Source organism: Plantactinospora sp. KLBMP9567, assembly GCF_033446045.1.
In the GTDB taxonomy this organism is placed as follows: domain Bacteria; phylum Actinomycetota; class Actinomycetes; order Mycobacteriales; family Micromonosporaceae; genus Plantactinospora.
On record NZ_JAWQRR010000016.1, the window covers coordinates 115344 to 173014 of the forward strand.

Here is a 57671-nt window from a genome sequence, read left to right on the forward strand (position 1 = left end):
GACGCCCAGCCAGTCCGCGCCGGCGTCGAGCGCCGCCCCGGCGACCGGCAGCATGCCGTGGCCGTACGCGTCGCCCTTGACCACGGCCATCAGCTCGGCACTCGTCCCGGCCCGCAGTCGGGACACGTTGTCGCGGATCGCGTCAAGGTCGACGCGTACCTCGGCCTGCCACATGCGCTAAGCCTACTTGTGGGTAGATCGAATTGGCCCCGGGTGGCGCGACCAGGACACCTCGCCGGTCACCGGGGCAGCCTGGCGATCACCGGACGCAGCGCGGCGGCCACGTCGTCGGCGGTCACCGGCCCGCGCCGGGCCGCCTCCTGCCCGGCCAGCCCGTGCAGGTACGCCGCGGCGGCCGCCGCCCGCTCCGCCGACAGACCGGCGGCGAGCAGCGAGCCCAGCAACCCGGCCAGCACGTCGCCGGTGCCGCCGGTGGCCAGTGCCGGGGTGCCGGTCGGGTTGGCGAAGGCCCGCCCGTCCGGGGTGGCGATCACCGTCCGGTCACCCTTGAGCAGCACCACCGCCTTCATCCAGGTGGCCAGTTGCAGTGCTGCCCCGACCCGGTCCCTGGGCGGCTCGCCGCAGAGCCGGGCGTACTCCCGGTCGTGCGGGGTGACCACGATCGGCGCGTCCCGCTCCCGCAGCCGCTCGGCCATCGAGCCGTCCACCAGCAGGGTGAGCGCGTCGGCGTCCAGCACCACCGGCACCGGCGCGGCGAGTACGCAGCGCAGCTCGGTGGCGGCGGTGGAGTCGGTGCCGAGCCCGGAGCCGCAGACCCAGGCCTGCACCCGACCGGCGTCGTTGACCCGGTCGGCGGCGACCACCGACGGGTAGCGGCGCAGCACCTCGGACCGGGCTCCACCGGCGTACCGGATCATGCCGGTCGGCCCGGCGACCGCGCCACCGACCGAGAGCACCGCAGCGCCCGGGTACGTCGCCGAACCGGTGGCCAGGCCGACCACGCCCCGGCTGTACTTCTCCTCCTCGGGGCCGAGCCGCGGCCACCAGTCGCGCACGTCCGACCACTCGGTGACCCGTACCGCCGGAGTGGCCCGCAGCCACGGGCCGAGCCCGATGTCGACCAGCTCGACCCGCCCGGCCCGGGGTGCGGCCGCCCCGACCACCAGGGCCGGCTTCAGGCAGCCGAAGGTGACCGTGAGGTCGGCGGTCACCGTGCTGGGCAGGCCGACCGAGGACGGCACCTCGCCGGTGTCCACCTCGACCCCGCTCGGCACGTCCACCGCCACCACCGGCGGCCGGTCCCCGGACCGGCCGGTCAGACCGGGCAGTCCGGCCACCAGCCGGGCCGCCGGCTCGCGCAGCCCGCCCGAGCCGCCGATCCCGACGATCCCGTCCAGCACCAGGTCGGCCCGGTCCTGCAACCCGTCGACGATCCGCCCGCCGGCCGCCCGCAGCGCGGCCAGGCCGCCCTGGTGCACCCGCTCGGGCGCCAGCAGCACGGCACTCACCGCCGCGCCCCGGCCGGCGAGCCGGGCACCCGCGTAGAGGGTGTCGCCACCGTTGTCGCCGGAGCCGACCAGCAGCAGCACCCGGGCGCCGTACACCCCGCCGCCCCGCTCGGCGAGCAGCCGGGCGCAGTGCCCGGCGAGCCCACCGGCGGCACGCCGCATCAGGGTGCCGGGCGGCAGGGTGGCCATCAGGGCATGCTCGGCGGCGCGTACGTCCGCCACCCGCCACGCGGCCCTCATCGCTCCGCCACCACCATCGCCGAGGCGATGCCGCCGTCGTGCGACAGCGACAGGTGCCAGCGCTGCACCCCGTGCTCGGTGGCGGCGGCCGCGACCGTGCCGGAGACGGTCAGCCAGGGCCGCCCGTCCGGGTCGGCGACCACCTCGCAGTCGTGCCAGCGCAGTCCCGCCGGTGCGCCCAGCGCCTTGGCCACCGCCTCCTTCGCGGCGAACCGGGCTGCCAGCGACTCGGCCGAGCGCGGACTGCCCGACCCGGTGGCGCGTTCCGCCTCGGTGAAGAGCCGATCGGCCAGCAGCGGGGTGCGGGCGAGCGCCCGGGCGAACCGATCCACCAGAACGACGTCGATGCCGACTGCGACGATCACCGCCTCACCCTACCGGCGGGCGCCGGAGCGCATGCCACGGTGACCGGCTCACTCCACGGTGACCGACTTGGCCAGGTTGCGCGGCTGGTCGACGTCGTGTCCCCGGGCGGCGGCGATCTCGCAGGCGAGCACCTGCAACGGCACCGTGGTCACCAGCGGGGCCAGCAGGGTCGGGGTGCGCGGCACGTAGATCAGGTGGTCGGCGTACGGCGTCACCGCCTCGTCGCCCTGCTCGGCGATCACGATCGTCCGGGCGCCCCGGGCCCGGATCTCCTGGATGTTGGAGACGATCTTGTCGTGCAGCATCCCCCGCCCGGCCGGGGACGGCACGATGCAGACCACCGGGGTGCCCTGGTCGATCAGCGAGATCGGCCCGTGCTTCAGCTCGCCGGCCGCGAACCCCTCGGCGTGCATGTAGGCGAGTTCCTTGAGCTTGAGCGCGCCCTCCAGGGCGACCGGGAAGCCGACGTGCCGGCCGATGAAGAGCACCGTCGGGGCCGACTTGAGCTCCCGGGCCAGCTCGCGGACCGGCTCGATGCCGGCGAGCAGCTCGCGCAGCTTCTCCGGCATCTCCTGGAGCTGGTCCACCACCGCGGCCACCTCGTCGGCGTACTTGATGCCGCGCACCTGGGCCAGGTGCAGGCCGATCAGGTAGCAGGCCACCACCTGGGTGAGGAACGCCTTGGTCGAGGCGACCGCCACCTCGGGGCCGCCGTGGGTGTAGAGCACCGCGTCGGACTCGCGCGGGATGGTGGAGCCGTTGGTGTTGCAGATCGCCAGTACCCGGGCCTTCTGCTCCTTCGCGTGCCGGAGCGCCATCAGGGTGTCCATGGTCTCGCCGGACTGGGAGATCGCCACCACCAGGGTGGACCGGTCCAGCACCGGGTCGCGGTAGCGGAACTCGCTGGCCAGCTCGACCTCGCAGGGGATCCGGGTCCAGTGCTCGATGGCGTACTTCGCCACCATCCCGGCGTGGTACGAGGTGCCGCAGGCGACGATGAAGATCTTGTCGGCGTCCCGCAGGTCCTGGTCGGAGAGGCGGACCTCGTCGAGGACGATCTCGCCGTTCTCCTTGAGCCGCCCGAGCAGGGTGTCGGCGATCGCCTGCGGCTGCTCGGCGATCTCCTTCAGCATGAAGTAGTCGTAGCCGCCCTTCTCGGCGGCCGAGGCGTCCCAGTCGATGTGGAAGTCCTTGCCGGTGGCGGGTGCACCGGTGAAGTCGGTGATCTCGATGGCGTCCCCGGTGATGAGTACGACCTGGTCCTGGCCCAGTTCGACGGCCTCCCGGGTGTGCTCGATGAACGCGGAGACGTCGCTGGCCAGGTAGTTCTCCCCGGCCCCGCGCCCGACCACCAGCGGCGAGTTGCGCCGGGCCCCGACCACCGCGCCGGGGATCGCGGCGTCCACCGCGAGCAGCGTGAAGGCGCCCTCCAGCCGCTGGCAGACCTGCCGCATCGCGGCGGCCAGCAGGGCCGGCCCGTCGGGCTCACCGGCGGCGCGCAGCCGGGAAAGCTCACCGGCGAGCAGGTGCGCGGCGCACTCGGTGTCGGTGTCGCTGCTGAACTCGACGCCCTCGGCCTCCAGCTCGGCGCGGAGTTTGGCGAAGTTCTCGATGATGCCGTTGTGGATCACGGCGACCCGGCCGTCCAGGGCCCGGTGCGGGTGGGCGTTGCGGTCGGTGGGGCCGCCGTGGGTGGCCCACCGGGTGTGCCCGATGCCGGTGGTGCCGGCGCCGATGCCGAGCGCCGCGGCACCGTCGTCGGTCGCCGACCGCTCGGCCAGCGCCTTCTCCAGGTTGGCCAGCTTGCCGGCCTTCTTCTCGGTCAGCAGCTCGCCTTCGCAGACGACCGCCACGCCGGCCGAGTCGTAGCCGCGGTACTCCAGCCGCCGCAACCCGTCCAGCACGATGCCCAGCGCCGGCCTGGCGCCGGCGTAACCCACGATTCCGCACATGGCCCGCAGCCTAACCTAAGTTCGCTCATCTGACCTGCTCGAAAGGCGCTCGTTCGATCACTGATGCTGCTCGGTATCCTTGCCCGCCGCCACAACCGGACGAACGGCTGCTCGGCTGGCCTGCCCAGGCTTCACCGGTACATCGCGGCCAGCGGTGACGGGGTACCGTGACTGGCGCATTCGCTGCCATCTCCTCCGGCGCCTCCCCTCCCCCTCCCCCTCGCCGCACCCCTGCTGTCCGCCATATCTGGAGCCAGACCCGATGACCGACTCGCCACCCCCGCACAACCCGTACGACCCCTCCGCCGAGTACGAGCCGCCGACGACGAAGTTCAGCCCGCCGCAGCAGCCCCAACCGGAGAACCCGGCCGAGGAGGACGACGCCCCGACGACGAGGTACGCCCCGCCGCAGCAGCCCCAGCCCGGGCAGCCGTCCGGCTACGGACAGCCGGCGCAGCCGAGCACGTACGGGCAGCCGCCGGCCCAACCGGGCAGCTACGGCCAGCCGCAGCAGCAGCCCACCCCGTACGGGCAGCCGGTTTGGGGCCAGCCACCGCACGCGGCCGGGTACGGCCAGCCTCAGCAGCCGGACCCGTACGCGCCGCCGCAGCAGCCGAACCCGTACGCGCCGCCGCAGCAGCCGAACCCGTACGCGCCGCCGCAGCAGCCCGGCCCGGGCCAGCCGCCGGCCCCGCCCTACGGTGCCGGCCCGGCGTACCCGCCGCAGTCCGGCCCACCAGCCACGCCATACCCCACCAGCGGGGCACCGAACCAGCAGGACGCCGGTTACGGCGTCTACCCGCCGCAGTCCGGCCCGCCCGGGACCGACCCGTACGCGGCGGCCGGTGCGGGCGGGTACCCCGGATACGGCCAGCCCGGACAGCCCGGACAGCCGGGGCAACCCGGACAGCCGGGGCAACCCGGACAGCCGGGGCAACCCGGACAGCCGGGGCAACCCGGACAGCCGGGGCAACCGGGCTATCCGGGCGGGCCGGGCTATCCGGGCGGGCCGTTCCCGCCCGCACCGCCGAAGAAGAGCAACAAGACCATGATCATCGTGATCGTGGCCGTGGTGGTGGTCGTGCTGATCGCCTGCGTCGGGATCTGCCTCGGCCCGCTGTCGTTCATGGACCAGGTGCGGAAGACGGTGGAGACCAGCCTCGACGCCACCCCGACCCCGTCCAGTTCCGGCGGTACTGACGGCGGCGACCCGGGTAGCAGCGGCCAGACGGTGGTCTACGAGGTGACCGGTAGCGGCCGGGTCGCACTCTCGTACATCGACGGTGCCGGCAAGCAGGTGCACTCGCCCTCGGTCGACCTGCCGTGGAAGAAGGAGGTCAAGATTCCCGAGGACGAACTGAAGACGGTGGTGGCGATCCGCACCGGCGGCGGTTCCGGGGACATCTCCTGCAAGATCACGGTTGACGGCCAGTCCACCGCCGCCAAGAGCTCCAGCGGCACCTACGCGACCGTCACCTGCTCGGACTTCGGGATCTGACACGACCGCGCACCGCGCCTCTAGGGTGACGGAGTGACGACGACAACGGACTCCGATCCCCTGGTCCGCCGGATGCGCCCGTTCGGCACCACCATCTTCGCGGAGATGTCGGCGCTGGCGGTGCGCACCGGCGCGGTCAACCTGGGTCAGGGCTTTCCGGACACGGACGGGCCGCCCGAGATGCTGGCCGCGGCGACGGAGGCGCTGCGCGGCGGGCAGAACCAGTACCCGCCCGGTCCGGGCATCCCGGCGCTGCGCGCCGCGGTCGCCGCGCATCAGCGCCGGTTCTGGGGGCTGGACTACGACCCGGACGCGCAGGTGCTGGTCACCGCCGGGGCGACCGAGGCGATCGCGGCGGCGATCCTCGGACTCTGCGAGGCCGGCGACGAGGTGGTCTGCTTCGAGCCGTACTACGACTCGTACGCCGCCTCGATCGCGCTGGCCGGCGCGGTCCGGCGGCCGGTCACCCTCCGCCCGGTCGACGGCGGCCGGTACGCCTTCGATCCGGCGGAGCTGCGGGCCGCCTTCGGGCCACGGACCCGGCTGGTGCTGCTCAACTCGCCGCACAACCCGACCGGCAAGGTCTTCGACGCCGACGAACTGGCGCTGATCGCGCGGCTGTGCCAGGAGTTCGACACTCTCGCGGTCACCGACGAGGTGTACGAGCACCTGGTCTTCACCGACGCCGACAGCCCGCACATCCCGCTGGCCACCCTGCCGGGCATGTGGGAACGCACCCTTCGGGTCTCCTCGGCGGGCAAGACGTTCTCCTGCACCGGCTGGAAGGTCGGCTGGGCCAGCGGCCCGGCCCCGCTGGTCGCGGCGACGATGCGGGTCAAGCAGTTCCTCACCTTTGTCAACGGCGCGCCACTGCAACCGGCGGTCGCGGTGGCCCTGGCCCTGCCGGACGGCTATTACCACGATTACCGGGCCGACCTCCAGGCCCGACGGGACCAGCTCGGCGCCGGCCTGGTCGAGGCCGGCTTCGAGGTACTGGTCCCGGAGGGGACCTACTTCGTCACCGCCGACATCACCGCACTGGGCGGGCGGGACGGGGTGGAGTTCTGCCGCTCGCTGCCGGAGCGCTGTGGGGTGGTCGCGGTGCCGACGCAGGTCTTCTACGACGACGCCGAGGCGGGCCGGCGGCTGGTCCGGTTCGCCTTCTGCAAACGCCCGGAGGTGCTGGCCGAGGCGGTGACCCGGCTGCGCGCGCTCGGCGGCGCGCCGGCCTGACCACACCTCCGCCGACCTTCAGGCGCCCTCCGCCAGCCCCGCGCCGCGGCCGTTGGGCAGCGGCTCGGGTACGGCACCGGTGCCGGCCGGCCGCGCGGGTGCGATGCGGATCTGGGCACCGTCGAGCAGCGCCGCCTCGGCGTCGTCGAGAAAGGCCAGGTCCGCCTCGACGTGCCGGCTCGCGGCGGAGAGCAGCAGGCCGACCACCGGCTCGGTCGCCTCCCGGCGCAACGTGCCGAGGTTGCGCAGTTCGCGCAGCAGGTAGCCGCGCTGGTTGGCGAGCACGGTACGCACCACCTCCGCCGCGCCGGACCGGGCGGCGGCGGTGACCTTCAGGAAGAAGTCGTCCCGGAACCCGCCGCTGCGCGGGCTCGGCTCGGCCAGCCACCTGGCCAGTTCGGTCCGACCGGCGGGGGTGATCTCGTAAACCACCCGGTCCGGCTTGACCGGCTGCGCCTGCCGTTCGGCCCGGACCAGTTCGTCCCGGGCCAGCCGGTCGAGGATCTGGTAGAGGTGGCCGATGTTCAGCGACCCCCACTGTGGACCGACGGCCGTCTCGAAGGCGCCCTTCAGCTCGTAGCCGTAACTCGGGCCGTCGGCGAGCAGCGCGAGCACCGCGTGCTGGATGGCCATGCCTGTCCCACCTTCCGGCCGGCTGCGCGACCTCTTGCATTGTGACAATGTATAGCGCAGAGTGTCTGCGAGGAACGAGGAGGGCCGGTGGTCGGGTTCATCTGGCGGCAACTGCGGGCCCGGCTCGGGCGATCGCTCGCCCTGCTGGCCGGCGTGCTCGTCGCGACCACCGGCTTCGTCGTGCTGACCGGCACCACCACCACCTCCCAACTGCGTCTGAACGACCAGGTGCACCGCGAGACCCGCGCCGCGTACGACATTCTCGTCCGTCCGAACGGGACACAGACCGACCTTGAGACACAGCGGGGTGTCGTCCGTCCCAACTACCTCTCCGGGCTCTTCGGCGGCATCAGCCTGGCTCAGTACGAGCAGGTTCGCACGGTCGGCGGGGTCGACGTCGCGGCCCCGGTGGCGATGCTCGGCTACTCCCTGCACGAGATGCGGGCCCACCTCGACCTCACCGACGTGGTGGACCGGTCCCTCGACCGGCAGGTGATCCGGGTCGACCCGACCTTCCTGGCCGAACGCGGCCTGTCCCGGACGACGGGCAAACCCCGGTACGTCTACCTGACCCGCAACCGCCTCGCCTATCCGGTCTGGGAGGACGGCGGGGTCCAGAGCCCGACCCTCTACACCGACGGCCGGCGGTACCCGCTGAACGCCTGCCGGAGCGGCTACATCGTGCCCCGGGAGATCTTCCCGGACGGGCACACCGAGCCGGTCTGCAACATCGGCGCCGAGCCGACGCTCACCCGCACCTCGCCGGAGACCGACTACACGGAAGTGGCCGTCGCCCGGCTGCTGCCGCACGGACGGTTCGAGAACTCGCCACACGACCCCGTCGGGCTCCCGGACAATGTCGTCACCGCAACCGACCGGCTGGTACTGCCGGTCCGCTGGATCGTCCCGTTCCTGCTCGCCGCCGTCGACCCGCCCGCCGAGGACCGGCTGGTGGGACTGACCGACGCTGTGGTCGACGGCCGGCCGCTGACCCGGGACGACACGACCGTCACGGAGCAGATCGCCGCCCGTACCGGGCTCGACGTGGACGTCACCTTCGGCTCGTCACCGGCTCCGCAGACGGTCGAGCTGCCGGCCGGCTCGTTCGGCCGGCCCGAGCTGCGACTGACCGAGGGTTGGTCCTCGATCGGCGTGGCGTCGGTGATCATCCGGGCGGTCGACCGGAAGAGTGTCGTGCTGTTCCTGCTCGTGCTGACCGTCTGCGCGCTCTTCCTCGGAAACGCCGTAACCGCCGCCGTCCGGGACCGCCGGAACGAGCTGGCGGTGCTCGCCTGCCTCGGCTGGCCGGCCCGGCGAATCGGCGCGGCGATCCTCGGCGAGGTGGCGCTGATCGGCCTCGCCGCCGGGGTGCTGTCGCTGCTCCTCGCCGCCCCGCTCGGCGCCCTGCTCGGCGTCCAGGTCGGCTGGTGGCGGGCCGCGCTGGCCGTACCCGTGGCGCTGCTGGTCGCGGTCGTCGCCGGCGCCGGGCCGGCGGTGCGGGCCGCGCGCTCCCATCCCGCCGCCGCGCTCCGGCCGGCCGCCGCACCGGTCCGGCGGATCCGACGGGTACGCGGAGTGCTCGGCCTCGCCCTACTCAACCTGGCCCGGGCGCCGGGCCGGGCCCTGCTCGGCGCGGCGGCCCTCGGCATCGGGGTGGCCGCCTCGACGGTGCTCGCCGCGATCAACTACGCCTTCCGGGACACGGTACTGGGCAGCCTGCTCGGCGAGACCGTCTCGGCGACCGTACGGACCGCCGACACCGTCGCCGCGACCGCCACCGTGCTGCTCGGCGCGGCGGCCGTGGCCGACGTGCTCTACCTGAACATCCGGGACCGGGCCGCCGAACTGGCGGCACTGCGCGCGACCGGCTGGACCGAGTCCGCGCTGATCCGGCTGGCCGCCTACGAGGGAGCCGGGATCGGCCTGCTCGGCGCGCTGGCCGGTACGGCGGTCGGGCTGGCCGGCGCCGCCGCCCTGATCGGCGGGCTCTCCACCGGAGTCGTCCTCACCGGGGTCGGCACCGCCGCCGCCGGAGCACTGGTGGCCTGTCTGGCGGCTCTCGTCCCGGTGGCACTGCTGCGCCGGGTTCCCACCGGTCACCTGCTAGCCGAGGAGTAGCCATGCCGGACACCGGGGTCGGGATCACCATCACCGGGCTGACCAAGCGGTTCTCCGGTGGGGAACTGCCGATCGTCGCGGTGGACGACCTGTCGCTCGACGTCGCGGCCGGTTCGGTGCTGGCGTTGACCGGGCCGAGCGGCTCGGGCAAGTCGACCCTGCTGCACCTGGTCGGGGCGATCGAACCGGCCGACTCCGGCTCGGTCGTCGTCGGCGGGCAGGAGATCATCCGGCTCGGTCGCCGGGCCCTGGCCGCGTACCGCCGGACCGTGGGCTTCGTTTTCCAGCGCTACCACCTGCTGCCCGCGCTGACCGCGCTGGACAACGTGCTGGCGCCGGTGCTGCCGTACCGGGTCGGCTACGACCGGACGGCCCGGGCCCGGGAACTGCTCGACGCGGTCGGGCTCGGCGGCCGGGAGCGGGCGCTGCCGGCGCAGCTCTCCGGCGGCCAGCAGCAGCGGGTCGCGGTGGCCCGGGCGCTGATGGGCGGGCCGGCGCTGCTGCTGGCGGACGAGCCGACCGGCAACCTGGACTCGACCAGTGGCGGGGAGATCCTCGACCTGCTGCTGCGGTTGCGCGACGAGCGGGGCGTCACGATCCTGCTGGCCACCCATGAGCAGCACATCGCCGCCCGGTGTGACCGGTTGGTCCGGCTCCGGGACGGCCGGGTCACCGAGGATCTCGACCTCACCGGCGGCGACGGCCCGGACCACACCCTGGCCCGGGCCAGCCAACTCCGGCTCTAGGACCTCCGCCGCCCGCCGCAGCGTCGCCTGGCGCACGGGCCGGCGGTCCAGGCTCGTGCCGCCCCCGGGGTCGGGGCGGCCGGGCCGGCGCGGCGGTGTTACGCCGGTACCGGGCTGGCGGTACGCACCTCGGCGGCGATCCGCTCCGCGACCTCCTGGGCCAGCTCCAGGGTGGGCGCCTCGACCATCACCCGGACCAGCGGCTCGGTGCCGGAGGGGCGGAGCAGCACTCGACCGGTCTCGCCCAGCTCGGCCTCGGCCCGCTGCACCGCGCCGAGTACGGCCGGCGCGCCGGCTCCGACGGTCCGGTCCGCGACCGGCACGTTGATCAGCACCTGCGGCAACTTGGTCACCACCGAGGCCAGCTCGGCGAGGCTACGGCCGGTGGCCGCCACCCGGGACATCAGGTGCAACCCGGTGAGGACGCCGTCGCCGGTGGTCGCGTACGCCGGCAGCACCAGGTGTCCGCTCTGCTCGCCGCCCAGCGCCAACCCGGAGGCGCGCAGCTCCTCCAGCACGTACCGGTCGCCGACCTTGGTCTCGATCAGCCGGATGCCGGCGGCGGACATCGCGAGCCGCAGCCCGAGGTTGCTCATCACGGTTGCGACCAGGGTGTCCCGGGTAAGCGTGCCGGCATCCCGCATGGCCAGTGCCAGGATCGCCATGATCTGGTCGCCGTCCACCTCGCTGCCGTCGGCGGCGATCGCCACGCACCGGTCGGCATCGCCGTCGTGCGCGATGCCGAGGTCGGCGCCGTGCTCCAACACGGCGGCCCGCAGGTTGTCGAGGTGCTGCGAACCGCAGTCGTCGTTGATGTTGAGCCCGTCCGGCTCGGCGTGAATGGCGATCACCTCGGCACCGGCCTCCTGGTACGCCACCGGGGCGACCTCCGAGGCGGCGCCGTTGGCGCAGTCGACGACGACCTTCAGCCCGTCGAGCCGGTGCGGGATCGTGCCGACCAGGTGCTGGACGTAGTGTTCGGCACCGTCGAGCAGGTCGTGCACCCGGCCCACGCCGGCACCGGTCGGCCGCCGCCAGCCGGCCGAGCCGTTCGCCTCGACGGCGGCCTCGATCTTCAGCTCGACGTCGTCGGGGAGCTTGTGCCCGCCGGCCGCGAAGAGCTTGATCCCGTTGTCCGGCATCGGGTTGTGTGAGGCCGAGAGCATCACCCCGAAGTCGGCCTTCGCCTCGCCGACCAGGAACGCCACCCCTGGGGTCGGCAGCACACCGACCCGGACCACGTTGGCCCCGGCGCTGGTCAGCCCGGCCACCACCGCCGCCTCCAGCATCTCGCCGCTGGCCCTGGTGTCCCGGCCCACCACGGCGAGCGGCGGATGACTCCGGTCCTGCTCGGCGAGGGTGTGCGCGGCCGCCACCGCGACCGCGAGTGACAACTCGGGGGTGAGGTCGGCGTTCGCGCGTCCGCGTACGCCGTCAGTGCCGAACAGCCGCCCCATGCGCGAAACCTCCGGGAAGCGCACCAGTAGAGAACAACGAAACGGCCGGACACCGCCACCGCGGAAGGGGGCGGTGTCCGGCCGTTCGTCAGACGGACAAGGTGTTGCCGCTGATCAGCGCTTGGAGTACTGGGGCGCCTTGCGGGCCTTCTTGAGGCCGTACTTCTTGCTTTCCTTCTCCCGGGCGTCCCGGGTGAGGAAGCCGGCCTTCTTCAGCGCCGGGCGGTCGTCGGGGTCGTTGGTGATCAGCGCCCGGGCGATGGCCAGCCGCAGCCCGCCGGCCTGGCCGGTGGTGCCGCCGCCCCGCAGGTTGGCGATGATGTCGAACGCCTCGGCCTTCTCGGCGGTGACCAGCGGCTCCTTGATGAGCTGCTGGTGCACCTTGCTCGGGAAGTACGCCTCCAGGTCACGGCCGTTGCAAGTGATCTTGCCGCTGCCAGGGACGATCCGGACCCGGACGATCGCCTCCTTGCGGCGGCCCACGGTCTGGATCGGCCGGTCGCCACGAGGAGCCCGGGCCACCGGGGCGGGCACCGGGGCTTCGGCGGTCGCGATGGTGTCGGTCATGCTGTTTCCTTCGCCCGCGCTCACTGCGCGATCTGCTTGATCTCGAACGGCACCGGCTGCTGCGCGGCGTGCGGGTGCTCGGCACCGGCGTAGACCTTCAGCTTCTTGATCAGCTTCCGGCCGAGCTTGTTGTGCGGGAGCATGCCCTTGACGGCCAGCTCGATGGCCCGGTCGGGACGCTTGGTCAGCAGCTCGTCGTAGCCGACCTGCTTCAGACCGCCGGGGTAGCCGGAGTGACGGTAGGCGACCTTCTGCTGGCGCTTGTTACCGGTCAGCGCCACCTTGCCCGCGTTCACCACGACAACGAAGTCACCGGTGTCGACGTGCGGCGCGAAAGTCGGCTTGTGCTTGCCGCGCAGCAGCGTGGCAACGTGGGTGGCCAGACGGCCCAGCACGACGTCTGACGCGTCGATGACGTGCCACTGACGCTCGATTTCACCCGGCTTCGGGCTGTACGTACGCACAGGTCTACCTTGTCTCGTCGTCGGTCTGGGGTCGCGCACCGGTCGCCAGGCACGCACAAACGACCAAGCGTACCCGGGAAAGGCACGCCCGCGGATGTCACGTGAAAACTTGGGTGTCACACAACAGCAGGCAACGATACCTGGTCGCCGGTGCCGGGGTCAAAACGGGACACCCCCCGGCGGGCTGGGCGACGGCAGGACCTCCGCCTCCACCGGAACGATAGCCCGGAGGTCCCGCCGCAGCCCGGCCGGGGGTCCTCACACCCCGGCGAGGCGGCCCGGCGACGGGCGGAGGTAGACCGCCCAGGTCACCACGAGGGAGAGGGCGTACCAGGCGATGAAGGCCAGGTAGGCGGCGTCGGCCGACTGGTACGCCAGGAACGACTGCCGGAAGGCGATGTTGACCAGTACGCCCCCGAACGCGCCGACCGCCCCGGCGATCCCGATCAGGGCGCCGGAAAGCCGCCACGCCCGGCGCTGCGCGGCGTCCGGATCCAGCTCCCCGACCGCCACCGCTCGGGCCGCCTTGGCCCGGAAGATCGCCGGGATCATCTTGTACGTCGATCCGTTGCCCACCCCGGAGAGCACGAAGAGCCCGATGAACCCGATCAGGTAGAGGGTCAGCGAGCGCTCCCGGGAGGCGTGGTAGACCAGTCCGGCACCGCCCGCCATGGCGGCGAAGGTCGCGAGGGTCACCCGGGCCCCGCCGTACCGGTCCGCCAGGTGGCCGCCGACCGGCCGGATCAGCGAGCCGACCAGCGGCCCGAGGAAGGTCAGGTACGCCGCGTCGAGCGGGGTGCCGAACCGGTCGCCGAACTGCACCAGCAGCACCTGCCCGAAGGCGAAGCCGAAGCCGATGAACGAGCCGAAGGTGCCGATGTAGAGCACCGACATCACCCAGGTGTGCGGGTCCCGGGCCGCCTCCCGCATCGCCCCCCGCTCGTTGCGGACCCCGGTGATGTTGTCCATGTAGCGGGCCGAGGCCAGCGCGGCGAGCACGATCAGCGGGATGTAGACCGCCGGCACCAGGCGCGGGTACGCGGCGCCGGCCGTGGCCAGCACCGCCAGCCCGACGAGCTGGACGGCGGCCACCCCGATGTTGCCGCCACCGGCGTTCAGGCCCAGCGCCCAGCCCTTGAGCCGCTGCGGATAGAAAAGGTTGATGTTCGCCATCGAGGAGGCGAAGTTCCCGCCGCCGACCCCGGCCAGGCAGGCCAGCAGCATCAGCGTGCCGTACGACACCCCGGGCTCGATCAGGATCGCCATCGGCACCGCCGGCACCAGCAGCAGCAGCGCGCTGACGATCGTCCAGTTCCGCCCGCCGAACCGGGCTACCGCCAGGGTGTACGGCAGCCGCAGCGCCGCGCCCAGCGCGGCCGGTACGGCGGTCAGCAGGAACTTCCCGGCCGGGTCGATCCCGTACTCCGGGCCGAGGAAGAGCACCAGGACGGACCAGAGACTCCACACCGAGAAGCCGATGTGCTCGGAGGCGATCGAGACGATCAGGTTGCGCCGGGCGATCGGCGCTCCGGTCGTACGCCAGAATTCGGGGTCCTCGGGGCGCCAGTCGTCGAGCTGGTGCCGACGGGCGGTCACCGGTGCGGCGGCGGTCTCCGGCGGCGGAAGGGTGCCGAGGCCGGCCGCCGCCGGGGCGGAGGCCGTGCTGTCGGTCCCGGGATCGGCCGTCGGGCCGGTAGCGGCGGCAGTACTAGTCATGCCGTCCGAAAGTAGGTTCGCGGGGTTTCCCGACGGTTCGCACTCGAAGTCGGACCGGCAACGGTCGGCGCACGGCCGGACCGGGCGGATGGTGAGATCTGCCGCGCGCCGGAGCGCTCGGATGCCGCTCAGATGCTCTGGAGGATACGCAGCGCCCGGCTGACCCGGAACATGGTGTCGGTGTCGGCGACCCCGACGCACTCGGTGAACCACTTCTTCATCGGCGACGAGAGCCGGTCGGGCATCACCACGAATTCGCCCATGGTGACGGCGAGCGGGGAGTCCCGGAGCAGTTCGGAGTCCACCACCTCGGCGACGATCACGATCGGCACGTCGGTGGAGTTGTACACGTCGGAGCTGATCACCAGGCCGAGCCGGGACCGCGCCCCGTCGATCCGCCAGATCTCGCCCCTACGCAGCACTGAAGCTTCTTCAACCTGAATCGCGCGGCGCTCAGGCACCGCGTCCGACCTCGCGGTCCGCCGGACCGCGAGGGGAGGTTGCAGAAGGCTCACTCGAACGGCTGCCGAGGGCCGCGTCGACCAGTGCGGCCTCCTGGGCGTCGGCAATGGCGGCGGCCTCGATGTCCAGGCGGGCCCGGCCGACCGCCGCAGCGTGCGCGGCGAAGACCTCGCGGAGCGCCTTCTCCCGGGCGGCCTGGTCGATCCAGGCGGAAAGCGACATGCCGTCCCGTTTCGCGAAGCGCCGCGCCTCTTCGATCGTCTCGTCCGAAAACGAGAGAGTCACCTTGGCGGTCATGCCACCCAGCCTACCGGCGGTATGACCAGCCGTCATTCCGCCCACTCCCACCGGCCGCCGTTCCGCCCACTCCCACCAGGCGTCAGTCCAGCTCCCGCCAGGCGTCAGTCCAGCTCCCGGCGGCCGCCGAAGACGGCGAACCGCCACGACTTGTAGAAACAGTCGACACCGACGAAACCGGCCTCGGCCAGCCAGCGGCACTGGTCCGGCAGCGGCGCCGGGCGGTCGTGCATCATCCGCTCCCGGGCCGCGGCGATCTCCGCCTCGGTGGCGCCGAGCGCGGTGACCTGGGCCAGCCACACCTCGTCGTACCGGGAGTCCAGGTCGGGGGTGCCGCCGGCCACCTGTTCGGCGTTCACGAACACCCCGCCGGGGACCAGTACCTGCCGGATCCGGCGGTAGAGGTCCCGCTTGTCGGCGTCCGGCAGGTGGTGGATGGCCAGTGCGGAGACCACCGCGTCGTACGGGCCGCCGGGCAGCGGCGTGGTCAGATCGGCGACCACCGTCTCGTGCGGTACCCCCCGGCGGGTCAGGTGTCCGCCGGCCACCGCGAGCATTGCCGGGGCGCCGTCGAGCAGGGTGGTCCGCACCCCCGGTACGGCGGCACTGAGCAGAATCGAGAGCAGCCCGGTCCCGGCACCGAGATCGAGTACCGCCGGTACCCGCCCGGACGCCAGCGCCCGGCGCAGCGGCGGAGCGGCCACCTCGACCGCGGTGCCGTAGAAGTCGTCGAAGCACGGCACGAGCCGGCGTCGGGACTCGTCGTACGACCCGGCCACCGCGTCGAAGAGCGACACCACGGCCATCGGCGTGCCTCCTAAGATGTGCAACGACCTTCCGCATCATAGATCCGCTGCGCGGAGCAGCACCGTCACGAACTCCCCGGCCCGGTCCCGTCCGGGCTCGCCGGGAGGTTCCGGGCCCTGGTCGGCGGAGGGCCCTGGTCGGCGGAGGGCCCTGGTCGGCGGAGGGCCCTGGTCGGCGGATTGTAGGTAACCTCCGGCCGCCGGCAAGCCGAGCCGACCCGCTGAGCGGGGTCCGTGTGAGCGGCTCTTGACAGGCCCGAAACAAGAGGGACCCGGCCGTGAAACCGGGCGCCGGCACGCTTCGGACATGACAGACGGTGCACGCACTGCGACGCATTCGGAGGATGTGTCCCAGGACGTGGTCACGCACTGCCCATACTGCGCCCTGCAGTGCGGGATGACCCTGCGCCGCACCGGCGAGCGGGTGGAGGTGCTGCCCCGGCAGTTCCCCACCAACCGCGGCGGGCTCTGCCAGAAGGGCTGGACCGCCGCCGAGCTGCTCGACCACCCCGACCGGCTGACCACCCCGCTGCTACGGGACCGCCCCGGCGGGCAACTGCGCCCGGCGAGCTGGCCGGAGGCGCTGGACCGGGTGGTGGACGGAATCCGCCGGATCCAGTCCCGCCACGGCCGGGACGCGGTGGCCGTCTTCGGCGGCGGCGGACTGACCAACGAGAAGGCGTACGCCCTGGGCAAGTTCGCCCGGGTCGCGCTCGGTACCCGGAACATCGACTACAACGGACGGTTCTGCATGTCCTCGGCCGCCGCCGCTGGGATGCGTGCCTTCGGGATCGACCGGGGGCTGCCGTTCCCGCTGGCCGACCTCGGCACCGCCGACACCCTGCTGCTGGTCGGCGCGAACGTCGCCGAGACGATGCCGCCGCTGGTCCGCTACCTGGTCGAGCAGCGGCAGCGCGGCGGCACCCTGATCGTGGTCGACCCCCGGGCCACCGCCACCGCCCGGCAGGCCACCCTGCACCTGCAACCGACCCCCGGCACCGACCTGGCGGTGGCGAACGCGCTGCTGCACATCGCGCTGGCCGAGGGACTGGTCGACAAGGACTACGTAGCCGCCCGGACCAGCGGATTCGACCAGGTGCGCCGGGTCACCGCCGGCTACTGGCCGGCCCGCGCCGAGCGGCTCTCCGGGGTGCCGGTGGCCGACCTGGAGGCCGCGGCCCGGGCGCTCGGCACCGCCGACCGGGCGATCATCCTCACCGCACGCGGCGCCGAGCAGCACGCCAAGGGGGTGGACACGGTGACTGCCTTCATCAATCTGGCCCTCGCGCTCGGCCTGCCCGGCCGGCCCGGCTCCGGCTACGGCTGCCTCACCGGGCAGGGCAACGGCCAGGGTGGCCGCGAGCACGGGCAGAAGGCCGACCAGCTCCCCGGCTACCGCCGCATCGACGACCCCGCCGCTCGGGCACACGTCGCCGGGGTCTGGGGGGTGCAGCCGGACGTGCTGCCCGGGCCGGGCGTGTCGGCGTACGAACTACTCAACGCGCTCGGCACCGACGGCGGCCCGAAGGGGCTGCTGGTGTTCGGCTCCAACCCGGTCGTCTCGGCACCCCGGGCGGGCCGGGTCACCAGCCGGCTACGCGACCTCGACCTGCTGGTGGTGGCCGACTTCGTCCGCTCCGAGACGGCCGAGATCGCCGACGTGGTGCTGCCGACCGCGCAGTGGGCCGAGGAGGACGGCACCATGACGAATCTGGAGGGCCGGGTGCTGCGCCGCCGCGCGCTCCGGCCGCCACCGCCGGGCGTACGCACCGATCTGGCGCTGCTGTCCGATCTCGCCGACCGGCTCGACCACGTCGACGGGGCGACCGGTCTGGGCCGGTCCCGCTTTCCGGCCGCACCCGAGCAGGTCTTCGCGGAGCTGCGCCGCGCCTCGGCCGGCGGGACCGCCGACTACGCGGGGATCACCTGGGAGCGGATCGACGCCGAGGACGGTGTCTTCTGGCCCTGTCCGGACGAGGACGGGCCGGGCACGTCGCGGATGTTCGTCGACCGGTTCCCGACGCCGGACGGGCGGGCCCGGTTCCTGCCGGTGGAGCACCGCGCACCCGCCGAGGAGCTCTGCCCGGACTATCCGGTCTACCTCACCACCGGCCGGGTGCTGACGCAGTACCAGTCCGGTGCGCAGACCCGGCGAGTCGAGGCGCTGCGCCGGGCCGCCCCGAACGCCTTCCTGGAGCTGCATCCCGACCTGGCGGTCCGGCTCGGGGTGGACGACGGCGACGAGGTGCTGGTGACCAGCCGCCGGGGCGAGATGCGCGCCCCGGCCCGGCTGACGCCGACCATCCGGCCGGACACCGTCTTCGCCCCGTTCCACTGGGCGGGCGCGGCCCGGATCAACTCGGTGACCAGCGACGCCCTCGATCCGATCTCCCGGATGCCCGAGTTCAAGGTCTGCGCGGTCCGGGTGGAGAAGGTGCCGGTGGAATTTACCCCACCTGAGCCGCCCGGCGTGTCCGCCCCGACCTCCACGCACGGCCACGAGGGGCCGCAGGGCGAGGTCGGCGAAGGTCCAGTCAGCGAGCGTCCCGAGGTGACCCCATGACAGAGGAGACAGTGGACGGATCACGGAACCGGATCGTCATCGTCGGGCACGGCATGGCCGGTGCCCGGTTGGCGGCCGAACTCTCGGCCCGGCTCGGCGACGCCAAGATCACGGTACTCGGCGCCGAGCTGCACCGGGCGTACAACCGGATCATGCTGTCCAGCCTGCTGGCCGGCAAGGTCGACGAGTCCGGGGTGGAGCTTGCCGAGGCGGCCGGGCACGGCATCGACGTACGGCCCGGGGTCGAGGCCACCACCGTCGACCCGGCGAGCCGCACGGTGACGACCGGCCAGGGCGACCTGATCGGGTACGACCACCTGGTGCTCGCCACCGGCGGACGCGCCCTGGTGCCGCCGCTGGCCGGGCTCGACCGGGAGAAGCTGCCGGACCGGGTGGCCGTGTTCCGCACCCTCGACGACTGCCGGCGCATCCTGTCCGCCGCCGCCGGAGCCCGCCGGGCCCTGGTGCTCGGCGGCGGGCTGCTCGGCCTGGAGGCGGCCCGGGGCCTGGCCGCCCGGGGGCTCGACGTACACGTGGTGCACCCGGTAGGGCACCTGATGGAGCGGCAGCTCGATCCGACGGCCGGCGCCGTACTGGCCCGTACCCTGGCCGGGCTCGGCGTCACCACCCACCTGGACGTGGCGGCCAGCGCCGTCGCCGTCCGCCCCGACGGCCTCACCCTGACCCTCTCCGACGGACGGGTTCTCGACGCCGACCTGCTGGTGCTCTCCTGCGGGGTACGCCCCGACGTGGAACTGGCCCGGGCGGCCGGGCTCACCGTGGACCGGGGGGTGGTGGTCGACGACCGGCTGCGCACCAGCGACCCGCACATCTCGGCGATCGGCGACTGCGCCCAGCACGCGGGCGTGGTCACCGGCCTGGTCGCCCCGGCCTGGGAGCAGGCCCGGGTGCTGGCCCAGGTGCTCGCCGGGCAGGATCCCCGGGCGCGCTACCGACCGCAGCCGCCGGTCACCCGGCTGAAGGCCGCCGGCATCGACCTCGCCGCGATGGGCGACGCGGCCGCCGGGCCCGCGCCGGACGTCGAGGAGCTCAGCTTCTCCGACCCGGTCCGCGGCACCTACGCCCGGCTGCGGATCGTCGGCGAACGGCTCACCGGGGCGATCATGCTCGGCGACAACCCGGCGGTCGGCACGGTGATCCAGCTCTTCGACCGGGGTACGCCGGTGCCGATCGACCGCCGCACCCTGCTGCTCGGCCGCAGCCGCGACGTCGCGAGCGCGGCGCCGGTCGAGTCGCCGGCGCTGATGCCGGACGCGGCCACGGTCTGCCAGTGCAACACCGTGCGAAAGGGCGCACTGGTGCGCTGCTGGCGGGCCGGGGCGAGGTCGTTGGAGGACGTCGTGGTCGCGACCCGCGCCACCACCGGCTGCGGCAGTTGCCGGGACGCCGTCGAGGGGATCCTCGGCTGGCTCTCCTCGATCGACACTCCCGACCCGGTGGAAGCAGAGGTGGCGGCATGACGAACGACAAGCCGGAGCGGCAGCGACTCGTCGTGGTCGGCAACGGCATGGTGGGGCAGCGCTTCGTCGAGGCGCTGCGCTCTCGCGACACCGGGAGCCGTTGGCAGGTCACGGTGCTGGCCGAGGAGGGCCGACCGGCGTACGACCGGGTGCGGCTCTCGGCGTTCTTCGACGGGGTGGACGCGGACGAGCTGAGCCTGCACCGCCCCGACGACGGGGTCGACCTGCGGCTGGGCGAGCCGGTGGTGGAGATCGACCGGACCGGTCGACGGGTGGTCACCGGTGGCGGCGAATACCGCTACGACGCGCTGGTGCTGGCAACCGGGTCGTACCCGTTCGTGCCGCCGATCGACGGCGCGTACGTCGCGAAGGGCCCGGACGCGCTCGGACCCACGCCGTCGCTGCGGTCCGGGGTCTTCGTCTACCGCACCCTGGACGACCTGACCGCGATCCGCGACTTCGCCAAGGGCCGGCGTACCGGTGCGGTGATCGGCGGCGGGCTGCTCGGCCTGGAGGCGGCGAACGCGCTGCGCCTGCTCGGCCTGACCACCTCGGTGGTGGAGTTCGCCCCCCGGCTGATGCCGGTACAGGTCGACGAGGCCGGTGGCGCGATGCTGCGCCGGTACGTCGAGGAGTTGGGCGTCGTGCCGCACCTCGGGGTGGCCACCACCGCGATCCGGTCCCGCCCGGACGGCGAGCTGGCCGGGCTGACCCTCTCGGACGGCAGTTGGCTCCCCACCGACCTGGTGGTGGTGGCCGCCGGGATCCGGCCCCGGGACGAGCTGGCCCGGGCCGCCGGCCTGGAGCTGGGCGAGCGCGGCGGGATCCGGGTCGACGAGACCTGCCGCAGTACCGACGAGCGGATCTGGGCGATCGGCGAGTGCGCCGCCGTCGACGGCACCTGTTACGGCCTGGTCGCCCCCGGCTACGCGATGGCGGAGGTGGTGGCCGACCGGCTGGTCGGCGGTACGGCGACCTTCCCGGGCGCGGACCTCTCCACCAAGCTGAAGCTGCTCGGGGTGGACGTGGCCGCCTTCGGCGACGCGCACGGCAAGACACCCGGCTGCCTGGACGTGACCTTCACCGACCCGGCCACCCGGGTCTACGCCAAGCTGGTCCTCTCCGACGACGCGAAGACCCTGCTCGGCGGGGTGCTGGTCGGTGACGTGACCGCGTACCCGACGTTGCGGGCCAGCGTCGGCGGTGCGCTGCCCGGCCCGCCGCTGGCCCTGCTCGCCCCGGCCGGCGACGGCACCGGGACCGGCTCCGGGATCGCCGCGTTGCCCGGCTCGGCCCAGGTCTGCTCCTGCAACGCGGTGACCAAGGACCAGCTCGTCGGCGCGATCGCCGAGGGCTGCACCGACGTGCCGGGGCTGAAGGCGTGTACCCGGGCCGGAACGAGCTGCGGGTCCTGCGTACCGATGCTGAAGCAGTTGCTGGCGGTCTCCGGGGTGAGCCTGAGCAAGGCGCTCTGCGAGCACTTCGCGCACAGCCGGCAGGAGCTGTTCGAGATCATCCGGGTACGCCAGATCCGCACCTTCTCCCGGCTGGTCGCCGAGCACGGCCGGGGGCGGGGTTGCGACATCTGCAAGCCGGTGGTCGCCTCGATCCTCGCCTCGCTCGGCAGCGGCTACGTGCTCGACGGCGAGCAGGCGTCGTTGCAGGACACCAACGACCACTTCCTGGCGAATATCCAGCGGGACGGGACGTATTCTGTGGTGCCGCGGATCCCGGGTGGCGAGATCACCCCGGAGAAGCTGATCGTGATCGGCGAGGTGGCTCGGGACTTCCAGCTCTACACCAAGATCACCGGTGGGCAGCGGATCGATCTCTTCGGTGCCCGGGTCGAGCAGTTGCCGCAGATCTGGCGCCGGCTGGTGGACGCCGGATTCGAGTCCGGGCACGCGTACGGCAAGGCGCTGCGCACGGTCAAGTCCTGCGTCGGCTCCACCTGGTGCCGGTACGGGGTCCAGGACTCGGTCGGGCTGGCGATCGCCCTGGAGCTGCGCTACCGGGGACTGCGCGCACCACACAAGATCAAGTCAGCCGTCTCCGGCTGCGCCCGGGAATGCGCCGAGGCCCGCAGCAAGGACTTCGGCATCATCGCCACCGAAACCGGCTGGAACCTCTATCTCGGCGGCAACGGCGGCTTCCGCCCCCGGCACGCCGAACTCTTCGGCCAGGACCTCTCCACCGAGGAGCTGGTCCGGTACATCGACCGGTTCCTGATGTTCTACATCCGCACCGCCGACCGGCTACAGCGGACGGCGGCCTGGATCGAGGCGATGGAGGGCGGCCTGGAGCACCTGCGGGCGGTCATCGTCGACGACTCGCTCGGGCTCTGCGCCGAACTGGACTCCGCGATGGCCCGGCACGTCGGTTCGTACTCCGACGAGTGGCGCGACACGCTGGCGGACCCGGACCGGCTGCGCCGGTTCACCTCCTTCGTCAACGCGCCCGACGTACCGGACCCGTCGATCACGTTCGAGGTGGAACGGGGACAGCCCGTTCCGGCCCTGGGAGACCGCCGACCGGTGTCGCTCGGCCTCCCGACGACCATGGGGGTACCGAGTTGACTCTGGACACCACGATCAACGACGGATCGGCGATCAACGACGGGTTGACCGAGGGCGCCGGGCCGGGCGACGACGACGTGCGCTGGACGGCCGTCTGCGCGTACCCCCGGCTGGAGCCGGAGCGCGGGGTGGCCGCGCTGGTCGACGGCGAGCAGGTGGCGGTCTTCCGCACCTTCGACGGTCGGCTCTTCGCGATCGGCCAGCGGGACCCGATCGCCGGCGCGTACGTGATGGCCCGGGGCATCGTCGGCAGTCGCGGCGAGATCCCGACCGTCGCCTCCCCGTTGCACAAGCAGGTCTACGACCTGCGGACCGGCGACTGCCTGGACGTGCCCGGCGTGGCGGTGCCGACCTACCGGGTGCGGTGCCGGGACGGGCTGGTCGAGGTGGCGCCCCGGCACCGGCCGGCCGGGGACGCCTGATGTCCGGCGAGCTGTCCGGCTTCACGGTCGGGGTCACCGCCGACCGGCGGCGCGACGAACTCACCGCGATGCTGGAGCGGCGCGGCGCCCGGGTGGTGCTCGCCCCGGCGCTGCGGATCGTGCCGCTGGCCGACGACACCGAGTTGCGCGCGGCGACCCGGGCCTGCCTGGACAACCCGCCCGACGTGCTGATGGCGAACACCGGGATCGGGATGCGCGGCTGGCTGGAGGCGGCCGAGGGCTGGGGGCTGGCCGAGCCGCTGCGTGCGGTGCTCTCCCGGGCCTACATCGTCAGCCGGGGGCCGAAGGCCCGGGGCGCGATCCGGGCCGCCGGGCTGCACGACGAGTGGTCGCCCGCCTCGGAGAGCTGCGACGAGGTGATCGACCACCTCCGGCAGCGTGGCGTACGCGGGCAGTTGATCGCGATGCAGCTACACGGCGAACGCCAGCCGGAGTGCACGGCCGCGCTGGAGGCGGCCGGGGCGAGCGTGATCGAGGTACCGGTCTACCGCTGGGCGGCGCCGACCGACCCGGCCCCGCTGCACCGGCTGGTCGACCTGATCGCCGGCCGACTGGTGGACGCGGTCACCTTCACCTCCGCACCGGCGGTCGGCGCGCTGCTCCGGGCCGCCGGGCCCAGCACCGAGGCGGTGCTGGACGCGATGCGCTCCGACGTACTGGCCGCCTGCGTCGGGCCGGTCACCGCCGCACCGCTGCGCCGGCACGGCGTACCGGTGGTGGCGCCGGGCCGGGCCCGGCTCGGCGCACTGGTCCGGACCATCGTCGACGAGCTGCCGCAGCGGGCGATCAGCGTCAAGGTCGCCGGTCACCTGCTGACCCTGCGCGGGCACGCGGCCATCGTGGACGGCGAGCTGCGGCCGCTGGCCCCCGCCCCGATGGCGGTACTCCGGGCCCTGGCGAGTACCCCCGGCCGGGTGATGTCCCGGGCCGCCCTGCTGCGTACCCTGCCGAGGGGCGCCGACGAGCACGCCGTGGAGATGGCGGTGGCCCGGTTGCGGGCTGGACTGCGCACTCCGGGGGTGGTACAGACGGTGGTCAAGCGCGGCTACCGACTGCCGGTCGACTGACCGCGCCCCGACCCGGTCCTTCCCGACCTCACCTCTCGATCTGATCTTCTTCGATCCGGCCTGCTCCGGGCTGGATCGCCCGGCGGGGGCACCGCTGCGCACACGCGGCCACGGCGGGGCGCAAGGGGCGGTGCACCAGCTCATCGACCGGACGGTCGCCGCCTCACGCTTGGGTATCGGCTCGGCTTGATCCCTTGACGGGCGGACAGCCGGTTGGCAGGGTAAGGCCGCAACGTCCCGGAAGCGCCCGTAAACTGCCGTCCGGGACTGTGCACAGGGGACAGGTGGAGGCGCCTCGTCGCCCTGGTAGAGAACATTTCAGGTCGCGTCACACCTGCTCGCGAACGCGTCAGGAGGACTGCCGGATACATCGGGCAAGGCATCACGTTCATGGCAGGCACCGGCCATAGAAACCGTCGGAATCACCTGCACCGCGGTGCCATCAGCGGAACGCGGCCGATCCCGAACCGGGCGACCGATTCACATCCTCAATGGATTCTCCTCAAAGGACAGGTAGGAATGACGAGGCGTATACGCGTGCTGGCCGCCGCGGCACTGGCCACGGCCATGCTGGTCACCGCCGGCTGTTCGGGCTCGGACGACTCCGACGGAGGCGACGTCGGCGGCAAGGCTTCGGACAAGGTGACGTATCTCACCGGGTTCGGCACCGGTGGTCACGACGCATTCGCATGGGTGGCGAAGGACAAGGGCTTCTTCTCCGAGGCCGGGCTCGACGTCACCATCCAGCAGGGCGCCCCGGCCACCAACAACCAGGGCCTGCTCTCCGGCAAGGCGCAGTTCACCTACAGCGACGTGACCCAGCTGATGATCCAGACCGGCAAGGCGCAGGTCACCGAGATGCGGGTGATCGCCGCGGTGCACCAGAGCACCCTGGTCGCGATCTTCGCGCCGCCCGGCTCCGGCGTGACAAAGCCGAAGGACCTGGAGGGCAAGCGGGTCGGCGTCGCCCAGGGCTCGATCACCAAGACCCTGCTTCCGGCGTACGGCAAGCTGGCCGGCTTCGACGCCAGCAAGCTCCAGTTCGTCGAGACCACCCCGCAGACCCTGGTCGGCCTCCTGGTGGGCAAGAAGGTCGACGTGCTCAGCACCTTCGTCATCACCCGCAACACGGTGGAGACGGTGACCAAGCAGACGATGACCGTCATGCCGCTCACCGACTACCTGCGGGACCTGCTCGGCACCGGCCTCACCACCACCGCCAAGTACGCCCAGGAGAACCCGGACATCGTCAAGCGGTTCAAGGACGCGGCGATGAAGGGCCTCAAGTACACGGTGGAGAACCCCGATGAGGCTGCCAAGATCATGAAGGCCAACAACCCGAACGTGAACGAGCAGGGCGCCGCGGCGGAGATCAAGCTGATGACGCCCTACGTCACCTCGGCGCCGGGCAACACCATCGGCGCGCTCGACGAGCAGAGGGCCGCCCGGGCCATCGCCATCCTCCAGGGTGCCGAGCTGATCCCGGCCGGCCTCACCCCGGACAAGGTCATCGACTTCTCCATCGCGCCCAAGGCCTGACCGAACGGCGTAACACCTCGGGGACGGTGAGTGGGCAGCCACTCGCCGTCCCCTTCTCGACCAGAGGAGAGAACACGTTGCCCGTCTGGACCCCCTCCGGGCAGTGCTGCCCGCGATCCGTACGACCTGCCGCTCCGGCGCCCGGCCGCCGGCCGCGGATACCGTCCCGGCGGATCCGATGACCGTTAACCGCGACCTGTCCCCCGGCACCCGGGTCGCGCTGCCGATCGTCGGCACCATCGTCGCGATCGGCCTCTGGTGGCTGGTGACCATCGTCTTCCACGTCGAGACCCTCTTCCTGCCGTCACCGCCGGAGGTCGTCGACGCCTTCGACCGGGAGCCCGCCTACCTGTTCGAGGCGGCCTGGGCCACGCTGTGGGGCACGCTCGCCGGCTTCGGCATCGCGGCCGCCGGCGGGATGGTCGCGGCGCTGCTGCTGACCAGCTCACGCCTGGTCGAGCAGGCCACCCTGCCGATGATCGTCGCGTTCAACGCGGTGCCGAAGGTCTCGCTCGTCCCGCTGCTGATCCTCTGGATCGGGTACGACTCGCGGACCAAGGTCTCCCTGGTCGTCCTGATCGCGTTCTTCCCGATCATGGTGGCCACCATGGCCGGCCTGACCTCGACCCCGGCCGACCTCTACGAGCTGACCAGGTCGCTCTCGGCGTCCCGGCTGAAGACCTATCTCAAGGTACGGCTGCCGTGGGCGCTGCCCCAGGTCTTCGTGGGGCTGAAGCTCGGCATCACGCTCTCCCTGATCGGCGCCGTGGTGGCCGAGTTGCAGACCCTGAACGGGGGTCTGGGGGCGATCATCTACAGCACCCAGCAGTCGTTCGACACCCCGCTGGCGTTCGCCGCGATCACCCTGACCGGGGTACTCGGCATCGGCCTCTTCTACGCCGTGGTGGTGGCGGAACGACTCGCGGTGCCGTGGGCCCGGAAGATCTCCGCCTGAGCCACAACGCTCCTCGCCCGACGGATCGGGCGGATCACCGCCCCGGCCGTGGCCGGCGGTGATCCGCCCGCTGAGGATCAGACCAGCCCGGTACCGCCGTTGAGGTTCAGGTTGACCGCGTTGACGGCCGGGTTCTCCAGGAGGAACACGGCGGCGTCGGTGACGTCCGCCATGGTGGTCAGCCGGCCCGTCGGGGTACGCGCCTTGTAGGTCTCGTGCACCTCGGCCGGCTGCTTGGCCCAGAACGGGCTGTCGGTGACGATGCTCGGGTGCAGGGCGTTGACCCGGACCGGCCGCAGCTCGGCGGCGAGCACGTTCACCAGGCCGACCACCCCGGCGTTCACCGTGGAGACCGTCGCCGATCCGGGAAACGGCCGGTCCTTGGAGCCGCCGCCGAAGAGCAGCACGGAACCGCTCGGCGAGAGCCTGGACGCCAGGGTGTGCGCCACCTCGGTGTAACCGACCAGCTTGACCGTGACCAGGCTGACCGCGCGGTCGATCTGGTAGTCCGAGACCTTGTTGACGTCCCGGACGAAGGCGGAGAGGACCAGATGCCTGACCTCGCCGATCCCGGCGAGCGCGGCGGCGATGGACCCGGGATCGGCGAGGTCGACGGCGACACCCGTCGTCCGGCCACCGATCTCGGCGGCGACCGTTGCGGTCCGGGCCGCGTCGCGGCCGGTGACGACGACCTCCAGCCCTCGCTTTGCGTAGTGCTCGGCCACGTCCCGGCCGAGGCCGGAGGTACCCCCGATGACGACTACGCAGCCGCCATCGGGGCCATCGTGCTGTGGCATGTCTGTCCCTCTCGTTGTGCAGGATTGAACCGCGGAGCCTCCCCGGCCCGGCAAACCTGCTCAACCTTCGAGGGTCAGCCGACCGGGGTGGGTTGGCCCCTGCCGTGCTCCGCGCGCAACGTCTCCATCGCGTGCTGCACCACGTTCACCAGCACGTGCTTGACCGACTCGCGGTGTCGGGCATCGCACATCACCAGCGGCACGTGCGGAGCGATCGCGAGAGCCTCGCGTACCTCCTCCGCCTCGTACTGCGGTGCGCCGTCGAAGCAGTTCAACGCCACGACGTACGGCAGGTGGCGGTTCTCGAAGTAGTCCAGCGGCGCGAACGCGTCGGCGATCCGCCGGGTGTCGACCAGCACCGCCGCGCCGACCGCACCACGGATGATCTCGTCCCACATGAACCAGAACCGGGTCTGTCCGGGCGTGCCGAACAGATAGAGGATCAGGTCCTGGGCCATCGTGATCCGGCCGAAGTCCATGGCGACCGTGGTGGTCTCCTTGCCCGGCACCTTGGACGGATCGTCGATGCCGACGCCGGCCGCGGTCATCACCGCCTCGGTGGTCAGCGGGGTGATCTCCGAGACCGCACCCACGAGCGTCGTCTTGCCGACCCCGAACCCGCCGGCAATAACGATCTTCGCGGAGGTGATCCCACCACCGCCACCGCCACCGCCACCGCCGCCGCCACCGCGACGCGGCCTGGCCGGGTCATAGCCTGCGAAGTCCACTTAGCACCCTCTCAAGCAGTTCCATCCGCTCCTCGTACGCCTCAGACGGTGGAGCGGCACTGTGCAGCGTCAGCAGGCTGTCCGCCACCATGTCGGCGACCAGCACCCGGGCGACACCCAACGGCAGCCGGGTGTATGCGGCGATCTCCGCCAGTGACTGCGCCCGGCCCTCGCAGATCGTGGCGATGCGGTGCTTGTCATGGCCGGCGAACCGGGACTCCACGACCGCGGCCGGGCTCGCCACGAGTACCGCCTCGAGCGCGATCTCCAGACGAGCCTCGGTACGGCCGCGGGTGACCGCGTACGGCCGGACGAGCGCGCCACGCGGATCATCGCGTCGTCCCTCCATACCGTGGTCACCTCCTCAGAGTCGAGTCGCGGCCGCACCGTTGCCATCCTTGGTCTGCCCGGTTAGGGACGCGAGACGGCCTCGCGCGGCAATGGCACAAGCGCCGCACCGACCCGTTCCACCAGCAGCGCCATTTCGTAGCCGACCTGACCCACGTCACAGCTCCGCGCGGCCAGTACGGCCATCGAGGAACCGTCGCTGATGGACATCAGGAACAGGTAGCCACTGTCCATTTCGATCACAGTCTGAAGCACGCCCCCGGCGCTGAACATCCGGGAGGCGCCGTCGGTCAGACTGACCACGCCAGAGGTGATCGCCGCGAGCTGGTCGGCCCGGTCCGGCGGCAGGTCCCGGGAGGAGGCGAGAAGCAGGCCGTCCGCCGAGACCGCGACGACGTGCGCGATGCCGGCGACGCTGTCGGCGAAGTTACTGAGCAGCCAACCCATGTCCTGCATCGCTGCTGGCCTGTTCATCCGCTCGTCTCCTTGGTTGAGATCATGCCGTTCTGCTCGGAACCGGCCGTCCGACCGCGCTGTACGCCACGGTGGTAGGCCGACAAGAGGCCGCGTACCTCGTCCGGGGTACGCCTGGTCCGCTCACGCGCGCTCTTCGGCTCGACGCCACCGGGCACCAGTTGCGCCTGGGGCACCCGCTTGGGCAGGCCGGACCGGGTGGTACCCCCGTCGGCCGGCTCCGCCGCCCGGCTGGCCCGGGCCCAACCCTCGTCGGCCGCCGTCCGCCAGGACCCCTCGGTCCCGTTCGGCGCGGCGGGCACCGGGGCGGCTGCGGGCGGCGCGGGCGCGGCGGGCGGCGGTGCTGCGGCGGGCGGCGTCGGCGGCGGCGTGTAGGGGGCCGGCGGCGGCGCGGAACGCCCGGGAGTGCGCGCGGCCAGCGGGGCTCGGCCCGGGGTCGCCCCGCTCGGCGACGGTGGAGCGCTCGGTGCCGGCGGCGACTGGTAGCCGCCCGGCGGCACGGTGAAGATCGCGGTCGAGTCCGATCCGTGGGAACGGAACCAGACCGCCTCCATCTCGCGGAAGATCGGCGCTTCGCCGGTGTCCTCCACCCGCGGCGCGACCGCGGACGCGGCGCTGACCGGGGTACCCGCGACCGGGCCGGAGGGCAGGCCGGAGGGTGCGGCCACCGCCGGCGTCATGGCGTGCGTGGTGGCCGGGCCGGAACCCGCCGCGCCGCGCTGCGGCAGCGCCGACCCGACCGTCGGGTACTGCACGGTCGGCGAGGTGACCCCGGTCGAACCGGCCAGGCCCGTGTGGGCGGGCGGAGCCGTCGACGCCGGACTCTGGTACGTCGGCGTCATCGCCTGCTGGTACGTCGGCGTGGGCGTGGCCGGCAACTGGCTCGCCGTCAGCTGGCTGTTGACCGGGGCACCGGTGCTGGCCGGCATCGACCCGGCCGAATCGCCGGCGGTCTGCCACTGGTTGCCCGCGCTGCGCCACTGCTCGGTCAGGGTGCCGCCGGTACGCGACGCGCCGACCGGAGAGAGTGTCTCCTGCCAGGCCGCACCGGTCGACGGCCGGATCGCGGCCGGTGCCTGCTCGACCGCGAGCGGCTGCCGCTGCCGGCCGAGCACCTGGTCGCGGCCACGCGGGCTGGGCAGCACCACCGTGCTGGCCGGCAGGGTGACCTGGGCGACCGTGCCGCCCTCCACGTTGCGACGCAGGTCGACCCGGATGTCGTGCCGGTGCGCCAGCCGACCGACGACCGCGAGACCCATCAGCCGGAAGGCCGCCACGTCGACGGCCGGCGGCGCGGCCAGCCGGCGGTTCAGGGCGTCCATCTGCTCTTCGCTGAGCCCGAGACCCCGGTCCTCGACCTGGATCAACACGTAGTCGCGGATCCGGCGGGCGTCGGCGACCACGGTGGTGTGCGGCGGCGAGAAGCGGGTCGCGTTGTCGAGCAGTTCGGCGACCAGCCGGACCACGTCGTTGACCGCGTGGGCGGCGACCGAGATGTCCGGGTCGACGGTGCCGAACTCGATCCGGTTGTAGAGCTCCACCTCGGACTGCGCGGCGCGCAGCGCGTCGATCAGGAGCGCGTCCTCCCGGCGAGGCGCCGTCGAGTCGGCGCCGGCCAGCACGAGCAGGTTTTCGTCGTTGCGCCGCATTCGGGTGGCCAGGTGGTCGAGCTCGAAGAGCTGGGCCAGCCGCTTCGGGTCCTCCTCACCCCGCTCGATCGCGTCGAGTTCGCCGATCATCCGGTCGACCAGGGTCTGGCTTCGCCGGGCCAGGCTGAGGAACATAGCGGAGACGCTGGTCCGCAGGGCGGCCTGCTCGGCCGCGACCCGGACCGCCTCCTTGTGTACGACGTTGAACGCCAGGGCGACCTGGCCCACCTCGTCCTTGTTGTTGAGTCTGATCGGGTCCCGGACCTGTCGGACGATCTCGTCGACGCCGCCGTCGCCGATGGTGCCGACGTCCCGCAGCCGACGGACCGCCTCCGGCAGGTCGTGGTTGGCCACCGAGAGTGCGCCCTCACGGAGCCGGCGCAGCGACTGGTTGAGCGACCGGGCCAGCACCACGGCGAAGGCGAGCGCGACGATCAGTGTGATCAACACGATCACCGACTCGACGATCGCCTGCTGGACGACCTCGGCGCGGGCCGCCTCGGCCTGGTCCAGCAGGTCGCGTTCGAGCAGGGTCTCCGCCCAGCGCATCAGGTCGTTGATCGAGCCGATCGCGATCGCCGCCGAGCTCGCGCTGACCGGTGCCCGCTCTCCGACCGACCGGGTCAGGTCGCGGGCCACCTTGTCGGCGAGGATCACCGCGTCGCCGGTGACGGCACCGGTGACCACCGCCTCCTGCCGGGAGTTGGCGGAGGCACCGAAGGCCAGCAGCGCCTCCTGCTGGCTGGTCAGGGTGGCGATGAAGGCCGAGAACTGCTCCTGGTCCAGCACCCCGTTGCTACTCGCCAGGGAGCTGTAGACCACCGCCTCCTCCTCGGCCACCGCCTCCTTGGCCTGGGCGAGCGCGGACAGGGTACGCAGGCTGTCGCCGACCGCGCTCTCACCGGAGATCTGGCCGAGCGCCTCGCCGTACGCCACGAGTTCGCCGATGATCATCCCGTACCGCAGGGTGGCTTCGCCGGGCGGCATCTGCGGACGCTCCAGCACCTCCTGCCGGGTGCCGTTGAGGGTGGCCAGGCGGTCGTCGATGACCCGCAGCCGGTCCTCCACAGAGGCCGGGACGCCGGTCACCTGCGTTCGCCGGTCGTTGTACGCGGCGATCCGGGCATCGGTGCGCTGCACGTACGCGTCGTACGTCTCGGTCGTCGTCTCCCGCGACTTGGCGAGCAGCCTGGCGGCGGCGATCCGCTCCTTGTGCACATCCTGGGTGAGTGCCGAGATGTCGGCGGAGAGCTCGGTCAGCGACCGGAGCACACCGGCCTGGTACGCGCCCTGACCGATGTCGACCAGCCGGATCGTGGCGAGCGCGAGGACCGCGGCGACGGGGACGACGAGCAGCAGCGCCAGCTTGGACCGGATCCGGGTGTCCCGTAGCCGGGGAAGCCAGCGGCGCGGTGCAGCGCCCCCCCCGCAAACCTTTTGCGGGCAGGGTCGTAGGTCCGGTGCTCACGACATCGCCTCCGTCGTTTCATTACGTGACCCGTCGACCGATGCCTGCTGCAGCGGATCGAGCCGCACGCGGCACGGCCGCGATTTCATCAGAAGAAGGCCGCTTTGGGAAGCGACGGGAGGGCAGCAAAGGTCCATCATGGGACGTCGACTACCCTCGAAGCCGTGAGATCGACAGACCGCCGGCTCTCTGATCAGCACATATATCTCTAGAGTGGTCGCTTGTATCTGGAAAGTTATCCCGCACCCGTACCCTCTCTTATCACTATGTGAGACCCGTCATCCCGAAACCGGCCCGGTATCGAGCGCTTGACCCAGGCGGCCGGCATTGGCAAGGTTTTGCGGGTTTGAAGGCTTCGCGTGAACCGTACGGCAGATCGTTGCCCATCCATTGTGGACGACTGGATCAACGGCCGGGCAAGCCCCCCCGCCCGCGCCGGATACCTGGAGGACTGAGTTGAGGCCCATCCGCTCCGCGATACCCGCGCTGCTCGCGTCGGCCATCCTGGCAACTTCGCTGACCGGCTGCCAGTTCGGCGCGCCGGAGGAGGAGTCCGGGGAGATCGTCATCGGCGCCGACCTGGAGCTGTCCGGCGCGGCCCCACAGGTGGGCAAGGCCTACCAGCGAGCCCTGGAACTCAAGGTCGAGCAACTGAACGAATCCGGTGCGCTGGGTGGTCGCCGGGTCCGCCTGGAGGTCCGGGACAACAAGTTCGACGCCAGCATCTCGGCGACCAATATCGGCGATTTCACCGCCAACCCGGCAATCAGCGGCATCATCATGGGCAGTTGCAACGACTGCGCCATAGGTGCGGCGAAGACGGTGAAGAGCAAGCAGGTTCCGACGATCGCGCTCGCTCCGGCCAGTGACGTGGCCGCCCCGGGGCCGGACCGGGAATACATGTTCAAACTCGGCCCGAACGCCCGCGACAACGTCGCCGCCATCGCTGCCGAACTCCGTGCCCGTAAGGTCAAGACGGTGGCGCTGCTGCACACCGCCGACAGGTACGGTACGGAGGGCGCGGCGACGCTGGCTAGCGAACTCGTCGGCGTCGAGGAGGACGCGACCGACATCCCGATCCTGGTGAAGCGGTCGGTGAAGGTGACCGACACCGACGTCAGCCAGGCGGTGGGCGCGCTCGTGGCGGAAGAGCCCGAGGCGATCATCGTGTGGACCCCGGCCGACCAGGCCAACCTGGCGATCGCGAGCCTGAAGGGCGAGGGCTACAAGGGCCACGTCTTCTTCGACGCGGTGGCCGCCGGCGACCTCTTCATCGGCAACAGCGGCAGCGCGGCGGAGAACACCACGATGGTCTTCACCCAGACCATGGTGATCGACGACGTGATCGCGACCACCCCGGCCAAGGCGGCCAGCAAGCAGTGGTTCCGGGACTACACCGCCCGGTTCGGCGGCTACTACGGATACTCCTCGTTCGCCGCCGACGCGCTGCAACTGATCGTGGACGCCGCGGTGCGGGCCGGTGGCGACAACGCGGAACCGAACCGCCCACGCATCCGCAGCCTGCTGGAGACCGCGGAGACCGACGGCCTCTCCGGCCCGATCCGGATGACGCCGGAGAACCACTCGGGGCTGATGCCCCAGGCGTTGAGCCTGCTGGTGGCCCGTGGCGGCCGGTGGCGACTGGCCGGCTGAGCCGGCGATCGACAACGCGGTCCGGCGGCGGGAACGGGTCTCGCCGCCGGGAGGCGTCCGGGATAGCCTGTCGACACTGTCGACCTGTCGAATGGGGTGGCCCAGCCATGATCCGACTCTCCGGAGTATCCCGGACCTTCGGCGGCCGGTCCGGTTCCGTTGAGGCGCTGCGGGGCATCGACCTCGACGTCGCCGAGGGCGAGTTCCTCGCGGTGGTGGGCCGCTCCGGCTGCGGCAAGTCCACCCTGCTGCGCCTGGTGGCCGGCCTGCTGCCGGTGACCGAGGGCGAGATCCGGGTGGCGGACGAGGTCGTCACCCGGCCACGGCGGGACATCGCCATGGTCTTCCAGCGGCCGGCGCTGCTGCCCTGGCGCTCGGTGCTCGACAACGTGCTGCTGCCCACCGAGATCTTCGGCTGGAGCAAGGCCGCACACCGCGAGCGGGCCCGCGGCCTGCTCTCGATGGTCGGGCTCAGCGAGTTCGAGAAGCGGCTTCCGCACGAACTGTCCGGCGGCATGCAACAGCGGGTGTCGCTGTGCCGTGCCCTGATCCAGCAGCCGAAGGTGCTGCTGATGGACGAGCCGTTCTCCGCCCTGGACGCGCTGACCCGGGAGGAGTTGTCGGTCGAACTCCAGCGGATCCACATGGAGCACTCGGCGACGATCCTCTTCGTCACCCACTCGATCGACGAGGCGGTGCTGCTCGCCGACCGGGTCGTCGTACTCAGCCCGCGGCCCGGGCGGATCCGCAAGGTGCTCGGCATCGACATCCCGCGTCCCCGCTCGCTGGGCCGCAACGCGCACTTCGAGGACGTCGCCCGGGCCAGCGCGGAGCTGCACGAACTCCTGCTCGACCACCCCGAGGGCGGGCCCGGGCTGGCGCTGAGCCGCAGCGGCCAGGCCGACCAACAGCACTGACCCGGACACTCAACCACGCTCGGTAGCCCGTCGCGTACTCCTTCACCCGCCCGCACCCGGCCCAGGGTGGCGGGTACGGGTGGGGGTGCGTAACGTGCCCGGCATGGCCTACCGGACCTGGGGCAGAGTGTTGCTCGCCGCACTCCTCGTCGGGATCGTCAGCGGCGCCGGCCAGCTAGGGATCGCGTACGGGCTCGGCCTCGTCCGCTTCGACCGCGGCTTCGACGCGGCCGCGGTGAACCAGTGGCCCGCCCAGCTCGTCTGGGTCGGCTGGTTCGCCATGGTGGCGGCCGTACTCGGCGCGACGCTGGCGGACCGACTAGCCCGCAGGTACACCCTGCCCACCGCGCTCGGCAACCGAGCGGCCATCTCGGCGCTGGCCGCCCTCGGCGCGTTCGCGGTCGCACCACTCTCCATGCAGCCCGCCCGGGCGGCCCAGGTCGCCTCCGGTGACCCGGTGACCCTGGCCGGCGTGGCCGCGGCGGTCGGTGCCGGGGTCGGGTTTCTCGCCGCACTCGCCGCGCTCAGCCAGCGTCCGGTGGTCTGGAACATCGCGGCGGTGACCGCCGCGGTCTGGCTCCTCGCGGTACTGTCCGTGCTCCCCTCGCTCGGCCCCACCGATCCGCTGCCCGCCGTACGGCTCGGCGGTGTCGACCCGAGCTGGCTGAGCGCCGGCACCAGCCAGCGGCTGGCAGTCGTCACCATGCCGGCGCTGGCCCTGGTCGCGGGCGCGCTCACCGGTGCCCTGGCCCGGTGGCGCGAACACCCGGTGCCCGTTGTCGCCAGTTGTGGGGTGGCGGGCCCGTTGATGCTCACCCTGGCGTACGTCGTCGCCGGCAGGGGTGACTCGGCCGATGCCTACCAGGCGGCCCCGTACTGGGGAGCGCTGATCTCCGTCGGTGCGGGGGCGCTGGGTTCGGTACTGGCGGCCTGGGCCCGCTGGCCGCTGACCACGACCGCCCCCGAGGAAACCGCCGCCGCCGGCTCGACCGCCGCAGCCGACCCGGCCGCGCCAGCCGACCCGGCCGCCGCCGCTATGACGCGCGGCGGCGCCGACGGCGCGACGTCAGTGGACACCGGCACGACGCCGGCCGGCAGCGGCGCCAGCGACGCGCCGACGGTAATCATCCCGGCGGCGAACCCGGCGGCCGGCGGCACCACTGCCGGCACGGCGGCATCCGGCGACGCCACCGCCGACCGGACCTGGCGACTGGAGATCCCGAGCGGCGACCCCCGGACGGGCGGTACCGGCACCGGCGGCGACCGGGTTACCGGGACGACACCGACCGGCACCTGGCCGCCTTCTTCGGCGATCGGCGGGCGGACGGTCGGTGAATCGACCGAGCCGTCCAGGGAGCCGGCGCCGCGTTCGGGGAACTGGTCGTTCGACATCGGCAGAGGCATCCCGACTCCGCGCGTCCCGACGGAGGATTCCGCGCCCACCGAAAGGCTCGGTGCGCTGGCCCCGACCGTGCCCGACAGCGGTCAGCAAAGCGCCACGGAACCGGTCAGTCCGGGCAGCGGCGGGCCGGCCACCGATTCGGGAAACGCCGGATTTCCGGCCGGTTGGGCGGGTGCCCATCGACTGCGTACCGAAGACTTCTGGCCGACCACGACACCTTCGACAACACCGGCGGCGTCGGCGCCAGCGGCGACCACGCCGGCAGCGCCGGAGCCGCTGGCAGCGCCGCCACCAACGGTTGCACCGGCGCCAACGGTTCCACCGCCACCAGCGGTTTCGACGCCACCAACGGTTTCGACGCCACCAAGGGTTTCGACGCCACCAAGGGTTTCACCGCCACCAACAGTTTCGACACCATCAGCGGTTCCGACGCCACCCGCGGCAACGTCAACGCCACCGCCGGCAACGTCGAGCCGTAGCGACGACGCCTGGGACGCCTTCGCACCGGTCAGCCGTGCCCGCCTCGACCGCCGTGAACCCTCCACCGATCCCGCCCACCGGCCGGCCGACGGCTCAGCCGGCACCACCAGCCTCAGCAGCTCCGGCCTCAGCAGCGCCGGGGCGACACCGGAACGGGACTCCGTCGGATCGGGCGGAACGGCGGCCGGATTGACCGAAACGGGCCGGAGCCGGACGGAGCCGAGCGGAGCGGACCCGACCCGGACCGAGCGGATCCCGCCCGTTCCGGTGGTTTCCGGTGACACCCCGGTTCAGCCAACGCCGGATCGCGGCACGCGCCGGGCCGGCCCCGGCCCGAAGGCCACCGCCGAGGTCACGTCCGGGACCGGGACCGAGGCCGGGACCGCGGTTGAGGCCGGGACCGCGGTTGAGGCCGGGACCGCGGTTGAGGCCGGGACCGCGGTTGAGGCCGGGACCGAGGATCCCGAGCGGCCGACCGGGCGGGTCCGTCGCGGGCTGTTCCGGCGCAACCGGGGCGGTGCCGACCCCGAACGGACCGACACCGTCGAGACCGGCAAGGGCGGGTCGAAGCAGGACAAGGGCGAGTCGAAGCAGCGGGAGACGAAGGGGCGCAACCGTACCGAGGAACCGGTGCCGGCCCGCGACGAGGAGTACGTCGACTGGGTGAGCGGGCTCAGCGAGCCCGACCCGACCGCCGACGACCTCGGGCTGGACCGCAGCGTACGGCGATCACTGCGCTCCACCGGCCGCCACCACGCCGACTGACTGCGGTCACCTCTGACCGGGCGCGCCGCCGGCTCGACCTGGACACCAGAGGCGTATTCCCCGCCCGGTAACGCCTCCGGCGTCCAGGTCGCGAGTGTCTCCGGCGTCCAGGTCGAGTGGCTCCGGTGCGCGGGTCGCGCGGTTGTGGTGTCAGGTCGAGCGTTTCTGGCGGCCGGACCGTCGGCCATCCGGACGGAGGAGGGCCGGACGGAGGAGGGCCGGACGGAGGAGGGCCGGACGGAGGAGGGCCGGACGGGCATGCGGGCGGGGTAGGGCCGTCAGGCCAGGGGTAGGTACACCTTGCCGCCCGAGGCCAGGAACTCGGTCGACTTCTCCTGCATGCCCTGCGCCGCGTACTCCTTCAGTTCCTGGGTGATCTTCATGGAGCAGAACTTCGGGCCGCACATGGAGCAGAAGTGCGCGGTCTTGGCGGGCGTCGCCGGCAGGGTGGCGTCGTGGTACGCCCGCGCGGTCTCCGGGTCCAGCGACAGGTTGAACTGGTCCTCCCAGCGGAACTCGAACCGCGCCTTCGACAGCGCGTCGTCCCAGGCCTGCGCCCCGGGGTGCCCCTTGGCCAGGTCTGCGGCGTGCGCTGCGATCTTGTACGCGATGACCCCCGCCTTGACGTCGTCCCGGTCCGGCAGTCCCAGGTGTTCCTTGGGAGTGACGTAGCAGAGCATGGCGGTGCCGAACATGCCGATCATCGCGGCACCGATCGCCGAGGTGATGTGGTCGTACGCCGGGGCGATGTCCGTGGTCAGTGGACCGAGGGTGTAGAACGGCGCCTCGTGGCACAGCTCCTGCTGGAGGTCCACGTTCTCCTTGATCTTGTGCATCGGCACGTGCCCCGGCCCCTCGATCATCACCTGTACGCCGTGCTCCCAGGCCACCGACGTCAGTTCTCCGAGGGTACGCAACTCGGCGAACTGCGCCTCGTCGTTGGCGTCCGCGATGGAGCCGGGCCGCAGGCCGTCGCCGAGCGAGAACGTGACGTCGTACCGGGCAAGGATCTCGCAGAGTTCGGCGAAGTTGGTGTAGAGGAAGTTCTCCTCGTGGTGCGCCAGGCACCAGGCCGCCATGATCGAGCCGCCCCGGGAGACGATCCCGGTGACCCGGTTGACCGCCAGCGGAACGTAGCCGAGGCGTACCCCGGCGTGCACCGTCATGTAGTCGACGCCCTGCTCGGCCTGCTCGATCACCGTCTCCCGGAAGACCTCCCAGGAGAGCTTCACCGGGTCACCGCCGACCTTCTCCAGCGCCTGGTAGATCGGAACGGTGCCGATCGGCACCGGGGAGTTGCGGATGATCGCTTCCCGGGTCTCGTGGATCCGCTTGCCGGTGGAGAGGTCCATCACGGTGTCCGCACCCCACCGGGTCGCCCAGGTGAGCTTCTCCACCTCCTCGGCGATCGAGGAGGTCACCGCCGAGGTACCGATGTTGGCGTTGACCTTCACCAGGAAGCGCTTGCCGATGATCGCCGGCTCGCACTCCGGGTGGTTCACGTTGAGCGGCAGCACCGCCCGGCCGGTGGCGATCTCCTCCCGGACCACCTCGGCCGGCATGCCCTCCCGGACCGCCACGAACTCCATCTCCGGGGTGACGATCCCGGCCCGGGCATAGCCCAGTTGGGTGGGCCGGGCACCGTCCCGACCGGCGAGCGGGGTACCGGCACCGCGTACCGGGGCCACGTCGCCCCGTTCCGCGATCCACGCCCCGCGCAGCGGAGGCAGCCCTTCGGCGGGGTCCGACCCGGGGCCGGACGTGTCGTAGAGCCGTACCGGCGGTTCGTCGCCGGTCAGTTCGACCTCCGCGAACGGCACCCGGACGTCCGGACGCGCCCCTGTCACGTACACCTTGCGACGAGCCTTCATGACTACCTCCTCGTGCTGGATGAACCGGACCCGCTGGATGGACCGGACCCGCCGCCGGCCGCCGCCGCACCGGACCAGCCGAAGTGGTCCAGCGGCCCGTGCCCGCTCCCCAACGACCAGGTGCGGGCGCCGAGCAGCGCGCGGGTGACGTACTCCTTGGCGAAGGCCACCGCGTCCGGCACCTGGTCACCGAGCGCCAGCCGGGCGGCGATCGCGGCGGAGAACGAACAGCCGGTACCGTGGGTGTTCCGGGTCGGCACCCACGGCCGGCGCAACAGCCGCACCTCGGTACCGGTGCAGAGCGCGTCGACCGCGCCGCCGAACGCCTCGGCACCGCCGGCCGCCAGCCCCGAGTCGTCGACGTCACCGCCGGTCACCACCACGTACCGGGGGCCGCCCGCGGTGAGCTGCCGGGCCGCCTCCGCCATCTCGTCCGGGCCGGAGACCGCACGGCCGAGGATCGCCGCGGCCTCCGCCCGGTTCGGCGTCGCCACCAGGGCGTACGGCAGCAGCCGCTCGATCGCTCCGACCACGCCGAGTTGGGCTCCGCTGGTCGAGACGAGCACCGGGTCGACCACCAGGTTGGGCAGCAGGCCGTCCCGGGCCGCCCCGGCCACCGCAGCCGCGACCTCCGCGTCGCCGAGCATCCCCGTCTTCACCGCCAGCGGAGGCAGATCCTCGACCACCGCGTGCAACTGTGCGGTCACCATCTCGGCAGAGACCGGGAAGACCGCCCGTACCTCGTGGGTGTTCTGCGCGGTGACCGCGGTCAGCACCGAGGTGCCGTAGGCGCCGAGCGCGGCGAAGACCTTCAGGTCGGCCTGGATGCCGGCGCCCGCCCCGGAGTCCGAGCCGGCCACGGTCAGCACCACCGGTGGCGTCACCGCGTCCACCCCGAACTGGCCGGCCGTGCGCGGCCGCCGGCCCGCGCACCGACGACGGCCGCCCGCACGTCGACAGCGTCGGCCCGCGCGTCGATGACACCGGCCGGCGCATCGACGACACCGGCCCGCACCTCAACGGCGTCGGTGCGCGCGTCGGCGGCCGCGCAGAGGTCGCGGACCAGCCCGGCCGGGTCGCCGGAGCGCATCACCGCACCCATCACCGCCGCCCCGACCGCTCCCGCCGCCAGGCAGGCGGCGACCTGCTCGGGGGTGCTGAGACCGCCGAGCGCGACCACCGGCACCGGGCTGCGCACGACCAACCCGGCCAGGCCGTCCGGACCGAGCGGAGGGCCGTATCCGGGCTTGGACGGGCTCGGATAGACCGGCGAGAGCGTCACATAGTCCTCGGTGGAGACCCGGCCCAGCTCGGACAGGTCGTGGCAGGAGCGGCCGACCAGCGGCAGCGCCGGCGGCGGGTACGGGCCGGCGGCCGGCAGGTGTACCGCGTCGCCGTCGAGCGGGTCTGGTCCGGCGACCAGCAGGGTGCCCTGCACCGGGGCGAGAATCGCCCGCAGCCGCCGGGCCAGTTCGAGCCGCTCCGGCCGGGGCAGGTCCCGCTCCCGCAACAACACCCACCGGGCGCCGCCGTCGACCGCGGCCCGGACCACCTCGTCGAGCGGCCGGTGCGCCTGCCACCGGTCGGTGACCAGCACGATCCCCCGCGGCCCGATCACAGCTCGGGCCGCCCCTCGTCCGGAGTGGATGCCAGCGCGTGGAAGCGCCGGGGGATCCGTCCCGCACCGGCGGCCAGCCGGCCGGCCTCGACGGCGAACCGCATGGCGGTGGCCATCCGTACCGGGTCGGCCGCCCGGGTCACCGCGCTGGCCAGCATCACCGCGTCGCAGCCGAGCTCCATCGCCAGGGCCGCGTCCGAGGCGGTGCCGACGCCCGCGTCCAGGATCACCGGTACGTCCACGTTCTGCCGCAGCAGCCGCAGGTTGTGCGGGTTGGTGATGCCCAGCCCGGAGCCGATCGGCGCACCCGCCGGCATCACCGCGGCACAGCCGAGGTCCTGCATCCGGCGGGCCAGCACCGGGTCGTCGGTGACGTACGGCAGCACCGTGAACCCGTCGGCGACCAGCCGCTCGGCGGCGGTGGCCAGCTCGACCGCGTCGGGCAGCAGGGTCCGCTCGTCGCCGATCACCTCCAGCTTGACCCACGACGTCTCGAACGCCTCCCGGGCGAGCTGCGCCACGGTGACCGCCTCGGCGGCGGTACGGCATCCAGCGGTGTTCGGCAGCAGCCGTACGCCGCACCGGTTGAGCACCTCCAGCACCCCGCCGCCCATGGTGGCGCTGCTGTCGATCCGGCGCAGCGAGACGGTGACCAGTTCGCTCCCGCTGGCCCGGATCGTCTGCTCCAGGACGTACGGGCTGATCGCCCCGCCGGTGCCGAGGATCAGCCGGGAGTGGAACTTCTCACCCGCGAGCACGAACCCGGGTTCGGGATCGGGAAGTGGTTCGGGATCGGGAAGTACGGACGACATTCCGGTCACCCGCCCTGGGCCGCGGTCAGCACCTCGACCCGGTCGCCGTCCCGGAGCAGCCGGGCCGGCCAGCCGCCGCGCGGCACCACCTCGCCGTTCACCGCGACCGCCACGCCCCGGTGTGCGCTGGTGATCTGCTCCACCAGGTCCGCCACGGTCAACTCGCCGGGCAGCCGCTGTTCGACCCCGTTCACGGTCAGCTCCACCGCGTCCTCCCTACCTGGTCGTTCCGTCGTCCGGTCCCGGCGTCCCGCCGAGCCCCGGTCCGCCGCCACCGGCCGCCGGAGTGCCGAACCGGGCCGGCGACAGCGGCGCGAGCGCCGGATCCGGCACTCCGGTGGCGAGCAGATCGGCGATCAGGTCGGCGGTGAGCGGGGTGAGCACGATGCCGTGCCGGAAGTGCCCGGCCGCGACCAGCACTTCGGGCCGGTCCGGCACCGGGCCGAGCAGTGGTGCGTTGTCCGGCGTACCGGGGCGCAGCCCGGAGCGCGCCTCGACCAGCTCGTACTCGGTCAGTTCCGGGATCACGTCGGTGGCGGCCCGGAGCAGGTCGAGTACCGCTCCGGCGGTGACGTCGAGGTCGGCGCGCTCCTCGACGGTGGCCCCGACCACCACCTCGCCGTCGATCCGGGGCACCAGATAGACGTGCCGGCCGTCGGCGTGGCCCCGGATCACGTGCCGGAAGCCGGGTGTCGTGCCGCCGGGCGCCCGCAGCCGCAGGATCTGCCCCTTCACCGGCCGGACCGGCAGGCCGGTCAGCGCCGCCGTGCCGCAGCCGGCCGCGACCACCGTCGCCGCCGCCTCCAGTTCCGTGAGGTCCCGGACCGGCCGCGGCAGCAGGGTCACCCCGGCGCGTTCGACGGCGACCCGCAGCGCGGCGACCAGCCGGCGCGGGTCGACCTGGTGGTCGCCGGGGGCGAGCGCGCCACCGCGTAGCCGGGTGGCCAGCAACGGTTCACGGTCCCGCAGCTCCGCCGGCCGCAGCGGGGTCACCGGCAGCCCCAACTCCCGCTGGTACGTCCAGAGCCGTTCCGCCTCGGCCAGGTCGTCGGAGGTGAGCGCGACGGTCAGCGTCCCCTCGGTCCGGTAGCCCAGGTCCAGCCCGGTGTACTCGGCGAGTTCGGCGGCGAAGCCCGGCCAGCGGGCCGCGGACTCGACAAGCAGTCCGGTCAGCACCCGCTCGCCGAAGTAGGTCTCGGCGACCGGGGCGAGCATTCCGGCCGCCACATCGGAGGCGCCCGAGCCGGGCGTGGCGTCGTACACACTGACCCGCATGCCCCGGGCGGCGCAGCGCCAGGCGACGGCGAGCCCGATCGGCCCACCGCCCACCACCGCCACGTCCGCCCGGCCGCCCCCTACCGTTGAACCTTTTTCCACCTCCCCCTGCGGTCCGGCGGACCGCAAGGTCGGACGCGGTACGTGGGCGCCGCGCGGTACAGGTTGAAAAGGGTTCATCCCTGGGCCCCCGCACCCCGACCGGAGAGCGGGGAACCGCGCCGGGGGTCCCACCCCGGCAATGTTCCCCGTTCCGGATCGGGTGGGGGCGGATCGGTGTGCAGGGCGGTGAGGAGGGCGACGGTGGCTTGGGCCGGGTTGGCGGCGCCGGAGACGGCCCCCACCACGGCCACCCCGTACGCCCCGGCGGCCAGCAGCGCGGGTATCCGCTCGGCGGTGATCCCGCCGATCGCGATCACCGGTACCGGCACCGCGGAGGCGACCCGGCGGATCCCCTCCGGGCCGATCGGCGCGGGCAGCCCGTCCTTGGTGGAGGTGGCGTGGCAGGGGCCGACGCCGAGGTAGCTGGCGCCGGCCGCGACCGCCGCCGCACCGGTGGCCGGGTCCCGGGCGGTCGCGCCGAGCACGGCGGTCGGGCCGAGCACCCGACGGGCGGCGTCGACCGGCAGGTCCCGGGCGCCGACGTGCCCGCCCGCCGCACCGATCGCCAGCGCGAGGTGCAGCCGGTCGTTGACCAGGCAGCACGCCCCGGCGGCGGCACACCGGCGGGCGACCTCGGCGGCCAGCTCGTACGCCGTCCGGTCGTCGATGTCGTCCTCGACCCGGACCTGTACGACCAGTTCGGGGCCGGCGACCGAGAGGGCCGCGTCGACCACCGCGAGCGGGTCCCGCCCCGGCCGGGTGTCGGTGATGAGGTGAAGTCGTCCGATGTGTAGCACGGCAACGCTCCTCCCTGCGCCGGCATTACCCGGATCAGGTTCGACGGTCGGGGGCTCGACAGCCCCCCTCTCAGCCCGGTCCACCGGGCTCCCGTGGGTTACTTGTCGGCGAGCGTACGCGCCTGGTCACGGATCCGTAAAGGGCCGTGACAAATCGCACAGTGTCAGCTCTCGACCACGTACCGCCCGTTCCGGGCCAGGCGGCTGGCGGCTGGCGGCTGGCGGCTGGCGGCTGGCGGCTGGCGGCTGGCGGAAATGTCTGTCCTATCCGGATCATTCGCGCTCGTTACGCAACCGTTACCCGAATTAACCTCACCGCCTTATTCCTAGCGGCCAGCAGGCGGCCCTAATTTGTTCAACCACAAGGCAAAATTCGATGGCCGGCGCTTCGGCGAGCTCCGGGCGTACCTCCACCCCCGTGGCGGTCTTCGGCGTACCGACCCGGGATCCCCCTGTCCTCACCGGACCAAGGAGATCCTCCGTGTCCAGTCCCGGCCGCTCCGGCGGCGCATCGCACCCCCCGCAACCGCATCGCAGACTCCGTCGCGGCCTGGTCGGCGCCGCCACGGCCGTGCTCCTCGGCACGACCGCGCTGACCGCCACCCCGGCCTCGGCCGCCCCGGCGGTCCTCCCCCAGACGCTGGCACCGGTCAAGAAGGCACCGGCAGTTGAACCGGCCCCCGAGGCCGAATCCTTCAGTGTGCTGGTCTTCTCCAAGACGGCCGGCTTCCGGCACGACTCCATCCCGGCCGGCATCGCCGCCATCCAGCAGCTCGGTGCGGAGCACGGGTTCACCGTCGACGCGACCGAGGACTCGACGGCGTTCACCGACGCCAACCTCGGCAGGTACCAGGCGGTGATCTGGCTCTCCACCACCGGCGACGTGCTGAATGCGGAGCAGCAGGCCGCGTTCGAGCGCTACATCAAGGCCGGCGGCGGATACGCGGGCGTGCACGCCGCCTCGGACACCGAGTACGACTGGCCGTGGTACGGCGAGCTGGTCGGGGCGTACTTCGCGTCGCACCCGGCGAACCAGCAGGCCACGATCAAGGTCGAGGACCACGCGCACGAGTCCACGAACGACCTGCCGGCGCAGTGGTCCCGGTACGACGAGTGGTACAACTTCCGCGACAACCCGCGCGGCGACGTGCACGTACTCGCCTCGCTGGACGAGACCAGCTACGCCCCCGGCGCCGGGGCGATGGGCCATGACCACCCGTTCGCCTGGTGCCAGGAGTACGACGGCGGCCGGGCCTGGTACACGGCCGGCGGCCACACCCAGCAGTCGTACGCCGAGCCGGAGTTCCTCGACCACCTGCTCGGCGGCATCCAGACCGCGGCCGGTGCCGTGGAGGCCGACTGCTCCGCCTCGCTGACGAGCAGCTTCGAGAAGATCACCCTGGACAGCAACACCAACAACCCGATGGAGCTGGACGTCGCCGCCGACGGGCGGGTCTTCTACATCGAACGGGACGGCCGGGTCCAGATCATCAAGCCGGACACCGGCACCACGGTCACCGCCGCCGACCTCGACGTCTTCACCGGCAACGAGGACGGCCTGATCGGCATCCGGCTGGACCCGGACTTCGACACCAACAAGTGGGTGTACCTCTACTACGCCCCGAACGGCGGCGCGGCCCGCAACTACCTGTCCCGGTTCACCGTCGTCGGTGACACCCTCGACCTGGCCAGCGAGAAGATCGTGCTCCAGGTGACGACGCAGCGGAACACCTGCTGCCACGCGGGCGGCAGCATGACGTTCGACAGCGCCGGCAACCTCTACCTGGCCACCGGCGACAACACCAACCCGTTCGAGTCGAACTCGTTCACCCCGATCGACGAGCGGCCGGGCCGGCAGGACTTCGACGCGCAGCGCAGCTCCGGCAACACCAACGACCTGCGCGGCAAGGTGCTGCGGATCCACCCGGAGGACGACGGGACGTACACCGTCCCGCAGGGCAACCTCTTCGCGCCGGGCACCGAGAAGACCCGGCCGGAGATCTACGCGATGGGCTTCCGGAACCCGTTCCGGATTGGCATCGACCCGTTGACCGACACCCTCTACGTGGCCGACTACGGCCCGGACGCCGGAGCGGCGAACCCGGACCGCGGGCCGGAGGGAACGGTGGAGTGGAACGCGGTCGCCCAGGCCGGCAACTTCGGCTGGCCGTACTGCCACGGCGCGAACTACGCGTACAACGACTACCAGTTCCCGTCCGGGCCGAGCGGGGCGAAGTTCGACTGCGCCGCGCCGGTGAACAACTCGCCGAACAACACCGGGCTGACCAACCTGCCCCCGGCGATCCCGGCAGGCGTCGACTACGACTACAGCGGCAACCCGCTCTTCCCGGAGATCGGTGGCGGCGGCGCCCCGATGGGCGGCCCGGTCTACCGGTACGACCCGGAGAACCCGTCCGAGCGCAAGTGGCCGGCGTACTACGACGGCAAGGCGATGTTCGGCGAGTGGAACCAGAACAAGATGTACGCCTTCCAGGTCGCCGAGGACGGAAAGTCCGTGGTGGACATCAACCAGTTGCTCACCGGGATGACCTTCATCCGGCCGATGGACTTCGAGTTCGGCCCGGACGGCGCGTTGTACCTGATCGAGTGGGGCAGCGGCTTCGGCGGCAACAACGACAACTCCGGGGTGTACCGGATCGAGTACATCGCCGGTGACCGGGCGCCGATCGCGGTCGCCACCGCCAACCCCACCTCCGGGCCCGCCCCGCTGACCGTGACCTTCTCCAGCGAGGGCTCCCGGGACCCGGACGGTGGCCCGATCAGCTACGCCTGGACGTTCGGGGACGGCGGCACCTCCACCGAGCCCAACCCGACGCACAGTTACACCGCGGCCGGCAACTACACCGCCCAGCTCACCGTCACCAACGACACCGGCCGAACGGCGGTGGCGAACGTACCGGTGACGGTCGGCAACACCGCCCCGACGGTGACCATCGAGTTCCCGCCGGACGGCGGCTTCTTCGACTGGGGCGACCAGGTGAAGTACACGGTCAAGGTGACCGACCCGGAGGACGGGGAGATCGACTGCACCAAGGTGAAGCTCCAGTCGTTCCTCGGCCACGACGAGCACGCCCACCCGATGGGCGAGCAGTTCGGCTGCGAGGGCTCGGTGCAGACCGCGCTCGCCGCCAGCCACGGCGCCGACGCCAACGTGTTCGCGGTCTTCGAGGCCACCTACACCGACGGCGGCGGGGCCGGCAACTCCAACCCGCTGACCGGCCGGGCGATCGAGCAGTTGCAGCCGAAGCGGAAGCAGGCGGAATACTTCGCGGCGACCGGCCGGGCGCCGGGCGCGGTCGGCGGCGGCGATCCGGGCGTGCAGACCCAGGCCACCACCGACGTCGAGGGCGGCTTCGAGAACATCGGCTGGGTCGAGGACGGCGATTACTGGACCTTCGACCCGACCAACCTGACCGGCATCACCGGGTTCCGGTTCCGGGCCTCCTCGGCCGGCGGCGGCGCCCGGATCGAGGTACGGTCCGGTGCGGCCGACGGGGCGGTGCTGGCCACCGCCACCGTGCCGGACACCGGCGGCTGGCAGACGTTCACCAACGCCACGGCCGAGCTGGCAACCCCGAGCACGTCAAGTGGTCCCCTGTTCTTCGTAGCGCGCAACCCGGTCGGGGCCACCGGCACGGGTGCGATCGTCAACGTCAACTGGGTCGACTTCCTCGGTCGCGGCGTCACGGACAACGCGCCGCCGACGGTGACCGCCACCGCCACCCCGAGCACCGGCACCGCGCCGGTCGCGGTGAGCTTCGACGGCACCGCCAGCGACGCCGAGGGCGACGACCCGCTGACGTACGCCTGGGACTTCGGGGACGGGGGCACGGCGAACACCCTGGACGCCACTCACACGTACACCGGCCCGGGAACGTTCGCCGCGACCCTGACCGTGACGGACGCGCGCGGCGCTGCCGCGTACGCCACGGTGACGGTGCAGGTGGAGGCGCCGAACACCTCGTGCTTCGGGGCCCGCTCGGACGACTTCACCGGCGGCGAGCTGGACAAGGCCCGCTGGTCGACGGTGGTCCGGGAGAACCAGCTCTACGGTGTGCGGGGCGGCTCGCTCGTCCTGCCCACTTCGGTCGGCGACCTGTACGGCACCCGCAACGACGCCACCAACGTCGTGTTGCAACCGGCGCCGAGCGGTAGCTGGCAGGCCACCACCAAGCTGAGCCTGGCGGCGGTCGCCGACTACCAGCAGGCCGGCCTGATCGTCTACGGCGACGACGACAACTACGCCAAGCTGGACCTGCTGTACGGCGGCAGCCGGCGGGTCGAGTTCATCCGGGAGACCGCCGGCACCCCGCGCAACGAGGGTGGCGACTCGGCGTCCGCACCGGCCGGCGACTCGATCTACCTGCGGCTGACCAGCGACGGGGTGAACCTGACCGCAGCCTTCTCGGCCGACGGGCAGACCTTCACCCCGGTCGGGCGGTCGGCGGCGCTGGCCGGCATCACCGACCCGAAGGTCGGGCTGTTCGCGCTGAACGGCGGCAGCACCGCGCCGGTGATCGACGCCAGCTTCGACTGGTTCCAGATCACCCCGGACGAGCCGGCCGGCGAGGTGACCCCGAACGACGAGTTCACCGGGACCAGCCTGGACAAGTGCCGGTGGGACGGGATCGTCCGGGAGGACCCGGCGGCGTACCGGGTCGCCGACGGCGCGCTGCACATCGACGTGCCGAACGGTGACATCTACACCGGCAACAACACCGGACCGACGAACTTCGTGCTGCAGACCGCTCCCGAGGGCGACTGGACGATCCAGACGAAGGTCGACGGCAGCAGGCTGGACGAGCAGTACCAGCAGGCCGGCCTGATCGTCTACGGCGACGACGACAACTACCTGAAGTTCGACTTCATCGCCGACAACCAGGTGGGCCAGCCGGTGGCGCGGCGGATCGAGTTCCGCAGCGAGATCGGCGCGGCCGTGCAGGACCCGCAGCCGCAGGTCACCAACCTCACCGAGTCGGTGTGGCACCTGCGACTGGCAAGGTCGGGTAACGCCTACACGGCGGCGTACTCGGCGGACGGGACGACCTGGACGGAGCTGGCACCGCTGACCAACGCCGCGGTGGGTGCCACGCCGCGGATCGGCCTGTTCAGCCTCGGTGCGGCGCAGACCGCCTCGAAGGCCGTCTCGTTCGACTACTTCCGGCTCAGCACGGAGGTCGTCGACGAGGCCGCCCCGGTGACCACCGCCACCGTGTCGGGGACCCCGACCAGCGGCTGGCACACCGGCCCGGTGACGGTGGCCCTCGCCGCCACCGACAACGCCGGGGGCAGCGGGGTGGCCCGCACCGAATACCAGCTCGACACCGCGACGACCTGGAGCACGTACGCCGAGCCGGTGCTGGTCGCCGGGGACGGCCCGCACACCGTGCGGTTCCGTTCGGTGGACGAGGCGGGCAACGTCGAGGAGGCGAAGTCGGTCGAGGTGAAGATCGACGCCACCGCGCCGGTCAGCACCGCGGCGTTCGCCCCGCCGACCGACGACGGCTGGCACAGCGGCACCATCCCGGTGACGCTGTCGTCGACCGACGCCGGTGCCGGAGTGGCCAAGCTGGAGTGGTCGCTCGACGGCGGCGCCTGGACGGCGTACACCGAGCCGGTGAACGTGACCGGGGACGGGCAGCACGAGCTGCTCTACCGGGCCACCGACGGCGCCGGCAACGCCGAGACGCTCAAGTCGGCGATCCTGAAGATCGACGGTGCGAAGCCGACCGTACTGGTCTCCGGGCTGGCCGACGGCCAGCTCTACGGCGACAGCCAGGACGTCCGGGTGAACTGGTCGGCGGTCGACCCGACCTCCGGCATCAAGGCGACGGTCGGCACGCTGGACGGCCGCCCGTACCAGCCCAACACCCTGCAGGCGATGTACGAGCTGCCGCTCGGCCTGCACGAACTGACCGTGACCGCGACGGACAAGGCCGGAAACGTGACGACCTCGACCGTACGGTTCTTCGTCACCACCTCGTTCCGGGACATGCAGATGCTGCTGGACCGGTTCAAGGCGACGAGTCGGCTGTCGACCAAGGCGCACAAGCAGTTGTCGAACAAGCTGGACGCGGTCCGCCAGGCCGAGGCGAACGGCAACGACGACAGGGCGATCAAGCAGCTCGGTCAGTTCAAGGCGCTCGCCGCGGACACCGGGCTGGTCACCGAGGCGGAGATCCGGGACGTGCTGATCCGGGACGCCGACGCGATGATCGTCCGGTTGGGCGGCAGCCCGACCGCCTCCGGCGTCAGGGCCAACGACGGCAAGTCGGTGCAGGGCACCGGCCGGCTGGTCGAGGACCCGACCCGGGTGAAGCGGGGCGGCAGGCTCTGACCCGGGAAGTTCGGCACCTCAGGTAAGCGCGGGGGCGGTCACCATTCGGCGGCCGCCCCCGTACCCGTCCGGTGGACGATCCGCCGGGAAGGAGTACCCCGAATGCGACGTCGACCCCCGACAACACCCCGGCGGCCCGCCGTGCCGACGCAGGCCCGGTTCGCCCGGCGCCCATCGGCGCGACAACCAGCGACGCGACAGGCGTCGGCGCAGCCACCAGCAACGCGATGGGTTTCCGGCGCCTGCACACCCGCCGCCGGTGCGCGGACGCTGCACGCCGGTGCCCGGGCGCTCGTACCGCTGCTCTGCGCCCTCCTCCTTGCCGTCGGATTGGTCCCGGCGGCACCGGCCGCCGCGCACGGCGGCAAGATCAAGCTCGCCGTCGCCGGCGACGGTGCCACCGGGGTGACCGTGCAGGCCAGCTACCAGGACGGCCATCCGGTGGACAACGGGGTACGGCTGGTGTTGACGGCCACCGCCGAGGACGGCCGGACGGTCGGCCCGCTCCAGCTCAACCCAGCCGGCGAGGGCGAGGGGTTCTACAGCACCGGGCCGGTGCTCACCCCCGGCTCCTGGCAAGTGACGGTCACCGCGCCGAAGCCGAACCCGGCCGAGGTACGCGTGGTCGTGCAGGCCCGTGCCGCCCAGGCCGCCCCACCCCCAGCCACGGCGGGTGCGGCCGACGCACCAGATCCGGCCGGTACCACCACCTGGCTGTGGTGGGTGGCCGGGGCCGCAGTGGCGCTCGCCGCCATCGCCACCATCGGCGCCCTCCTGGTACGCACCCGCCGCCGCGCCTGACCCCTCGCGCGTCGACCGCACCTAATCGCCGCATCGCTGACCTGGACATCAGAGGCGCTAACCGCTTCGGGTAACGCCCCTGATGTCCAGGTCGGCAGCGTGAACTCCGGCAGGTCGGGGTCGGGGTCGGGGGTCAGAGCAGGGCGCGGAGGGCGGTGAGGTCGTCGGGGGTGGGCTGCCAGCGGCCGGCGGCGGCGTTGGCGCGTACCTGGTCGGGGGTGGTGGCACCGGCGATCACCGAGGTCACCGCCGGCTGGGCGGCCAGGCCACCGATCGCCACGTCCAGCAGGGATCGGCCGCGCTCGGCCGCGTACTTCTCCAGCGCCTCGATGGTGTCCCACGGGGCAGAGGCCAGCCGGGCGGCGTACCTCGGGCTCGGGCCGGCGAGTCGGCTGTCCGACGGCGGCTGCGCGCCCCGCTTGTACTTGCCGGTGAGCAGCCCGTCGGCGAGCGGGAAGAACGGCAGCAGGCCGAGCCCGAAGTGCCGGGCGGCCGGCACGACCTCGGTCTCCACGCTCCGGTTCAGCAGGCTGTACTCGTTCTGCGCGCTGATGAAGGGCGTCAGCCCCCGGGTACGCGCCGTCCAGGCCGCGTCGGCGACCTGCCAGCCGGTGAAGTTGGAGTTGCCGAGGTAGCGGACCTTGCCGGCCCGGACCAGGTCGTCGAGCGCGTTCAACGTTTCCTCGATCGGGGTACCCGGGTCGGGCTCGTGCATCTGGTAGAGGTCGATGTGGTCGGTGCCCAGCCGGCGCAGGGACGCCTCGATCGCCCGTGCGACATAGCGCCGGGCGCCCCGGGCGCCGTGGTCCGGCCCGTTCATCCCGGACATGCTCATGCCGAACTTGGACGCCAGTACGACGTCGTCCCGCCGGCCGCGCAGCGCGGCACCGAGCTGCTCCTCCGACCCGCCGTGCGGCTCGCCGTAGATGTCGGCGGTGTCGAAGAAGTTGATGCCGGCGTCCAGGGCCGCGTCGACCACGGCCCGGGTACCGGCGGCGTCGAGCTTGCGGCCGAAGTTGTTGCACCCGATCCCGACGACGGACACCACGAGCCCGGAGTCGCCCAACCGGCGGTAGGTCATCTCAGTCACGAGATCAACCCTATGCCGCCGGCGCCGGCCCGCTATTTCGCACCGGGTTCCGATCACCCGGCCAGGGGACGACCATTCATAGAAAATGATTCGGCGTCGATTCACGTCTGTGAAATCGGCTGGCTTACTGGCGCGTCGCGCGCGTACGCCGGAAACTGCTATATCGTGGGCACGGATACGGCGACCTCTGCGATAAACCCCATGCCGTTCACGGTCGCCGCGCGAGGCGTCGAAAGGCGGGTTCACATGGCGGTGAACGGCCGATTCGACCGGCCCGGCACGGAGATGTCTGTCGTCCCCGCCCAGGTCAGCAGGGAGAGCAACGCATCGATCGAGGTGACTGTCGTGCTGCCCTGCTACAACGAGCAGACGCACGTACTGGCGGAAATCGAGCGCATCTGCGCGACAATGGACGCCAGTGGTCTACATTACGAATTGCTGGCGATCGACGACGCCTCCACCGACGACACGTTGGAGATCCTGCGCGAGGCGACCGGCCGCTTCCCCCGGCTCCGGCTGCTGGCGTTCCACCGCAACGGCGGTTCCGGCACCGCACGCCGGATCGGCACGGAACAGGCCCGCGGCGCCATCGTGGTGTGGACCGACGCGGACATGACCTATCCCAACGAGCGGATCCCGGAGTTCGTCCGGTTGCTGCTCCGGGACCCGCACGTCGACCAGGTCGTCGGCGCCCGCACGAGTGAGCAGGGCAGCCACAAGTTCCTCCGGGTGCCGGCGAAGTGGCTCATCCGCAAGATCGCCGAACGACTGGCCGGCACCCGCATCCCCGACCTCAACTCCGGGCTGCGGGCGTTCCGTCGGGACGTGTCGCTGCCCTACCTCCGGCTGCTCCCGCCCGGCTTCTCCTGCGTCACCACCATCACGATGGCCTTCCTGCACAACCAGCACGACGTGCACTACGTGCCGATCTCCTACGCCCGCCGGTCGGGCTCGTCGAAGTTCCACTTCGTCCGGGACGCCTACCGCTACTTCCTCCAGGTGCTCCGGATGGTGATGTACTTCAACCCGCTCAAGGTGCTGATGCCGCCGTCGCTGCTGCTGCTCGCCGTCGGCTCCGGAAAGGTCGTCTACGACCTGGTCGCGCATCCGGTGCGGATCGCGACCAACACCGTACTGCTGCTCTGTGCCGGCCTGATCGTCGGCGCGGTGGCGCTGCTCGCCGACCTCATCGTGCGGTCCAGAATCGACTGGCCGCCCGGAAACCGCTCGTGAACGAGGCGGTGGGCGCCGCCGCCGGGCTGCTCCGGGTCCGGAGCATCGGCCTCCGGGTCCGGGACACGGTCGCCCGGGTACGCGAGAGCAGGCCGGCGGCGCCGGTCGGTGAGCCGGAGGTGCCGGCCGACGACCCGTCCGGAGCGGACCTCCGCCGGGTCGAGCGACAGGGCTGGGCCGGCGTCGCCGCGATCACCGGCATCGTCGCGCTGACCTGGATCCCGCTGCTCGGCATGCCGTTCGGCGACAACCACCTGGGCCGGATCATCGGTCGGTACGCGCTGCAGCTACGGAACCTCCAGGAACAGGGCATCCTCGGCTCGCACTTCGGTGCCGACTGGCTCCCGTACGCCTCGACGCCGTACGCGCACCACCCGCCGCTGTTCAACCTGTTCACCGCGCTGACCGGCCTGCTGCCGAGCGACGGCGAGTACCAGGTGTGGCTTCCCGCGTACCTGCTGGCCCTGCTGATCATTCCGGCCGGCGCCGCGCTGCTGCGCGGGCTCGGCCTGCGCTGGTCGGCAACCCTGCTGGCGCTCGGCCTGATGGTCGCCACCCCCTTCTACTGGATCTACAGCCCGCTGATGTTCGACCTGGGGCCGATCCTCGCCCTCTCCGCCCTGGTGGTACGGCTGCGTGCCCGCCCCGATCCGGCCCGCCGGCTCGTCGTCGGGGCCTGCGTCGCCGCACTGCTCACCACCCTGGTCTCCTGGCCCGGTGTCGGGTTCGCCGCCGTACTCGGGCTGTGGCTGCTGGCGGCCCGCCGGGTAGACCGGGTGACGGTCCTGGTCGGCGCGAGCATGCTGGCCGGGGTGGCGATCAGCCTCGCCTTCGTGGTCGGGGTGACCGGGGTGAACGTGCTCGGCGGGCAGGCCGAGCTTCGCAGTACCGGTGGCGGCTACACCGTGCGGCAGTTCCTCCGCCGGCAGTGGCAGTACGCCTACGGCCTGCTGCCGCTCTGGTACATCGGCGCGCTGCCGATCGGTGCGGTCGTCGGGCTGCTCGACCGGCGTACCCGGGTCTACCTGGCGATGGCGGTCGCGTTCACCGGTGCCTGGATCCTCGGGCTGAGCAACGGCGCCTTCGTGCACTCGTACTGGTCCTATCCGATGCTGGTGGTCGGGCTCGTCGGGATGGGCGTGCTGCTGGATCGGCTCGCGGCCCGGCTCACCGGCCGGACCGAAGACAGGCTCGACGGACTCGACGTCTCCGGCCGGGGGGACGGACTCGGCGCACACGCCCGAGGGGATGGACTCGACGTCTCCGGCCGGGCGGACGGACTCGACGTGTACACCCGGAAGGGCGAGTTCGGAGGTCACCCGGAGGACGGTGGCGACTTCCGGCCGACGGGTGAGCGCCGCGCCGGGATTCCGGCCGCGGTGCGTCGGTTCGTCCGGACCAGGAGGTGGCTGGCGGGTCGGCGGGTCCGGGTGACCGCGGCGGCGCTGGTCGGGACGGCGCTCGGGGCGTACCTCGGGGTGCTGGTCCTCGGCCCGGACCGGCAGCGGCTGCTGGACGAACCGGCCCAGGCCGGCCGGCTCGTGGCCGGGCATCCGCCACCGGCCGGTCAGCGGTACGCCTGGGTCGCCGGCACGGGTGCGACCAGTGCACGGTGGCTCGCCTACTACTGGCGGCTGAAGCCCCGGCTGCTCACCGCCACGACGCTGCACACCGAGCCGACCCGCCCCGAGGACCTGGTCCTGGTCAACCTGGACAAACGCCCGGACTGGTTGCCCGAGTCGGCCGAGGCGCGGGCCGCGGCGCGGGACGGACCGTACGCGCTCTTCCCGGTCGCCGTGCTCATCAGCGCCGCCGCTTCCTGACCAGCGCCACCAGTCCCAATCCCGGACCACCAGTCCCGATCCCGCCCCACCAGTTCCCAATCCCGGGCCCGGTTTCTGATCCTGGTCCGGGGAGGTGGTCCCGGCGGGAGAGTTGGGTTGCCGGCGTGACGAGTCCCGGACTGAACTGAGAGGTGGTCCGGGCGAGGGGGCTACGGTCGGGTCGCCAGCGCCACGAGGCCGGGCCCGCGGTCCGGGCGCATCCGCTGGAGGACGACGAACGGCGAGACGGCCAACCGGATCGCCTCGCCGGCCAGTACCCCGTGCGGTTGCAGGATCCGCCCCGAGGTCGAGGTGCGCTCCTCCGCCGTCCCACCCGTCAACCCCGCATCGGGGTCGCCGGCTCCGGTGGGGCGCTCGGCGCGGCGGCCCGCCCAGCGGTCCCGTACGGAGTCGAGCAGGTAGCCGAGTGGCCAGCCGTAGTGCACTACCCGTACGTCGGTGGCACCGGCGTCGAGCAACCGCTGCCGGAGCTGCCCGGCGGAGTACCGCCGGTAGTGTCCGACCAGGGTGTCCCAGGCGCCGAACCGCTCCGGATCGGCGGGTACCGACAGCAGCAGGTGGCCGCCAGGCCTGACCAGGGTCAGCCACTCCGTCAGCACCGGCAGGTCGTCGGCGATGTGTTCCAGCACCTCGAACGCGCAGACCAGGTCGTAGCCGCCGGCCGACGGTACCTGCCGGTGGTCCCCGTTCAGCACCGTCCCACCCAGTGGCGTGATCCGGGCGTACGCGGTCGCAAAGCTGCGCGGATCGGGTTCGGCCGCGGTGTAACTGGCCAGCCGGGCCAGCCGGGTGCCGACGGAGCCCTGCCCGCAGCCGAGTTCCAGGATGCTCCGCGGTCCGCACTCCGCCACGATTTGGCGTACGACGTTCCAGCGCAGGGCCGCCCGGGGTGGCAGCGGCGGGTCGGCCGCCAGCGCGGTCATCCGACCCACCAGACCGGAGCGGCGGTCAGGTTGCCGCCGGCCGCCGTCGGCGCACCGGACACGCCCGCCGATGACAGCGGCGTGGAACCGTCCCGGTGGACGGTGGGGTCGATCCGGTGCCGGACCGCTGTCACGACGGTCGCCGGCCAGAAGTGTTCGACCGCCCGTCGCCTTGCGGCCCGCCGCAGCCGGGCGAGCCGGTCCGGATCCCCGGCCAGTTCGCGGAGTGCGGTGGCCAGCGCGGACGAATCGCCGGCCGGCACGAAGACGGCCGCGTCGCCGAGCGCACGGCGTTGCGGCACGGTGTCGGAGGTGATGATGGCGCAGCCTGCGGCGGCGCCCTGGAACACCTTCGTCGGCACCACCCGGCCGGCCTTCGCCGTCTCGCCGAAGATGCCCAGCGATACGTGGTGCCCGGCGACGAACGCGGGCAGCTCACCCGTCGGTATCCAGTCGTGCCAGGTCACTCGCGGGTTGCCGGCGGCTGCCCGGCGGCAGGCCGGATGGTCCTGCCCGGTGCCGACCACGCTCACCTCGATCGAGTCGTCGGCGGCCAGCGCGGCCAGCGCGGCGCCCAGGGTCCGGGTGCCGTGCAACGGGGTGAACAGCCCGACGAAGACCACCCGCAGCCGCCACCGAACGCCGCCGGCCGGGTCGCCGGGCCAGCGGCGCCGGGCGGTACGGGCGCCGGCCGCGAACCATTCCGCGCCGGCTCCGACGGGTACCACGATCCCCCGGTCCCGGACCGCTGCCGGCAGCGCGTCGAGGTGCTCGGCGGTGTCCACCAGTACGACGTCGGCCCGGCGCAGCGCGGCGTCGTCGATCGCCAGCATCATCCGCCCCCGCACACCCCCGGTGGCGGCGAGCCCCCGGTCCCGGGCGGTGCCGGCGGCGGAGACGAGATGGTCGAGCACGATCGGCGTACCCCGGAACAGCAGCCGGGCCAGGTGCACGTCGAAGTGCCCGAGATAGCCGACCAGTACGGCGTCGGCCGGGCCGGTGGCGGTGGCACGCCGCTGCCGCAGGGTCCGCAGTGCCAGTAGGGCCCAGCACCGGGCCAGCTTGCCGGCGAGCAGCGGCAGCCGCCACGGCTGCCGGAGCACGGCTATCCGGCCGGCCGTGTCCAGGGTCAGCGGCTCGTTCAGCTCGGTCACCTCGTCACCGGCTGCCCGGAGCCCTTCGACGAGTACGCCGACCCGGGGATGTCGCCGTACGTCGTAGCTGCCGAACACCAGCCAGCGCACGAGCAGCAGCGTAACGTGCCGTACGCCCATCAGCACGTTCCGTCGTCACCGCTGGCGCGTCGCGGAATCCGTCGACCCGGCCCGGTAGCCGGCCGGAGAGTCGACGCCCTGACCACTGGACCGAGATCGCGACGGCGGGCAGGAGCAGGTCCACCAGGGTCAGCAGCAGCCGGGACAGCACGGTGGCGACCAGCGCGGTCGGCCCGGCGACGGTCGGACCGAGCAGCAGGGGCAGCGCCACCTCTCGGGGGCCGACCCCGGCCGGCGCCACGGCCAGCAGAAACCCGACCGACCAGGACCCGGCAAAGGCGCCGATCGAGCGGAGCAGCAGGTCCGGACCGCCCGCACCGACGTCGGCCAGGAGCAGCCAGAGG

At 72.4% G+C, this 57671-nt stretch carries 42 protein-coding genes, 4 pseudogenes and 1 riboswitch (2 of these 47 cut by a window edge); of the genes and pseudogenes, 18 read left to right on the forward strand and 28 right to left on the reverse strand.

Features of this window, described 5'->3' with window-relative positions; genetic code table 11:
• From alr to glmS, 4 genes are all read right to left on the reverse strand, one after another.
• A protein-coding gene (alr, locus tag R6Y94_RS12005; protein WP_318395900.1) for an alanine racemase crosses the window boundary here: on the reverse strand, positions 1 to 174 show its 5' end (the start). Its footprint begins 945 nt before the window's first position; 174 of the gene's 1119 nt are visible here — the first part of the coding sequence; the start codon lies at positions 172 to 174; the stop codon falls past the left edge of the window.
• A 65-nt stretch (positions 175 to 239) separates the two neighbouring features.
• Positions 240 to 1709, reverse strand: coding sequence for an NAD(P)H-hydrate dehydratase (locus R6Y94_RS12010; protein ID WP_318395901.1), 1470 nt, complete (start codon positions 1707 to 1709; stop codon positions 240 to 242).
• On the reverse strand, positions 1706 to 2074 hold the full coding sequence (locus tag R6Y94_RS12015; protein ID WP_318395902.1) for a holo-ACP synthase: 369 nt from the start codon (positions 2072 to 2074) through the stop codon (positions 1706 to 1708). Before R6Y94_RS12015 ends, R6Y94_RS12010 begins: the two co-directional genes overlap by 4 nt.
• Before the next feature lie 48 nt (positions 2075 to 2122).
• Positions 2123 to 4027 (reverse strand): glutamine--fructose-6-phosphate transaminase (isomerizing), encoded by a 1905-nt coding sequence (gene glmS / locus R6Y94_RS12020; protein ID WP_318395903.1) that lies wholly within the window; start codon positions 4025 to 4027, stop codon positions 2123 to 2125.
• Between the two features lie 262 nt (positions 4028 to 4289).
• On the opposite strand from glmS, the gene R6Y94_RS12025 reads away from it, so the two are divergent.
• Complete coding sequence (locus R6Y94_RS12025) at positions 4290 to 5525, forward strand: MmpS family transport accessory protein (RefSeq protein ID WP_318395904.1); 1236 nt, start codon at positions 4290 to 4292, stop codon at positions 5523 to 5525.
• Between the two features lie 33 nt (positions 5526 to 5558).
• Positions 5559 to 6758, forward strand: a complete 1200-nt coding sequence (locus R6Y94_RS12030; protein ID WP_318395905.1) for a pyridoxal phosphate-dependent aminotransferase — start codon at positions 5559 to 5561, stop codon at positions 6756 to 6758.
• An 18-nt stretch (positions 6759 to 6776) separates the two neighbouring features.
• On the opposite strand, the gene R6Y94_RS12035 is transcribed toward R6Y94_RS12030, so the two are convergent.
• Positions 6777 to 7391, reverse strand: a complete 615-nt coding sequence (locus R6Y94_RS12035; protein WP_318395906.1) for a PadR family transcriptional regulator — start codon at positions 7389 to 7391, stop codon at positions 6777 to 6779.
• Positions 7392 to 7478: 87 nt separating this feature from the next.
• Between R6Y94_RS12035 and R6Y94_RS12040 the strand changes: the two genes are divergently transcribed.
• Both R6Y94_RS12040 and R6Y94_RS12045 read left to right on the forward strand, forming a co-directional pair.
• Positions 7479 to 9509 carry an FtsX-like permease family protein gene (locus R6Y94_RS12040; protein WP_318395907.1) on the forward strand — a complete coding sequence of 677 codons (2031 nt, stop codon included), beginning with the start codon at positions 7479 to 7481 and terminating at the stop codon, positions 9507 to 9509.
• Between the two features lie 116 nt (positions 9510 to 9625).
• Complete coding sequence (locus R6Y94_RS12045) at positions 9626 to 10255, forward strand: ABC transporter ATP-binding protein (RefSeq protein ID WP_412102755.1); 630 nt, start codon at positions 9626 to 9628, stop codon at positions 10253 to 10255.
• A 98-nt stretch (positions 10256 to 10353) separates the two neighbouring features.
• On the opposite strand, the gene glmM is transcribed toward R6Y94_RS12045, so the two are convergent.
• From glmM to R6Y94_RS12080, 7 genes are all read right to left on the reverse strand, one after another.
• Positions 10354 to 11712 carry a phosphoglucosamine mutase gene (glmM, locus tag R6Y94_RS12050; protein WP_318395909.1) on the reverse strand — a complete coding sequence of 453 codons (1359 nt, stop codon included), beginning with the start codon at positions 11710 to 11712 and terminating at the stop codon, positions 10354 to 10356.
• A gap of 114 nt (positions 11713 to 11826) precedes the next feature.
• Positions 11827 to 12279: a 30S ribosomal protein S9 gene (gene rpsI / locus R6Y94_RS12055; RefSeq protein ID WP_318395910.1), complete on the reverse strand. Its 453-nt coding sequence runs from the start codon at positions 12277 to 12279 to the stop codon at positions 11827 to 11829.
• A 20-nt stretch (positions 12280 to 12299) separates the two neighbouring features.
• On the reverse strand, positions 12300 to 12743 hold the full coding sequence (gene rplM, locus R6Y94_RS12060; RefSeq protein WP_318395911.1) for a 50S ribosomal protein L13: 444 nt from the start codon (positions 12741 to 12743) through the stop codon (positions 12300 to 12302).
• Positions 12744 to 13001: 258 nt separating this feature from the next.
• A complete protein-coding gene (locus R6Y94_RS12065) occupies positions 13002 to 14459 on the reverse strand; it encodes a nitrate/nitrite transporter (RefSeq protein WP_318395912.1) in 1458 nt (485 codons plus the stop codon).
• Between the two features lie 128 nt (positions 14460 to 14587).
• Positions 14588 to 14881: a type II toxin-antitoxin system PemK/MazF family toxin gene (locus R6Y94_RS12070; RefSeq protein ID WP_318395913.1), complete on the reverse strand. Its 294-nt coding sequence runs from the start codon at positions 14879 to 14881 to the stop codon at positions 14588 to 14590.
• A 31-nt stretch (positions 14882 to 14912) separates the two neighbouring features.
• On the reverse strand, positions 14913 to 15218 hold the full coding sequence (locus R6Y94_RS12075) for a DUF6364 family protein (RefSeq protein ID WP_318395914.1): 306 nt from the start codon (positions 15216 to 15218) through the stop codon (positions 14913 to 14915).
• 104 nt (positions 15219 to 15322) lie between these two features.
• Positions 15323 to 16024, reverse strand: a complete 702-nt coding sequence (locus R6Y94_RS12080; RefSeq protein ID WP_318395915.1) for a class I SAM-dependent methyltransferase — start codon at positions 16022 to 16024, stop codon at positions 15323 to 15325.
• Between the two features lie 307 nt (positions 16025 to 16331).
• Here R6Y94_RS12080 and R6Y94_RS12085 point away from each other — a divergent pair.
• From R6Y94_RS12085 to R6Y94_RS12115, 7 genes and pseudogenes are all read left to right on the forward strand, one after another.
• Positions 16332 to 18461, forward strand: a pseudogene (locus tag R6Y94_RS12085) (molybdopterin oxidoreductase family protein); the annotation flags it as partial.
• 122 nt (positions 18462 to 18583) lie between these two features.
• On the forward strand, positions 18584 to 20068 hold the full coding sequence (locus R6Y94_RS12090; protein WP_318395916.1) for an FAD-dependent oxidoreductase: 1485 nt from the start codon (positions 18584 to 18586) through the stop codon (positions 20066 to 20068).
• Positions 20065 to 22644 carry a nitrite reductase large subunit NirB gene (gene nirB, locus R6Y94_RS12095; protein ID WP_318395917.1) on the forward strand — a complete coding sequence of 860 codons (2580 nt, stop codon included), beginning with the start codon at positions 20065 to 20067 and terminating at the stop codon, positions 22642 to 22644. Before R6Y94_RS12090 ends, nirB begins: the two co-directional genes overlap by 4 nt.
• Before the next feature lie 77 nt (positions 22645 to 22721).
• A complete protein-coding gene (gene nirD, locus R6Y94_RS12100) occupies positions 22722 to 23066 on the forward strand; it encodes a nitrite reductase small subunit NirD (RefSeq protein ID WP_318396095.1) in 345 nt (114 codons plus the stop codon).
• The gene (locus tag R6Y94_RS12105) at positions 23066 to 24154 is read left to right on the forward strand and encodes a uroporphyrinogen-III synthase (RefSeq protein WP_318395918.1); all 1089 of its coding nucleotides are present in this window, start codon (positions 23066 to 23068) and stop codon (positions 24152 to 24154) included. The genes nirD and R6Y94_RS12105 overlap by 1 nt, the downstream gene beginning before the upstream one ends.
• A gap of 519 nt (positions 24155 to 24673) precedes the next feature.
• Positions 24674 to 25693, forward strand: coding sequence for an ABC transporter substrate-binding protein (locus R6Y94_RS12110; protein WP_318395919.1), 1020 nt, complete (start codon positions 24674 to 24676; stop codon positions 25691 to 25693).
• Between the two features lie 178 nt (positions 25694 to 25871).
• Complete coding sequence (locus tag R6Y94_RS12115) at positions 25872 to 26648, forward strand: ABC transporter permease (protein WP_318395920.1); 777 nt, start codon at positions 25872 to 25874, stop codon at positions 26646 to 26648.
• Positions 26649 to 26725: 77 nt separating this feature from the next.
• Here the strand turns inward: R6Y94_RS12115 and R6Y94_RS12120 are convergent, their stop codons facing one another.
• The 5 genes and pseudogenes from R6Y94_RS12120 to R6Y94_RS12140 form a co-directional block, all read right to left on the reverse strand.
• Positions 26726 to 27445: an SDR family NAD(P)-dependent oxidoreductase gene (locus R6Y94_RS12120; RefSeq protein WP_318395921.1), complete on the reverse strand. Its 720-nt coding sequence runs from the start codon at positions 27443 to 27445 to the stop codon at positions 26726 to 26728.
• Positions 27446 to 27519: 74 nt separating this feature from the next.
• A complete protein-coding gene (locus R6Y94_RS12125) occupies positions 27520 to 28173 on the reverse strand; it encodes a GTP-binding protein (protein WP_412102744.1) in 654 nt (217 codons plus the stop codon).
• Positions 28154 to 28522, reverse strand: a complete 369-nt coding sequence (locus R6Y94_RS12130) for a DUF742 domain-containing protein (RefSeq protein ID WP_203868082.1) — start codon at positions 28520 to 28522, stop codon at positions 28154 to 28156. Before R6Y94_RS12130 ends, R6Y94_RS12125 begins: the two co-directional genes overlap by 20 nt.
• Positions 28523 to 28584: 62 nt before the next feature.
• Positions 28585 to 28995 (reverse strand): roadblock/LC7 domain-containing protein, encoded by a 411-nt coding sequence (locus R6Y94_RS12135; RefSeq protein ID WP_101368105.1) that lies wholly within the window; start codon positions 28993 to 28995, stop codon positions 28585 to 28587.
• Positions 28992 to 32112 (reverse strand): annotated as a pseudogene (locus tag R6Y94_RS12140) (nitrate- and nitrite sensing domain-containing protein). The gene R6Y94_RS12135 and the pseudogene R6Y94_RS12140 overlap by 4 nt, the downstream one beginning before the upstream one ends.
• Before the next feature lie 456 nt (positions 32113 to 32568).
• Here R6Y94_RS12140 and R6Y94_RS12145 point away from each other — a divergent pair.
• The 3 genes from R6Y94_RS12145 to R6Y94_RS12155 all read left to right on the forward strand — a co-directional run bounded on the left by R6Y94_RS12145 (position 32569) and on the right by R6Y94_RS12155 (position 37329).
• Complete coding sequence (locus R6Y94_RS12145; RefSeq protein ID WP_318395922.1) at positions 32569 to 33765, forward strand: ABC transporter substrate-binding protein; 1197 nt, start codon at positions 32569 to 32571, stop codon at positions 33763 to 33765.
• Positions 33766 to 33872: 107 nt separating this feature from the next.
• Positions 33873 to 34682 (forward strand): ABC transporter ATP-binding protein, encoded by an 810-nt coding sequence (locus tag R6Y94_RS12150; protein ID WP_318395923.1) that lies wholly within the window; start codon positions 33873 to 33875, stop codon positions 34680 to 34682.
• A gap of 103 nt (positions 34683 to 34785) precedes the next feature.
• Positions 34786 to 37329 carry a hypothetical protein gene (locus R6Y94_RS12155; protein WP_318395924.1) on the forward strand — a complete coding sequence of 848 codons (2544 nt, stop codon included), beginning with the start codon at positions 34786 to 34788 and terminating at the stop codon, positions 37327 to 37329.
• A 278-nt stretch (positions 37330 to 37607) separates the two neighbouring features.
• On the opposite strand, the gene thiC is transcribed toward R6Y94_RS12155, so the two are convergent.
• The 7 genes and pseudogenes from thiC to thiE form a co-directional block, all read right to left on the reverse strand.
• Positions 37608 to 39200 carry a phosphomethylpyrimidine synthase ThiC gene (gene thiC / locus R6Y94_RS12160; RefSeq protein WP_318395925.1) on the reverse strand — a complete coding sequence of 531 codons (1593 nt, stop codon included), beginning with the start codon at positions 39198 to 39200 and terminating at the stop codon, positions 37608 to 37610.
• 2 nt (positions 39201 to 39202) lie between these two features.
• Positions 39203 to 40084, reverse strand: coding sequence for a bifunctional hydroxymethylpyrimidine kinase/phosphomethylpyrimidine kinase (gene thiD, locus R6Y94_RS12165; protein WP_318395926.1), 882 nt, complete (start codon positions 40082 to 40084; stop codon positions 39203 to 39205).
• Between the two features lie 149 nt (positions 40085 to 40233).
• A pseudogene (locus R6Y94_RS12170) lies at positions 40234 to 40818 on the reverse strand (thiamine phosphate synthase); the annotation flags it as partial.
• Entirely contained in the window at positions 40815 to 41630 is an 816-nt protein-coding gene (locus tag R6Y94_RS12175; RefSeq protein WP_318395928.1) for a thiazole synthase, read from the reverse strand. The pseudogene R6Y94_RS12170 and the gene R6Y94_RS12175, both read right to left, overlap by 4 nt.
• A 5-nt stretch (positions 41631 to 41635) precedes the next feature.
• Positions 41636 to 41836, reverse strand: a complete 201-nt coding sequence (thiS, locus tag R6Y94_RS12180; protein ID WP_318395929.1) for a sulfur carrier protein ThiS — start codon at positions 41834 to 41836, stop codon at positions 41636 to 41638.
• A 10-nt stretch (positions 41837 to 41846) separates the two neighbouring features.
• On the reverse strand, positions 41847 to 43007 hold the full coding sequence (gene thiO, locus R6Y94_RS12185; protein ID WP_318395930.1) for a glycine oxidase ThiO: 1161 nt from the start codon (positions 43005 to 43007) through the stop codon (positions 41847 to 41849).
• Positions 43008 to 43186: 179 nt separating this feature from the next.
• Positions 43187 to 43795: pseudogene (thiE, locus tag R6Y94_RS12190) on the reverse strand (thiamine phosphate synthase); the annotation flags it as partial.
• A 3-nt stretch (positions 43796 to 43798) separates the two neighbouring features.
• A riboswitch (TPP riboswitch) is annotated at positions 43799 to 43909 on the reverse strand.
• A 376-nt stretch (positions 43910 to 44285) separates the two neighbouring features.
• Between thiE and R6Y94_RS12195 the strand changes: the two are divergent.
• Positions 44286 to 50162, forward strand: coding sequence for a ThuA domain-containing protein (locus R6Y94_RS12195; protein ID WP_318395931.1), 5877 nt, complete (start codon positions 44286 to 44288; stop codon positions 50160 to 50162).
• Between the two features lie 102 nt (positions 50163 to 50264).
• Positions 50265 to 50963, forward strand: coding sequence for a hypothetical protein (locus tag R6Y94_RS12200; protein WP_318395932.1), 699 nt, complete (start codon positions 50265 to 50267; stop codon positions 50961 to 50963).
• Positions 50964 to 51096: 133 nt separating this feature from the next.
• Here the strand turns inward: R6Y94_RS12200 and R6Y94_RS12205 are convergent, their stop codons facing one another.
• A complete protein-coding gene (locus tag R6Y94_RS12205; RefSeq protein ID WP_318396097.1) occupies positions 51097 to 52044 on the reverse strand; it encodes an aldo/keto reductase in 948 nt (315 codons plus the stop codon).
• Between the two features lie 255 nt (positions 52045 to 52299).
• Between R6Y94_RS12205 and R6Y94_RS12210 the strand changes: the two genes are divergently transcribed.
• Both R6Y94_RS12210 and R6Y94_RS12215 read left to right on the forward strand, forming a co-directional pair.
• Positions 52300 to 53286: a glycosyltransferase family 2 protein gene (locus R6Y94_RS12210; protein ID WP_318395933.1), complete on the forward strand. Its 987-nt coding sequence runs from the start codon at positions 52300 to 52302 to the stop codon at positions 53284 to 53286.
• A complete protein-coding gene (locus R6Y94_RS12215; protein WP_318395934.1) occupies positions 53283 to 55109 on the forward strand; it encodes a hypothetical protein in 1827 nt (608 codons plus the stop codon). Before R6Y94_RS12210 ends, R6Y94_RS12215 begins: the two co-directional genes overlap by 4 nt.
• A gap of 170 nt (positions 55110 to 55279) precedes the next feature.
• On the opposite strand, the gene R6Y94_RS12220 is transcribed toward R6Y94_RS12215, so the two are convergent.
• The 3 genes in view from R6Y94_RS12220 to R6Y94_RS12230 are tightly spaced (each overlapping or abutting the next) and all read right to left on the reverse strand, a layout consistent with a single transcriptional unit that may run on beyond the window.
• Positions 55280 to 56053, reverse strand: a complete 774-nt coding sequence (locus R6Y94_RS12220) for a class I SAM-dependent methyltransferase (RefSeq protein ID WP_318395935.1) — start codon at positions 56051 to 56053, stop codon at positions 55280 to 55282.
• Positions 56050 to 57297: a glycosyltransferase gene (locus tag R6Y94_RS12225; protein WP_318395936.1), complete on the reverse strand. Its 1248-nt coding sequence runs from the start codon at positions 57295 to 57297 to the stop codon at positions 56050 to 56052. Before R6Y94_RS12225 ends, R6Y94_RS12220 begins: the two co-directional genes overlap by 4 nt.
• Positions 57212 to 57671: the end of a lysylphosphatidylglycerol synthase domain-containing protein gene (locus R6Y94_RS12230; RefSeq protein ID WP_318396098.1), read on the reverse strand. 647 nt of this gene lie beyond the right edge of the window; 460 of the gene's 1107 nt are visible here — the last part of the coding sequence; its start codon lies beyond the right edge, outside the window; it ends in the stop codon at positions 57212 to 57214. The genes R6Y94_RS12225 and R6Y94_RS12230 overlap by 86 nt, the downstream gene beginning before the upstream one ends.

Excerpts from the sequence above, each read along its gene's own strand:
- R6Y94_RS12010 (WP_318395901.1), bottom strand. The coding sequence starts at position 1,709 with ATGAGGGCCGCGTGGCGGGTGGCGGACGTACGCGCCGCCGAGCATGCC.
- glmS (WP_318395903.1), bottom strand. The coding sequence starts at position 4,027 with ATGTGCGGAATCGTGGGTTACGCCGGCGCCAGGCCGGCGCTGGGCATC.
- R6Y94_RS12025 (WP_318395904.1), top strand. The coding sequence starts at position 4,290 with ATGACCGACTCGCCACCCCCGCACAACCCGTACGACCCCTCCGCCGAG.
- R6Y94_RS12035 (WP_318395906.1), bottom strand. The coding sequence starts at position 7,391 with ATGGCCATCCAGCACGCGGTGCTCGCGCTGCTCGCCGACGGCCCGAGT.
- glmM (WP_318395909.1), bottom strand. The coding sequence starts at position 11,712 with ATGGGGCGGCTGTTCGGCACTGACGGCGTACGCGGACGCGCGAACGCC.
- rpsI (WP_318395910.1), bottom strand. The coding sequence starts at position 12,279 with ATGACCGACACCATCGCGACCGCCGAAGCCCCGGTGCCCGCCCCGGTG.
- R6Y94_RS12065 (WP_318395912.1), bottom strand. The coding sequence starts at position 14,459 with ATGACTAGTACTGCCGCCGCTACCGGCCCGACGGCCGATCCCGGGACC.
- R6Y94_RS12075 (WP_318395914.1), bottom strand. The coding sequence starts at position 15,218 with ATGACCGCCAAGGTGACTCTCTCGTTTTCGGACGAGACGATCGAAGAG.
- R6Y94_RS12080 (WP_318395915.1), bottom strand. The coding sequence starts at position 16,024 with ATGGCCGTGGTGTCGCTCTTCGACGCGGTGGCCGGGTCGTACGACGAG.
- R6Y94_RS12090 (WP_318395916.1), top strand. The coding sequence starts at position 18,584 with ATGACAGAGGAGACAGTGGACGGATCACGGAACCGGATCGTCATCGTC.
- nirB (WP_318395917.1), top strand. The coding sequence starts at position 20,065 with ATGACGAACGACAAGCCGGAGCGGCAGCGACTCGTCGTGGTCGGCAAC.
- R6Y94_RS12105 (WP_318395918.1), top strand. The coding sequence starts at position 23,066 with ATGTCCGGCGAGCTGTCCGGCTTCACGGTCGGGGTCACCGCCGACCGG.
- R6Y94_RS12110 (WP_318395919.1), top strand. The coding sequence starts at position 24,674 with ATGACGAGGCGTATACGCGTGCTGGCCGCCGCGGCACTGGCCACGGCC.
- R6Y94_RS12115 (WP_318395920.1), top strand. The coding sequence starts at position 25,872 with ATGACCGTTAACCGCGACCTGTCCCCCGGCACCCGGGTCGCGCTGCCG.
- R6Y94_RS12120 (WP_318395921.1), bottom strand. The coding sequence starts at position 27,445 with ATGCCACAGCACGATGGCCCCGATGGCGGCTGCGTAGTCGTCATCGGG.
- R6Y94_RS12130 (WP_203868082.1), bottom strand. The coding sequence starts at position 28,522 with ATGGAGGGACGACGCGATGATCCGCGTGGCGCGCTCGTCCGGCCGTAC.
- R6Y94_RS12135 (WP_101368105.1), bottom strand. The coding sequence starts at position 28,995 with ATGAACAGGCCAGCAGCGATGCAGGACATGGGTTGGCTGCTCAGTAAC.
- R6Y94_RS12150 (WP_318395923.1), top strand. The coding sequence starts at position 33,873 with ATGATCCGACTCTCCGGAGTATCCCGGACCTTCGGCGGCCGGTCCGGT.
- R6Y94_RS12155 (WP_318395924.1), top strand. The coding sequence starts at position 34,786 with ATGGCCTACCGGACCTGGGGCAGAGTGTTGCTCGCCGCACTCCTCGTC.
- thiC (WP_318395925.1), bottom strand. The coding sequence starts at position 39,200 with ATGAAGGCTCGTCGCAAGGTGTACGTGACAGGGGCGCGTCCGGACGTC.
- R6Y94_RS12175 (WP_318395928.1), bottom strand. The coding sequence starts at position 41,630 with ATGTCGTCCGTACTTCCCGATCCCGAACCACTTCCCGATCCCGAACCC.
- R6Y94_RS12200 (WP_318395932.1), top strand. The coding sequence starts at position 50,265 with ATGCGACGTCGACCCCCGACAACACCCCGGCGGCCCGCCGTGCCGACG.
- R6Y94_RS12205 (WP_318396097.1), bottom strand. The coding sequence starts at position 52,044 with ATGACCTACCGCCGGTTGGGCGACTCCGGGCTCGTGGTGTCCGTCGTC.
- R6Y94_RS12210 (WP_318395933.1), top strand. The coding sequence starts at position 52,300 with ATGGCGGTGAACGGCCGATTCGACCGGCCCGGCACGGAGATGTCTGTC.
- R6Y94_RS12220 (WP_318395935.1), bottom strand. The coding sequence starts at position 56,053 with ATGACCGCGCTGGCGGCCGACCCGCCGCTGCCACCCCGGGCGGCCCTG.